The sequence below is a fragment of the Paracoccus mangrovi genome (assembly GCF_042648425.1).
Lineage (GTDB): Bacteria > Pseudomonadota > Alphaproteobacteria > Rhodobacterales > Rhodobacteraceae > Paracoccus > Paracoccus mangrovi.
Genome location: NZ_JBHRXJ010000018.1, coordinates 1 through 56316, shown reverse-complemented (window position 1 = coordinate 56316; position 56316 = coordinate 1). Strand labels below are relative to the sequence as shown.

Annotated in this window: 52 protein-coding genes, 1 tRNA gene and 2 pseudogenes (1 of these 55 only partly in view); 39 read left to right on the top strand and 16 right to left on the bottom strand. The window is 64.5% G+C overall.

Annotation, left to right across the window (positions count from 1 at the left end; genetic code table 11):
• A protein-coding gene (locus ACFOMH_RS18050) for a metallophosphoesterase (protein WP_377746221.1) crosses the window boundary here: on the top strand, positions 1-34 show its 3' end. Its footprint begins 527 nt before the window's first position; the window shows 34 of its 561 coding nt (coding positions 528-561); the start codon falls outside the window, past its left edge; it ends in the stop codon at positions 32-34.
• A 106-nt stretch (positions 35-140) separates the two neighbouring features.
• Here ACFOMH_RS18050 and ACFOMH_RS18045 read toward each other — a convergent pair whose 3' ends face one another.
• The 7 genes from ACFOMH_RS18045 to ACFOMH_RS18015 all read right to left on the bottom strand — a co-directional run bounded on the left by ACFOMH_RS18045 (position 141) and on the right by ACFOMH_RS18015 (position 8484).
• On the bottom strand, positions 141-755 hold the full coding sequence (locus tag ACFOMH_RS18045; protein WP_377746219.1) for a hypothetical protein: 615 nt from the start codon (positions 753-755) through the stop codon (positions 141-143).
• Positions 756-765: 10 nt separating this feature from the next.
• Complete coding sequence (locus tag ACFOMH_RS18040) at positions 766-1539, bottom strand: PD-(D/E)XK nuclease family protein (RefSeq protein ID WP_377746217.1); 774 nt, start codon at positions 1537-1539, stop codon at positions 766-768.
• Positions 1540-1606: 67 nt separating this feature from the next.
• Complete coding sequence (locus tag ACFOMH_RS18035; protein ID WP_377746215.1) at positions 1607-2569, bottom strand: helix-turn-helix transcriptional regulator; 963 nt, start codon at positions 2567-2569, stop codon at positions 1607-1609.
• A gap of 46 nt (positions 2570-2615) precedes the next feature.
• A complete protein-coding gene (locus ACFOMH_RS18030) occupies positions 2616-4625 on the bottom strand; it encodes an AAA family ATPase (RefSeq protein ID WP_377746214.1) in 2010 nt (669 codons plus the stop codon).
• A gap of 573 nt (positions 4626-5198) precedes the next feature.
• Positions 5199-7697: an AAA family ATPase gene (locus ACFOMH_RS18025; RefSeq protein WP_377746213.1), complete on the bottom strand. Its 2499-nt coding sequence runs from the start codon at positions 7695-7697 to the stop codon at positions 5199-5201.
• A complete protein-coding gene (locus ACFOMH_RS18020) occupies positions 7694-7909 on the bottom strand; it encodes a hypothetical protein (RefSeq protein ID WP_377746211.1) in 216 nt (71 codons plus the stop codon). The genes ACFOMH_RS18025 and ACFOMH_RS18020 overlap by 4 nt, the downstream gene beginning before the upstream one ends.
• A gap of 134 nt (positions 7910-8043) precedes the next feature.
• Positions 8044-8484, bottom strand: coding sequence for a hypothetical protein (locus tag ACFOMH_RS18015; protein ID WP_377746210.1), 441 nt, complete (start codon positions 8482-8484; stop codon positions 8044-8046).
• 264 nt (positions 8485-8748) lie between these two features.
• On the opposite strand from ACFOMH_RS18015, the gene ACFOMH_RS18010 reads away from it, so the two are divergent.
• Positions 8749-10020, top strand: a complete 1272-nt coding sequence (locus ACFOMH_RS18010) for a tyrosine-type recombinase/integrase (RefSeq protein WP_377746235.1) — start codon at positions 8749-8751, stop codon at positions 10018-10020.
• A 3-nt stretch (positions 10021-10023) separates the two neighbouring features.
• Here the strand turns inward: ACFOMH_RS18010 and ACFOMH_RS18005 are convergent, their stop codons facing one another.
• Entirely contained in the window at positions 10024-10626 is a 603-nt protein-coding gene (locus ACFOMH_RS18005) for a hypothetical protein (protein WP_377746209.1), read from the bottom strand.
• A gap of 622 nt (positions 10627-11248) precedes the next feature.
• Here ACFOMH_RS18005 and ACFOMH_RS18000 point away from each other — a divergent pair.
• The 15 genes and pseudogenes from ACFOMH_RS18000 to ACFOMH_RS17930 all read left to right on the top strand — a co-directional run bounded on the left by ACFOMH_RS18000 (position 11249) and on the right by ACFOMH_RS17930 (position 28577).
• Positions 11249-11497 (top strand): helix-turn-helix transcriptional regulator, encoded by a 249-nt coding sequence (locus ACFOMH_RS18000; protein ID WP_377746207.1) that lies wholly within the window; start codon positions 11249-11251, stop codon positions 11495-11497.
• Positions 11494-11733, top strand: coding sequence for a hypothetical protein (locus ACFOMH_RS17995; RefSeq protein WP_036708684.1), 240 nt, complete (start codon positions 11494-11496; stop codon positions 11731-11733). Before ACFOMH_RS18000 ends, ACFOMH_RS17995 begins: the two co-directional genes overlap by 4 nt.
• Positions 11730-12125 (top strand): VRR-NUC domain-containing protein, encoded by a 396-nt coding sequence (locus ACFOMH_RS17990; RefSeq protein WP_377746205.1) that lies wholly within the window; start codon positions 11730-11732, stop codon positions 12123-12125. Before ACFOMH_RS17995 ends, ACFOMH_RS17990 begins: the two co-directional genes overlap by 4 nt.
• Positions 12122-13129 carry a helix-turn-helix domain-containing protein gene (locus ACFOMH_RS17985; protein WP_377746203.1) on the top strand — a complete coding sequence of 336 codons (1008 nt, stop codon included), beginning with the start codon at positions 12122-12124 and terminating at the stop codon, positions 13127-13129. The genes ACFOMH_RS17990 and ACFOMH_RS17985 overlap by 4 nt, the downstream gene beginning before the upstream one ends.
• 5 nt (positions 13130-13134) lie before the next feature.
• Positions 13135-13593: pseudogene (locus ACFOMH_RS17980) on the top strand (DNA cytosine methyltransferase); the annotation flags it as partial.
• Between the two features lie 52 nt (positions 13594-13645).
• Positions 13646-14218 carry a DNA methyltransferase gene (locus tag ACFOMH_RS17975; protein ID WP_377746202.1) on the top strand — a complete coding sequence of 191 codons (573 nt, stop codon included), beginning with the start codon at positions 13646-13648 and terminating at the stop codon, positions 14216-14218.
• Positions 14215-14877, top strand: coding sequence for a hypothetical protein (locus tag ACFOMH_RS17970; protein ID WP_377746201.1), 663 nt, complete (start codon positions 14215-14217; stop codon positions 14875-14877). The genes ACFOMH_RS17975 and ACFOMH_RS17970 overlap by 4 nt, the downstream gene beginning before the upstream one ends.
• 120 nt (positions 14878-14997) lie before the next feature.
• Positions 14998-15207: a methylation-associated defense system helix-turn-helix domain-containing protein MAD1 gene (gene mads1, locus ACFOMH_RS17965; protein WP_021099121.1), complete on the top strand. Its 210-nt coding sequence runs from the start codon at positions 14998-15000 to the stop codon at positions 15205-15207.
• Positions 15200-18292, top strand: coding sequence for a BPTD_3080 family restriction endonuclease (locus ACFOMH_RS17960; RefSeq protein ID WP_377746199.1), 3093 nt, complete (start codon positions 15200-15202; stop codon positions 18290-18292). Before mads1 ends, ACFOMH_RS17960 begins: the two co-directional genes overlap by 8 nt.
• On the top strand, positions 18289-20202 hold the full coding sequence (locus ACFOMH_RS17955; RefSeq protein ID WP_377746198.1) for a GmrSD restriction endonuclease domain-containing protein: 1914 nt from the start codon (positions 18289-18291) through the stop codon (positions 20200-20202). The genes ACFOMH_RS17960 and ACFOMH_RS17955 overlap by 4 nt, the downstream gene beginning before the upstream one ends.
• Positions 20202-23081: a site-specific DNA-methyltransferase gene (locus tag ACFOMH_RS17950; protein WP_377746196.1), complete on the top strand. Its 2880-nt coding sequence runs from the start codon at positions 20202-20204 to the stop codon at positions 23079-23081. Before ACFOMH_RS17955 ends, ACFOMH_RS17950 begins: the two co-directional genes overlap by 1 nt.
• A 4-nt stretch (positions 23082-23085) precedes the next feature.
• The gene (locus ACFOMH_RS17945; protein WP_377746194.1) at positions 23086-23478 is read left to right on the top strand and encodes a hypothetical protein; all 393 of its coding nucleotides are present in this window, start codon (positions 23086-23088) and stop codon (positions 23476-23478) included.
• Between the two features lie 5 nt (positions 23479-23483).
• Positions 23484-25574, top strand: a complete 2091-nt coding sequence (locus ACFOMH_RS17940) for a 3'-5' exonuclease (RefSeq protein WP_377746192.1) — start codon at positions 23484-23486, stop codon at positions 25572-25574.
• 415 nt (positions 25575-25989) lie between these two features.
• Positions 25990-27252 (top strand): site-specific DNA-methyltransferase, encoded by a 1263-nt coding sequence (locus ACFOMH_RS17935; RefSeq protein WP_377746190.1) that lies wholly within the window; start codon positions 25990-25992, stop codon positions 27250-27252.
• Entirely contained in the window at positions 27249-28577 is a 1329-nt protein-coding gene (locus tag ACFOMH_RS17930) for a site-specific DNA-methyltransferase (RefSeq protein ID WP_377746189.1), read from the top strand. Before ACFOMH_RS17935 ends, ACFOMH_RS17930 begins: the two co-directional genes overlap by 4 nt.
• 66 nt (positions 28578-28643) lie before the next feature.
• Here ACFOMH_RS17930 and ACFOMH_RS17925 read toward each other — a convergent pair whose 3' ends face one another.
• The 3 genes from ACFOMH_RS17925 to ACFOMH_RS17915 form a co-directional block, all read right to left on the bottom strand.
• Positions 28644-29255, bottom strand: a complete 612-nt coding sequence (locus ACFOMH_RS17925; protein WP_377746187.1) for a hypothetical protein — start codon at positions 29253-29255, stop codon at positions 28644-28646.
• Positions 29256-29340: 85 nt separating this feature from the next.
• Positions 29341-29901 (bottom strand): DUF3489 domain-containing protein, encoded by a 561-nt coding sequence (locus ACFOMH_RS17920; RefSeq protein ID WP_377746185.1) that lies wholly within the window; start codon positions 29899-29901, stop codon positions 29341-29343.
• Between the two features lie 95 nt (positions 29902-29996).
• A complete protein-coding gene (locus tag ACFOMH_RS17915; RefSeq protein WP_377746184.1) occupies positions 29997-30224 on the bottom strand; it encodes a hypothetical protein in 228 nt (75 codons plus the stop codon).
• A 116-nt stretch (positions 30225-30340) separates the two neighbouring features.
• Between ACFOMH_RS17915 and ACFOMH_RS17910 the strand changes: the two genes are divergently transcribed.
• The 9 genes from ACFOMH_RS17910 to ACFOMH_RS17870 all read left to right on the top strand — a co-directional run bounded on the left by ACFOMH_RS17910 (position 30341) and on the right by ACFOMH_RS17870 (position 38438).
• Positions 30341-30877: a hypothetical protein gene (locus tag ACFOMH_RS17910; RefSeq protein WP_377746183.1), complete on the top strand. Its 537-nt coding sequence runs from the start codon at positions 30341-30343 to the stop codon at positions 30875-30877.
• A gap of 100 nt (positions 30878-30977) precedes the next feature.
• Positions 30978-32957, top strand: a complete 1980-nt coding sequence (locus ACFOMH_RS17905; RefSeq protein ID WP_377746233.1) for a phage terminase large subunit family protein — start codon at positions 30978-30980, stop codon at positions 32955-32957.
• Positions 32957-33169 carry a phage head-tail joining protein gene (locus ACFOMH_RS17900; protein WP_377746181.1) on the top strand — a complete coding sequence of 71 codons (213 nt, stop codon included), beginning with the start codon at positions 32957-32959 and terminating at the stop codon, positions 33167-33169. Before ACFOMH_RS17905 ends, ACFOMH_RS17900 begins: the two co-directional genes overlap by 1 nt.
• A gap of 2 nt (positions 33170-33171) precedes the next feature.
• On the top strand, positions 33172-34677 hold the full coding sequence (locus ACFOMH_RS17895; protein WP_377746180.1) for a phage portal protein: 1506 nt from the start codon (positions 33172-33174) through the stop codon (positions 34675-34677).
• A complete protein-coding gene (locus tag ACFOMH_RS17890) occupies positions 34677-35975 on the top strand; it encodes a S49 family peptidase (RefSeq protein WP_377746179.1) in 1299 nt (432 codons plus the stop codon). The genes ACFOMH_RS17895 and ACFOMH_RS17890 overlap by 1 nt, the downstream gene beginning before the upstream one ends.
• Positions 35976-36028: 53 nt before the next feature.
• Positions 36029-36409 carry a head decoration protein gene (locus ACFOMH_RS17885; RefSeq protein ID WP_377746177.1) on the top strand — a complete coding sequence of 127 codons (381 nt, stop codon included), beginning with the start codon at positions 36029-36031 and terminating at the stop codon, positions 36407-36409.
• Positions 36410-36436: 27 nt separating this feature from the next.
• Positions 36437-37459 (top strand): major capsid protein, encoded by a 1023-nt coding sequence (locus ACFOMH_RS17880; RefSeq protein WP_377746175.1) that lies wholly within the window; start codon positions 36437-36439, stop codon positions 37457-37459.
• Between the two features lie 11 nt (positions 37460-37470).
• Positions 37471-37785 (top strand): head-tail joining protein, encoded by a 315-nt coding sequence (locus ACFOMH_RS17875; RefSeq protein ID WP_113900856.1) that lies wholly within the window; start codon positions 37471-37473, stop codon positions 37783-37785.
• Positions 37782-38438: a DUF6441 family protein gene (locus ACFOMH_RS17870; protein ID WP_377746173.1), complete on the top strand. Its 657-nt coding sequence runs from the start codon at positions 37782-37784 to the stop codon at positions 38436-38438. The genes ACFOMH_RS17875 and ACFOMH_RS17870 overlap by 4 nt, the downstream gene beginning before the upstream one ends.
• Positions 38439-38586: 148 nt before the next feature.
• Here the strand turns inward: ACFOMH_RS17870 and ACFOMH_RS17865 are convergent, their stop codons facing one another.
• Positions 38587-39387, bottom strand: coding sequence for a DUF3800 domain-containing protein (locus ACFOMH_RS17865; RefSeq protein ID WP_377746171.1), 801 nt, complete (start codon positions 39385-39387; stop codon positions 38587-38589).
• Between the two features lie 132 nt (positions 39388-39519).
• Between ACFOMH_RS17865 and ACFOMH_RS17860 the strand changes: the two genes are divergently transcribed.
• The 4 genes from ACFOMH_RS17860 (at position 39520) to ACFOMH_RS17845 (ending at position 41585) form a co-directional block, all read left to right on the top strand.
• The gene (locus ACFOMH_RS17860; RefSeq protein ID WP_377746170.1) at positions 39520-39942 is read left to right on the top strand and encodes an acyl-CoA transferase; all 423 of its coding nucleotides are present in this window, start codon (positions 39520-39522) and stop codon (positions 39940-39942) included.
• 22 nt (positions 39943-39964) lie between these two features.
• The gene (locus ACFOMH_RS17855; RefSeq protein WP_377746168.1) at positions 39965-40903 is read left to right on the top strand and encodes a phage tail tube protein; all 939 of its coding nucleotides are present in this window, start codon (positions 39965-39967) and stop codon (positions 40901-40903) included.
• A 2-nt stretch (positions 40904-40905) separates the two neighbouring features.
• The gene (locus ACFOMH_RS17850; protein ID WP_377746166.1) at positions 40906-41343 is read left to right on the top strand and encodes a hypothetical protein; all 438 of its coding nucleotides are present in this window, start codon (positions 40906-40908) and stop codon (positions 41341-41343) included.
• An 83-nt stretch (positions 41344-41426) separates the two neighbouring features.
• Entirely contained in the window at positions 41427-41585 is a 159-nt protein-coding gene (locus tag ACFOMH_RS17845) for a DUF7697 family protein (protein WP_425467901.1), read from the top strand.
• A 35-nt stretch (positions 41586-41620) separates the two neighbouring features.
• Here ACFOMH_RS17845 and ACFOMH_RS17840 read toward each other — a convergent pair whose 3' ends face one another.
• A complete protein-coding gene (locus ACFOMH_RS17840; protein ID WP_377746165.1) occupies positions 41621-41821 on the bottom strand; it encodes a hypothetical protein in 201 nt (66 codons plus the stop codon).
• A gap of 83 nt (positions 41822-41904) precedes the next feature.
• On the opposite strand from ACFOMH_RS17840, the gene ACFOMH_RS17835 reads away from it, so the two are divergent.
• The 9 genes from ACFOMH_RS17835 (at position 41905) to ACFOMH_RS17795 (ending at position 53746) form a co-directional block, all read left to right on the top strand.
• Positions 41905-44367, top strand: coding sequence for a phage tail tape measure C-terminal domain-containing protein (locus tag ACFOMH_RS17835; RefSeq protein ID WP_377746164.1), 2463 nt, complete (start codon positions 41905-41907; stop codon positions 44365-44367).
• Complete coding sequence (locus ACFOMH_RS17830) at positions 44367-44993, top strand: phage distal tail protein, Rcc01695 family (protein WP_377746162.1); 627 nt, start codon at positions 44367-44369, stop codon at positions 44991-44993. Before ACFOMH_RS17835 ends, ACFOMH_RS17830 begins: the two co-directional genes overlap by 1 nt.
• A complete protein-coding gene (locus tag ACFOMH_RS17825; RefSeq protein ID WP_377746160.1) occupies positions 44990-45874 on the top strand; it encodes a DUF2163 domain-containing protein in 885 nt (294 codons plus the stop codon). Before ACFOMH_RS17830 ends, ACFOMH_RS17825 begins: the two co-directional genes overlap by 4 nt.
• Positions 45875-45986: 112 nt before the next feature.
• Positions 45987-46421, top strand: a complete 435-nt coding sequence (locus ACFOMH_RS17820; RefSeq protein ID WP_377746158.1) for an NlpC/P60 family protein — start codon at positions 45987-45989, stop codon at positions 46419-46421.
• Between the two features lie 9 nt (positions 46422-46430).
• Positions 46431-50429, top strand: a complete 3999-nt coding sequence (locus tag ACFOMH_RS17815; RefSeq protein WP_377746157.1) for a baseplate multidomain protein megatron — start codon at positions 46431-46433, stop codon at positions 50427-50429.
• A gap of 11 nt (positions 50430-50440) precedes the next feature.
• A complete protein-coding gene (locus tag ACFOMH_RS17810; protein WP_377746155.1) occupies positions 50441-52363 on the top strand; it encodes a DUF2793 domain-containing protein in 1923 nt (640 codons plus the stop codon).
• Between the two features lie 33 nt (positions 52364-52396).
• Positions 52397-52705, top strand: a complete 309-nt coding sequence (locus tag ACFOMH_RS17805; RefSeq protein WP_036707062.1) for a hypothetical protein — start codon at positions 52397-52399, stop codon at positions 52703-52705.
• 124 nt (positions 52706-52829) lie between these two features.
• Positions 52830-53504, top strand: a complete 675-nt coding sequence (locus ACFOMH_RS17800) for a YcbK family protein (protein WP_377746154.1) — start codon at positions 52830-52832, stop codon at positions 53502-53504.
• Positions 53501-53746, top strand: a complete 246-nt coding sequence (locus tag ACFOMH_RS17795; RefSeq protein WP_377746152.1) for a hypothetical protein — start codon at positions 53501-53503, stop codon at positions 53744-53746. Before ACFOMH_RS17800 ends, ACFOMH_RS17795 begins: the two co-directional genes overlap by 4 nt.
• Positions 53747-54217: 471 nt before the next feature.
• Here the strand turns inward: ACFOMH_RS17795 and ACFOMH_RS17790 are convergent, their stop codons facing one another.
• From ACFOMH_RS17790 to ACFOMH_RS17780, 3 genes and pseudogenes are all read right to left on the bottom strand, one after another.
• Positions 54218-55114, bottom strand: coding sequence for a hypothetical protein (locus ACFOMH_RS17790; RefSeq protein ID WP_377746150.1), 897 nt, complete (start codon positions 55112-55114; stop codon positions 54218-54220).
• Between the two features lie 193 nt (positions 55115-55307).
• A pseudogene (locus ACFOMH_RS17785) lies at positions 55308-56031 on the bottom strand (hypothetical protein).
• Between the two features lie 161 nt (positions 56032-56192).
• Positions 56193-56269: transfer RNA gene (locus tag ACFOMH_RS17780), tRNA-Met, on the bottom strand.
• Positions 56270-56316 lie beyond the last annotated feature (47 nt).

Sequence of the window (56316 nt, the reverse complement as noted above, 5' to 3'; positions counted from 1 at the left end):
GATAGCAGAGGGAATGGAACAATCATACGAGTGACGGTGACAACCATTTGGGCCTTGCTGGAAGTCCGATGTCCCCACCCTGCTCTTATGGTAGCGAGGCAGGATGGGGAGGCTTGCGTAAGATGCAGACGCGCAAGCACCTACGCGTTGAACCGCCGCACAGCTTGCTCAACCCTGTCAAGAATTGGGCGGGCGGCGTTGATTTTGTCGAGGGCCTCGCCGATGGGGGCAAGTGCGGTTGACAAGTCGCCGTCAGCAAAGCCTTTTGCGATTTCCTCGCGATCAAACTTCAATTGCAGCTTGAGAACGAAATCACTGGCGTCGAACGAAAAGCCCAGCTCTCCAAGCTCGCTCACTTCTGCAGTGATCGTGCCCGAGAGCCTTCCCAGTTTCCTTACCCCGGACACTGTATTTGTTGAAATAGAAAAACAAACACATCTTGCAGGTCCGCCCGCAAATTCGGCAAGCCAGGTTTCAGATTCACCACCCCGGTCAATGTAGCAAACAAGATTATAGTTTCCACCCGCTACCTCGCCCTCGGCGCGCCACTCTGTGGGAGCTAGCCAAGGATAATCGTTAAGCTCTCCCCCAAAATCATACTCCCAAAGGAGCAGCTTCTGCTTGTCTTCAAGAATTTCTCTAGTTGCTTCATATAACATCAAGTCCATTTTGTTAACGGCAAGGTCATATGCGCCCTCCAGAAGCTCGATATTTCGCGCGACCACTTCCGCAGCCTTAAGTTCGATTTCGTCCATGACGTTCTCCTTAGTGATTGAAAACATGCTCGCCAAATTGGGCGATGATGTGGTGAGTTATGGCCCAGCTCTCTGAACGGCATATCGTTGCCAACCTTGCCGAGGCCGAGACATCCTTCCATGTGGACAGATATACTCCGGGACTTTGCGCCTGATAGGGCGCGAGGAATATAAGGAAAGGTGACTTTCCAATGTGAACGGCGCGCGCCTTCAAGGCTAGTTCGTATCGTTCAAGCTGTCTCTCTCCGAGTCCTGCCCTTATCTTTATCTCTATCCCCACGAGGGATCTGTCCGTTTCGACGAGTAGATCGACCCGATCCGCCACGTCCCCCAAGGGATTGACTTCCGTGTAAACATTGTACCCTCGGCGCAACTCTTCTTCCCAGTTTCGCCCCGGAATGACTCTTTCCAGATAGTTCCCAACGAACGTGCGAGACACCTCTCCGCCGAAGTCATAATGCCATAGGCCAGCAAGCGCGCCTGCCGTTCTGACCTCGTAGCCGTTCAGACCTGCAATCGACCAAAAATTCAAAAAGCCTCCACGTTCCTTTTCGGCCTTTAATGGGGCTTGAATTGTAGCAAAAAAATGGGCCAGGTCGGATGCGATAGGGCTTGGGGGCGCTGTTATCTCGTCGGTAGGGCTGAAATATGGCAGTTCCTGAAAAAACTTCTCCAGCCTTTGCGGCAAGTCAAGCACGTTCGCATCATTTCCGTGAGCCGCGATGTAGTCGGAGAAGAAGCTCGTTAGATTTTCTCTCGTTACTGCACTATGGCTTTCATTCATCTTATTTCCCGCTCCATGTAGCAATTCTTTTCACCGCTCGTCGCGATCTCGATCTCGATCTCATGAATCATTGGTGGCGCGGATTTTTCAATTCTTCCGGCATCCTCACCTCAACCTTCTCCCCCCATCTGGCCAGATACCATCCCATCTCCTGCCGCCCCCCGGCTCGGAACCGCACCACCAGCGAACCGTTGGGCAGCCGCTCCGTTTCCTGCTTCGGATGAAAGACATAGGTCGCAGCCTCGTCGGCCACTTCAGGCAGGAAGCGCCACTCCACATCCTGCGGCTCCTCGCGCCAGATGCCGAAGCTTTCGGCCAGCCAGTCCTGCAGGTCGAAGCCTTCGGGGCGTTCGTAGACGTCATCCTCAAGCGCGATCCGCTCGAATCCGGCCAGGGCGAACAGGCGCAAATCGTCCTGGTATTCGCTCCAGGCCAGCAGGTATTGCCGCCCCTCGCCGAACAGCATGGCGATCGGGCCAAGCCGGGTGTTGCGCGACAGCTTGCCCGAAGCGCGGGCGCGGTGGTCGGCCGAGATCATCACCCCGGCAAGGATCGCCTCGCGCAGGCTGGACAGGATTTCGGGTGCGATGCGTTCGCGCGGGCCGGGGCGGAAGGCCACGCCATCGGCCAGAAGCTGCGCCTCCAGATCGGCGGCGACGCGACGGCGACGATCGGCACGAAACATCGCCTGCACCTTGGCCAGCAGGCGTTCCAGCACTTCGGCCGTGGCAAGATCGCCCTCGCGCCGCGCAATTGCCACGGCACGGTGACCGGCGCCGAGTTCGTCGAGCGTCGGCTCCTCCATCTTGCCCAGTGTGCCGGGCGGAAAGCGCCAGTATTTCTGACCCTGCGGGCCGGGGCGTTCCTCCAGTTGCGGGTAGGCGCGCAGCACGGCATCGCGCATCCGCTCGGCCGTGCGCCGGGAAACATCGAAGGCGCGCTCGATATCGGCGATGGAAATTCCCTCCGCCGAGCCCTGCATCATCAGGGCCAGCTTCAGCAGGTCTTCCTGACGTGAATAGCGCATCATTTCCCCCGTTTTCCGCGCCTCACATTCCTTGCGGATGCACGCAAGGTCAACGGCCGAAGCCGATGGCCCTTGTCTTGCCTTCCTTGGCCTCGGATTCGCGCCGCAGTTCCGCGAGGATAACGGCGGGATCTCCCTGGCCGAGGGCACGCATCCTGCGGGCGACATTGGCAAAGTCCCCTGCCGCCAGGCGGTCGAGCACCTGGATATCGGAATGCACCGGCGCATCGAAATGCGCACGCCATGCCAGCGGCAACTGATCCTCGCGCAGCCAGTCGAAGCGGATGCGGAAGGTGAAGCGCCGCTGGGTCGCCGGATCGAGGTTCTCGGCGAGGTTGGTGGTGCATACGAAGGGCAGTGGATGGCTTTCCATCCAGGTCAGCATCTCATTCACTTGGCTGACTTCCCATTGGTGCGAGGCGTTGCGCCGGTCAGCCAGCAGGCTGTCGGCCTCGTCGAAGATCAGCAGCGCGCCCTCCGCCCGCGCATCGGCAAAGGCCCGCGCGATGGCCTTCTCGCTGCCGCCAACCCACATCGACAGAAGGTCCGAGGCGCGATTCTCGATCACCGGCAGGCCCAGCTGCTTGGCCAGATGCCGCGCCCATGCGCTCTTGCCCGTCCCGGCCGGACCATCGAGGCAGAAGGATATCCGCGGTGCGGTATCGGCGCCTGCGAGCTGCGCCTCCAGCAAGGCAAGATCGGTGTCGGCATTGGCCAGAGCGGCCTCCCACGCCGCTTCGGAGTGATGACGCAGCGGCGGCGCGATGCCACCATTGGTCAGTTTGGCCGAGGCCCCCAGCACCTGCGCGAAGGTCTCAACCCCACCGCCGCAGTCGCGCGCCACGCGCATCGCATCGGACACCAGCGCCGGGGGATGGTCATGGACCCCGGCCAGCGCCATCAGCGCACCCGTCTCGGCCAGCGGCTGATGCCGGTCGGCGAGCCTTTGCCAGATGCGCTTGCGCACCCGCTCGGACGGAACGCGCATCTCGACCGAAAAGGTCATACGGCGCAGGAAGGCCGGATCGCAGGCCTCAATGGAATTGGTGGTCCAGAGTGTCGGCACGGGATTGGTTTCGAGCAGCCGATTCGCGAAGACCTTGGACATCCGCTCCTGACGGAAGAACGACGGCATCGCGCCACCGAACAGGTCCTCCATTTCGTCCAGCAGCAGCACGGTATCACGCCGCGCCGACAGCATCCGTCCGGCAATGCCGAGTTCGGCCAGCCGCGCGCCCCGCGACGGCTCTTCGCCGCTGTCATCCGCCTCGCCGATGGCGCGCAGACTGGCCCCCACTTCGCGGGCCAGTACCTTGCAGAATTCGGTCTTGCCCGTGCCCGGCGCGCCATAAAGCAGGATGTTCACGCCCGGCGTGCCGTTCACGATCGCATTGGTCAGCAGCTTGCGCATGAGATCAGCGCTTTCGCCCAGCCCCTCGAAGTCCTGCCATTCGGCGTCGGGCGTAGGCGCAGCCGGAAACAGCAGTGCAACCAGTTCCTCGATGTCGTCGACATCCGCCCGCATGGCATCCGCCAATCGCGGTGAAACAGCATAGGGAACCCTCTGGCTGGACCAGTTGCGCCCCTCGTTCTGCAACAGGCCCGAAGCTTTCAGCCGTGCATCGGGACGCAGTGCCGTTCTGACTTCCCCTTGCTCAGCGCCCGAGAATTGCGCGACGAGAAAAGGCAGGGTCACCTCCCTCGTTTCCAGCGCCTGATCGACTACATGCTCGAACATATCGAAGATGCGATAGTTGGCGAAGAACTCGAGGATCCGCGCCTCGACCTCCGTCAAACCGAAGTGCTCGCCGATCCGCGTCGCATTTGCCCGCACCAGATTGCCTTCGCTGCGGTCAGCTTCCTGGCAGAGATCATCCAGCAGACTGCGCACCCTCCCCCACCAGGCAGCGCCGGGCCGGGTTCGCGGCCGTTCGGGACATTCGGTGTCGGTCAGATATTCGATCCAGCCCGGCAGTTCCTTGGCGATCTTGCTTCCGGGCCCAAAGCGCTCTGCCAGGGAGGAGACCAGGTCGAGCGCAAGGTGTTTTTCGCAGGTCATCTTTTCCCTCCGTTGATGAGGAGAAGATAATCCGCGCGCCCGTCAGATTCGGACGCATCTGTCGTCCGCTGCCAGTGAATGTCGGCGGATGCGGGCCGTTGCCGGTTTTCTGTTCGGGTGTTGATGTGGTGTTGATGTAGAACGCGAAAAGGCCGATGGTATAAAAATACCATCGGCCTATCTATTTGATCTTGCGTTATTTTTTGGTTGCGGGGGTAGGATTTGAACCTACGACCTTCAGGTTATGAGCCGAACCTGTTGATTTTTGTGACTCTTTTGATTTCAGCAACTTAGCGGACAAGCCTTTGGAATGGCGGGTTCTTTTGCGAACTCTCAACGTTTCTCGCCGGATTTGGGCGGATCGACGTACGCTCAGGAACGCATTCGCGGGTTGACCAGACGTTGACAAGCGATGCTCATCAAACGCGATAGACCACCTCCACGGCCCCATACAACGATCACGATCCGAAGGGCGGGAAGAGGACGGTAGCCGGCCAATTCAACGCTGCAATACGAGACTTTCCTGAACGAACGTGACCAGCCGCAAGAACTTGAATATCGAACCTTGATCGGTCACTGCCGATCAAGTCGTCGATAGTATTTCCGCTGATTATCGGCAGGATCGGTCCAGCAGAAGCAATCGGCCAGCGCGTCCACACTTTGCAGCACTCCGAGCAAGGCATAGGCGTTGAAGGGATTGCCCGCGCCCGTCTCATAATGGCTGACATAATTGGCCATTATGGACGGCAGGTGGTGGTTCTGGAGATCAGTGATCTGCTGGGCAGACAGAACGCAGCGCTGCGCCGCCTGATAGAGCGCGACGGCCGCCGTGATCGCGTCCACATAGGTGGAAAGGGTGCGCTTATCGCCCCGCGTCGCGTAATCGGGCGGCACCGGGATCTCCAAACGGGTGATGATCTGGCCGAGCTTGTATTCAAGATACTGGCGGACAAACGGCTCGCCGATATCTATCTGCCCCGCGTTCAGGTATTGCTCCGCCTGTGCCTTCAGGCGATCCGCTTGCTGCGCGGCGATCATTAGCCGCCCACGGGGCGGCATACCTTGCAGCTTTTGGTGATTCCACTCTGTCGTGCCGTTGAGCCGGTCGAAATACTTCTCAAGGCTCGTATCATGGCTGAGGATGATGAACTGAAGCCCGCCGGGCAGACCGTTCGCCGCGCCGAAGCGGAGTTTCGTCCGGATTGTGTCCATCAGGCTGAACTGATGTCCAGCATCGAAACTCGAGGTCACATCATCCAGCACCATAAAACGCGGCACGCCCTGGTGTCGGGTGGCCGCCGCCATGAAAATGGAAGCGGCGACAGCGTTGCGGTAACTCTCCGACAGAAGCGCCCGCGCGCTCTGGTTGGGAAGGCCGAAGAAATCGGCGAGCTTCAAATCCACCTGTTCGGTATTTTGCGCCCGGTTCAGCGTCGGCCGCACGTCCGGACCGCCCCGCACCAGATGCCCAAAAAGCTCCTGACAACTTGCCTGAATATCCGTGATGCGCGCATTGGCGAGGGCGCTTTCCGCATTTGCGAACTGCCCGGCGACGTTCGTGATGAACGTCTTCCAGCGATTGAGCTTCGCGAGCTTGGCCCGTTTCGTCGCGAGCGCCGGAAGGGTCCGCTCGTATTCGTTCATAGCGCCGCGGAATTGCTTGGCCTGCCCAAGGGTGCGGGTGACGGCGACCAGCGACGGCGGCAAGCTGGCTTGCAGCGTCACGATATCGGTATTGACTGCCGCGAGCACGTCAACCCGCTTCGCTTCGAGCGCGCCAAGCGCATCTTTTGCGCGTTCCAGGTCCGCCGTGGAAACCGACGACTGGCGCGCGGCCAGCGTCAGGACCGGCGCGATACGATCAGCGTCCGCAACGCCAAGATGCGCCTGCTCTTCAAGCTGCCGGAGCTTGCCGATGCATCCCGCGCTCTGCACCTGCCGTTTCAGCTCGGCGTCGAGCTGGTCGGCCTCGTCGTAGAGCGCGATCTTCGCTTCCAGTTGATCCTGAAGCGGTCCGTCGCCAGCCTTTTCGCAGACAGGGCAGACCTTCGGATCATGCCAGTCCGCACTGTTTATGACCGCAAGCGCATCTTTCAGCAAAGCATGAAGGCTGGCGGCACCGACGTTACGCATGGCATCGTCGCGCGCCTTCGCCGCCGTCACCAGCGCGTCGATCTCGGCAAGTTCCGCCGCCGAGACCTGCAACCCGCCGAGCGTCGTGACGGCGGCGTTGAGGCCGTCGAGAGTTTTCCGCGCCGCGCCGCCTTCTTCCTGATCGACAATCCTTTCAGCGGCGTCAAAATCGAGGTCCATCACCGAGGCGTCGGCGAGCAACGGCGTGAAAAGCGCGATGCTCGCCAGTCCGGCCGTCACCTGCGCTTTCAGCGCTGCTGTATCCGTCATCTGGCCGCCGACCGCGCCGGTCACTTCCTGATACGCGGCGAGGATGCGCTGTTCAACGGCCCCCAAGGCGCGGTTTTCGGCGGTCACTTCGGTGTCGAGCGTGGACAGCCCAAGATCGCTATTGATGTTGCGAGTGTTCTTGGCCCCGTCGAGCGCCTGCCGGAGCTGGGAATACCGGCTCATGCCGACCAGCGAGGCGAAGGAGCGCCCGCGCTCCAAGGCCGAGCAGTCCACGAGAGAGGCAAAGCGCGGGTAATCGACCAGCACGAAATCTTCGCAAAGATCGGCGAGGAAGCTGTCCGGATCGGCGTGGCCGGAGGGAGACGTGACGACCCGTCCGCCCGCCGCCGTCCGGGTGACGGTGATCGACACATTGGGCGTGCCGTCATCGCTCTTGAAAACAAGGGCGACCGTCGCCTGTTGCGCCGGATGAAACTTGTTGACGATGTAGCTTGCACCCTGTTCGGCGTCCTGCATCCCTTCCAAGCGTGGCACCGTGCCGTGCAGGGCGAAGTGCAGCGCTTCAAAGATCGAGCTTTTGCCGACCCCATTGGGCGCATGGACGGAATTAACAGCATCGTGTTTGAACTTCAGCACGAGGGGATCGCCGTCATTATTGATGCCGCGAAATCCCTCAATGGCGGCGGAGGCGAGAAAATACCGACTCATGCCACAGGCCCTTCCGGCAGGCCGTCGAGCGCGGCGAGGACCGCCCGGTTGAACTCCTGAACGGCCTGACGGGTGCGCATCGCATCACCGTCGCGCGCCAGCAGGGCCAGATTGTCGAAAAGAACGCGGGCACAATCGGCATCGATGCGCTCCGCTTCCGTCCGAAAACGGGAAAGATTATCGGAGAATGATAGTGCTGGATCGAATTCCATCTGGCAGGCACCCCTTCTGATTCTGCGATAAGCTTGTTAACCCTAATTGTCACATCCTGCGTGATTATAGATCCACTTCCTGAACAGCTCGCGCCTCTGGCGCTGCCAGTCCGCCGTGGCCGACAGCACCGCCCCTAACCCTTCGGCGTCACATCCTTCATCCCTTTCTGCAGCAACAGCGCCACCTGTTCTGCTGTGAACTTGAACCCCTGGCCGTCCGGGACTCGTTCGGCTGACACCGGGTATTTCGGGCGGCGGGGGTCGATGCCGGTGATGCGAAACTGCTCGCGGCTGGTGCTGAAAGAGCGGCCGTAATCGGCGGGGGAAAGCCCAAAGGCCTCGGACAGCGCCTCGAACCGAAGCCGCTCGGGATCGAGAGCGCTGCCATCCGGCAGGGGGATCGAGACGCGGAAGGTGGCATCGAACCCCCAGCGCAGGTCGGCGCCGGTGATGTCGCGCGGCTCGACCACTAGGCCATGACGAGCGGCGACGGCTTCGCAGGCCTTCAGCATTTCAGCTTGCAGGCGCCGGCACAGCACGGGCGTCAGGTTTCTTGGTGGCTTGGCGCTGGGCATGGAAGTTTCGTGTTTGGGGTGTGCCGACAGGATTACTTCATGCGCGGTCCCCGATCAAACCATCGGCGCAGAAGGGGGCGGGCGTCCGTCTGTTCCCCACCCCGTGCGCTGGGCAAAGTCACCTAACACCTTGTTTTTCTTTTTTAGGAATTGTCACCCGGCCTTCAATTCCACCTTCCGCCTGTATTCCGGTCCCTGCCCCGTGGTCCGACTTGATAGTGGCGCGGGTCTACGCCTGTGTCGTCGGGCAAGGAGGCGGAGTGGATGGTCAAACGACTGAAACTGAATGAGAAAACCCTGCGAGAGGCGGAACCCAAGCCTGGCGTCAGCTACCAGATCTTCGACACGGAGGTGATCGGCTTTGCCGCCCGCGTGCAGGCGTCGGGTGCGCGGACCTTCACCATCGACTACCGGCACGCCGGGCGGCAGCGGCGGATGACCATCGGGCGCTGGCCGGAATGGAGCGTGACGGCCGCGCGCGAACGCGCCAAGGAACTGCGCCGCGCCATCGACGAGGGGCAGGATCCTCTGGCGGCGCGCGACGAGTGGCGCGGGGCCCCGCGCATCACAGACATGATCGATCGCTACATCGCCGAACATCTGCCGAAGCTGGCCAAGACCAATGCGGGCGACCAGGTGTCGATGCTGAAGAAGATGGTCGAACCGGCCTGGGGCAACCGGCTGGTGTCGGAGATCACCAAGTCCGACGTCGCGAAGTTCCTCGATTTCGTGGCCGGAGGGCGTCCCCGCCCCTGCAAGGCGAAGCCCAACAATCGGGCCCGCAAGCTGCAGGGCCACAAGCCCACCCCGATCCGCGCCAACCGCATGGGTGAGGTGCTGCGCAAGATGTTCACGCTGGCCATGGAATGGGAATGGCGGACGGACAACCCCGCGCAGGGGTTCCATCGGCGCATCGAGCACGCCCGCGAACGGTTCCTGTCGCCCGAGGAACTGACCCGACTGGCGGCCGTGCTGGATGCCGCCGAGGATCAGCGTGCCGCGGCGATCATCCGCATGTGCATGTTGACCGGCGCCCGGGTGGGCGAAGTTCGGACGGCGCGGTTCGAACAGTTCAACCTCGACTATGCCATCTGGTCGAAACCCGCCTCGACCACCAAGCAGCGCAAGATCCACCGTGTGCCGATTTCGCAGGACGTCGCGGCCATCGTGCGGCTACGCCAGCAGGCGGTACCGCGGGGAAACCCGTGGCTGTTCCCCGGCGACACGGTCGGCCAGCCGGTGCGCGAAATCCGCCGCTTCTGGGCCAAGGTGCAGAAGGACGCTGGGCTGGCGGACGTCCGCATCCACGACCTGCGCCACACCTTTGCCTCGCTTCTGGTCAGCGGCGGCGCGTCGCTGGAAATGATCGGCAAGCTCTTGGGCCACAGCCAGATGCAGACCACCCAGCGCTATGCACACCTGATGGATTCCCCCCTGCGCGCGGGCGTCGACACGGTGGCCAGCCTCCTGCGGCCTCGGCCGCGCCTTGTGCATGACGCGGCGCAGGAGGGGGCCGACCTGCCGAAATCGGCCTGACCGTCACGCGGCATCCTCGCCGCGCAGCCTGCGCCAGAGCGAGGACAGCCGCTTGCGGATGGTGCTTTCATCCGGCACCTCCCCCGACTTCGAGTTCTGGACGAACCAGTCCTGCACCAGCGCAACTAGCGCGGTCTGGGTGTCGGGCACCCCCTTTTCGAACAGGAAAACGGTCAGCCACGCGTACATGGAATCCCAATCGTACCGCGGACTGGCGCCGATGGTGGAGGCCGGGCGGCGCAATAGGTCGCGTTCTTCCTCGAATTGCAGCAACGACCCCGACGCCACCAGCAGGTCTGACGAGCGGATCGGCAGACCATCCGAAGGTTCGGTCACGTGCGCCCAGGTCGCGCTGCCGGGTTTGAGAACGCGCCTCAATCGGCCGATATCGTCGCTCGGCCCGAACCGCCTGAACATGCACATCAGTTCCGCGATGGGCACCTCGACCAAGCCCCCCACGACTTCATCCCCACATCTGACGGGCGGAATGCCTGCGACGACCTTCAGCTGGCCCTCTGCCGCCCAGCCCGCGACATCGGCCGGGGGACAGCCCCAGCGCACGGCAATTTCGTAGATGGAATAGAAGGCGACGGGCGGCAAAGGCATGAACGAACTCCTCTCAGACATACGGCATCCTCCGGCCAGGGCCGTCGGACTGCGGGTTACAAAAACCCGCCGTGCCAAGCACGCGGGTGGACTGGCTGCAGCCCACGTCGTCGAGGAAAACTGCCTGTAATTGGGCACCCCACCCCAAGAGGGGCGGCACCTGGCTTCGGTTGCCTTGTCGATACTTATGTTCTGCTCAACCACGAATCTACGCATCCTGAAGGCGAACGATCAACCAGAATCCTGCACTGGCGCACCGGAACAAAAAAAGAACTTGTGGATATCATCCAGAACCGTCGGAACCCGACCGGAATGGTCCATTCCGGCAATTCCGGTCCCTGCGAAACCGGCGAAACCGCCTCAGCGCCGCCCAATCAGCCCCAAGCTGTCGGAGCGGTGTCGACGAAGCGCGGATCGTCGCCAGGAAGCGGCGCTTGGAATGCCCTGCGAAGGCTGCGGCAACGCCTGTCGCGTCGCGCGCCATCCGCTGAAAGTCCAATAAAACAAGGGGTGGAATTGGGAGATAGCGGCCAGTTCCACCTTCCGCCTGTCTTCCGGTCCTCACGCTCTGCTTCGCTGAAACCGCCCCCGGCAGAGGGGCGCGAGGCGAACGGAGCAGCCGATGAAGGACATGCAAAACGACCCAGTGGCGGAGGTCCCTGACCTTTTGGCCGACTGGATCAGCCGCGAGCAGCTTGCCCGCGCACTGGATTTGACCACAGACACTTTGTCGCGGTGGGAAGCCCGCCGTCAGGGTCCGCCCTGCACACGCATAGGTCGAAAGATCTTCTATCGCCGCGCCGCCATTCAGGAGTGGATCCGGTCGCAGGAACAGGCCCATCCGGTGCGCAAGGTGCGGGGGCGGTCATGACCATCCAGCCCCGCAGTTCCGCCTGGCCCGCCGACCGCGTGGCCGAGGCCCGCGCCGTGATCGCCGATGTCGCGCATCACAGCGACCTCCTCATCCGTCTCGCCTGCAATGTGCTTGTCCAGCATGGCGAGACCCCGGGCGAGCGTGCCGATGCCCAGCGCTTGCTGGTGGTCGTCGATGCGCGGCGGCCGGTTCGGCGTGCCCAGCGAGAGGATCAGGGGAGGGCCGCGCGATGATGCGCCGTGGCACCCCCGAAGCTGATCTGCAGCGCGCCGTCGTGCATGCGCTGCGCATCGCCCTGCCCCGCTCGGCCATCATCCATCACTGCGCCAACGAGGTGACCGAGGCCGGGCCCCGAGGGGCCAAGCGCCAAGCGATCCTTGTCGGCATGGGCGTCCATGCCGGGTTCGCGGACCTGATGGTCCTGAGCGACGGCCGCGTCCTGTTCCTCGAGCTGAAAGCGCCGAAGGGTCGGCTGCGGCCGGAGCAGGAGGCGTTTCGCGATGCAGTGCAAGCGCAGGGTTTCGGCTGGGCGCTCGTGCGCAGCCTCGACGATGCGCTGGGCGCGCTGGCCGATCATGACTTCACTACGCGCATCGCTCCTTCCCCGCGGAGGCCCGCGCCATGAGCCACGAGGCCACCAACTGGGCCATCAAGCAGCGCGGTTTGAAGCCGACGACCAAGATCGTGCTCTGGCATCTCTGCGACCGGTTCAACCCCGACTACGGCTGCTTCCCCTCGCAGGACCGGCTGGCGCATGACTGCGAGATCAGCCGGTCTACGCTGAACGATCATCTTGGCCAGCTCGAGGCCGTGGGCCTTCTGCGGCGGGTGCCGCGGCTGGACCCGGTGACCAAGCGACAGCTGCCCACCCGCTACATCCTGGGGTTTGAACCGGGCTTCACACCTGTGGCTGTGGTTCCGTGTCCGGAAATCGGACACGGGGACGACGGCGCCGCGGAAAGCCTCGACGAAGCCGATGGTTGTGATGTCGACGGCATGGCCGACGCCCTGCCGTGTCCGGATTTCGGACACGGAGAAGACGCCGGAGCCGTGTCCGATTTTCCGGCCGAGCCGTGTCCGGAAAATGCCGAAAGCCGTGTCCGGATTTCGGACACTAACCCTGTAAGGGAACCTCTAAGTAAACCAGTAAAGGAGGAGGAGGGCGCGCAGGCGCGCGAGGCGATTTCCGACGAGGTTTTCGGGGACCTGCTCGCAGCACTCGGCCTCGACCCCGACGCCCTGCCCGGCTGGTGGCAAGGCTGGCCGCCCCGCCTGCACGTCCAGCGCTGGCGCGACGAGCTGGGTCTGACCGAGGCGGAGATCATCGCTGCCGCCGAGGCCAGCCGCCAGGACCACCCCGAACCGCCCGATGGGCCGAAGGCACTGGACCGGGCGATGCAACGCGCCGCCCAGCGCAAGGTCGAGGATGCCGGGCGCAAACGCCGGAAGCCCAAGGCGGCCCCTGGCCCGGCTGCGAAGCCGATCACCGACCTGCCAGCCTTCTACGCCGATCTGGTCAATTCCGACCGCTACCTGCCGGTCAGTGCGATCAGCAACACCATGCGCGATGCCATGCTTGGCCGGGGGCTGGTTACGGCCGAACGCCTGCGCGAGCGCGGGGTGCGGTGAATGGCATGGTGTCACGTCCCCGGCACGGACTGTCCCTCTGCGCGGGCGGCGGAGGCCTTGATCTGGGCCTCATGCTCGCCGAGCCCGGCTATCACACCCTCGCCTTCGTCGAGTGGGAGGACTGGCCCCGCGCCGTCCTCATCGCCGCCCAGCGCGCCGGATACTTCGACCCGGCCCCGATCTGGACCGACCTGCGCAGCTTCGACGCCCGGCCATTCCGCGGCGCCTTCGACACCGTCCTCGCCGGATATCCCTGCCAGCCCTTCAGCGCAGCTGGAAAGCGCGGCGGTGCCGACGATCCTCGGCACCTCTGGCCCGATGTTGCCCGGGTCATCCGCGAATGCCGTCCTGAATGGGTCTTCCTCGAAAACGTCGCCGGGCATGTCACCCTCGGCCTCGAGACCGTCCTGCGAGAGCTTTGTGGATTGGGCTACACGCCTGCGGCAGGCCTGTTCTCGGCGGCAGAGGTCGGCGCGCCGCACGAACGGCTGCGGATCTTCATCCTGGCCCACACCGATGAGCCTGCATCCCGGCACCACGCGCTACAACCCGGCCGGGAACAGCGACTTCACCCGGAAGGCCGAGGCGCTGGCGCTGGGCATCGCGAGGGCCCTGCCGAACCACTGGCCGACCCCGGCCGCCCAGAACTGGAAGGGGTCGAGCCAGGCCAGCATCACCCGGACCGACGGCAAATCCCGGATGGACCTGCTGCACTACCGAGCCGAGCAGGGCTTCACCCGCCCGGCCCCGGCGACCTTGCTGGGTGGGCCACTGTTCTCGCCACACGCCCCGATCTCGCGCCCGCTCTGGGCTTCGATGACTGCCTCGCATGGGCGCGCCGTCTCGCGGCGGATCCTGAAGGGCCGAACACGGCGGCGGCTCAACCCGCTCTTCGTCGGATGGCTGATGGGCTGGCCCATCGGGCACGCGCTCTGCGCCTGCTCGGCAACGGAGTTCACCCTCTGGCAGCAGCACATGCGTGGCGCTCTCTCGCAGCTGCCCATGGCCTCGGGCCCGTGGATCTGGCGGCCGACGGATGCAGCCCAGCGCCCAGCGCAGATGGATTTCCTTGAAGGATTGCAGCCATGAGTTTCCACGGCCGTGTCAGCGGCACCAGGATCAAGCGCGCGCTGGGCGTGCAGGCCGCGCTGGAATGGGCGTTCCGGGTGGAACAGGCGCAGCTGGAACTGCCCCTGCCCCCGGACGTCACCGAGGAAGGTTTCGGCTTCGGCCTCGAATACGTCCTGCTGCAGCGCGCCGTGCTGGGCTGCAAGATCGACGGCGGCCAGCACAAGATCGGCGGCTACACCCACGAGGACGCCGAGGTCATCGCCGCCACCGTCGCCGGGATCCCCGACAGCCTCGGCGGCAAGCGCATGGCGATCCGCGTCGCCGAACTGGCCCGCGCCGGGCTGACCCCGGACTGGATGCCCGGCGCCGTCCTGCGCTGCGTGCCCACTATCGTCAAGCAGAACCAGCATGGCACACATGCGGGCGCAATCGTCGTGGGCTCAGAACGCATCCGTGTGCGTGGCACCGGCGCACGGGGCACATGGAAAACCATCGACATCCTTGCCTGCCCGGTCACGTTCTCGCCGCACCCGCAGCAGATCGAGGCCGCCCGGCGGGGATATGACGACTGGTGGCAGGCGCTGGGCTGGGTCCGCGAGGGACTGATCGCGGGCGGGATGCTGCGCGAGATCGAGGTGACAGGGGCGATGCCGAAGGCGCGGCCGTGGGTGAGATAACAGGATCGCAGGCTCGAAGAAACTGATTGGCCTGCGCGCAACCTGTAGCAATCATGTCCTAGTAATGTCTGGCAAAGTCTGGCACCCTCCCCCTCATCACATTCGAGAGGGAGCAGGTCCATGACGGACCCCATTCTCACTTTGCCAGAGGTCGCCGTTTTGTTGAAGGTTGCAGAGAAGACTGTCTACACGATGGCGCAAACCGGCCAGATCCCGGCGTTCAAAGTTCGAGGCCAATGGCGGTTCAAGCACGACGATATTGATCGGTGGATCGACGAACAGAAGGCTGTGGTGAAGGGGAACGCTGCAAAGGACTCCCCCAATGTCTGAGCAGTTCTTCGAAAAGCCGATCCTGAACTCCCCCTACGAATATCCGGGCCGCCATTGGGAACTGGATGCAGATGGCCAACCGACGAACCGCATCATCGAGACAAGACGCCGCTCAGACCTGATCACGCCGGTCCCCAAGACAAAGAAGCAGCGGCAAAGCCAGAAGCAGGGCGCCCTTCTACTCGGTGCTGACGACGATCTTTCGACGGCGGATCAGGAATACAACCCCACCCCGATCATAAACGAGGTTCGGGGATATGTCGAAACGTGGCGCAATCTTCCGAACCCAGACCAGTGGCTCGTGACACCGGAAACAGCCCGACTGCTGCAACATTGGCGGCACCACAAGTTCGAGGGCGTCCGCCCCTTCTTCTGCCAGATCGAGGCTGTTGAAACCGCAATCTGGCTGACCGAGGTCGCACCGAAGATGGGGCCGCGGGTCGCCAAGTTCTGGGCACACATCAAGGGGGCCAACGAACAGGCCAATCCCGAACTGATGCGCCTTGCGTTGAAGCTCGCGACCGGGGCGGGCAAAACCACCGTCATGGCGATGCTGATAGCGTGGCAGACGGTGAACGCCGTGCGTCACCCGAACAGCAAGCAGTTCTCCAGCCGGTTCCTGATCGTCTCCCCTGGCATCACGATCCGCGACCGCTTGCGTGTCCTGCTGCCGAACGACCCTGAAAGCTACTATCGCTCGCGCGAAATCACGCCGCCCGACATGCTGCGCGATATTCAGGCTGCGAAAATCGTGATCACCAACTACCACGCATTCAAGCTGCGTGAGAAACTTGTCATCGCGAAAGGAACCCGACAGGCGCTCGAGGGCTGGCGCGGCGACAAGGTCCAGACGCTGGAGACCGAAGGCGAGATGATCCAGAGGGTCATGGGTGACCTGATGGGCCAGAAGAATATCGTCGTCCTGAACGACGAGGCGCATCACTGTTATCGCGAGCGGGTGAAGGACGCCGTCGGCGAGACCGAGGATGATCTGAAAGGCGACGAGAAAAGCGAGGCCAAGGAGAACAACGAGGCCGCCCGCATGTGGATTTCCGGTCTCGAAGCGGTCAAGCGGAAGCTCGGCATCAGCCTCGTCTACGACCTGTCGGCAACGCCATTCTTCCTTCGAGGTTCAGGATATATCGAGGGCACCCTGTTCCCCTGGACGATGTCCGACTTCTCTTTGATGGACGCCATCGAATGCGGCATCGTAAAGTTGCCGCGCGTGCCGATAGCCGACAACGTGCCAGGCGGCGACACGCCCAAGTTCCGCAACCTCTGGGACCACATCGGCAAGAAGCTCCCCAAGAAGGGCCGCGCCGCGGGGAAGGCGCTTGATCCGTTCAGCCTGCCAGTCGAGCTGTTGACCGCATTGGAAGCCCTGTACGGTCACTACGAAAAAACCTTCCAGCTCTGGCAGGACAAGCAGATCGGCGTTCCACCGGTGTTCATCGTCGTCTGCAACAACACGGCGACGTCGGAACTGATCTACAAGTACATCTCGGGCTTCGATCGGGTCAGCGACGACGGCACCGAGACCACCCTTGAGAATGGCCGCCTCGCGCTGTTCCGGAACTACGACGACTTCGGCAATCGCATGCCGCGGCCGAACACGATCCTGATTGACAGCGCGCAGCTTGAATCCGGCGAGGCGCTCGACAAGGATTTCCGCGAAATGGCGGCCGTCGAGATCGAACAGTTCAAGCGCGAGATGGTCGAGCGGACGGGCGACATCACGGCTGGCGACAAGATCGACGAATCCACCCTGCTGCGCGAGGTCATGAACACCGTCGGCAAGAAGGGCCGCCTCGGGGAACAGATCCGCTGCGTCGTCTCGGTCTCCATGCTGACCGAAGGGTGGGACGCGAACACCGTCACCCACGTCCTCGGCGTCCGCGCCTTCGGCACGCAGCTCTTGTGCGAACAGGTGATCGGCCGCGCGCTGCGCCGCCAATCCTATGAACTGAACGACGAGGGGCTCTTCAACGTCGAATATGCCGATGTCCTGGGCATTCCATTCGACTTCACCGCGAAACCGGTAATCTCCCCCCCGGCGGCTCCGCGCGAAACCGTCCGCGTCCACGCCGTTAAGCCTGATCGCGACGCGCTGGAAATCACCTTCCCCCGTGTCGAAGGCTATCGGGTCGAATTGCCGGATGAACGGCTTGAGGCAAGTTTCAGCCCTGACCATATCCTGGAACTGACCCCGCAGCTTCTCGGCCCCTCCACAACCACTAACCAGGGGATCATCGGCGAAGGCGTTGACCTGACACTGGAGCAGCCGGAAGACCTGCGCCCTTCCACCATCATGTTCCGCCTCGCGCGACACCTGATCACTCACAAGTATCGCGACCACGGCGAGGCCCCGAAACTCCACCTCTTCGGCCAAATGAAGCGGATCACTCGCCAATGGCTAGATGGCGGCTACCTGCGCTGCACAGGTGGAACCCACATGGGCCAGGTTCTCTACCCAGAAATAGCCGACATGGCTGCCGAGCGGATCAAGGCAGCCATCACGGAATCCCTCAAGGGCGAAAACCAAATCAAGGCGATCCTCGACGCCTACAATCCCACCGGCACGACTGCCTACGTCAACTTCACCACTTCCAAGGCGCTGCGCTGGCAGACGCGCCACGACAAGTCCCATGTCAACTGGGTGGTCTGCGACAGCGATTGGGAGGCAGAGTTTGCCCGCGTGGCCGAAGGTCACCCCCGCGTGCTGTCTTACGTCAAGAACCAAGGGTTGGGCCTCGAGGTGCCCTACCTCTCCGGCTCCACCCCGCGCAAATACCTGCCCGACTTCATCGTACAGATCGACGACGGCCGCCGCGCCGACGACGGCAAACCGGATCCGCTGAACCTGATCGTCGAGATCAAGGGCTATCGCGGCGAGGATGCGAAGGACAAGGCGAACACCATGCGCGCCTACTGGGTGCCGGGCGTCAACAACCTCGGCAAATTCGGGCGCTGGGCATTCGCGGAATTTACGGCAGTCTACGAGATGGATCGAGAATTCAGGAAACTGGTCGATGCGCATTGCGCAGTTTCCAATAGCTCGATCAGTGAAAAGGCACAGCACGCATGAAGCAGGCAGCATTCAGGACGAACCCGGTCAATCTCGAAGAACTGCTCCGCCATTGCGCCAGTGGCAAGATCCAGCTCCCTGATTTTCAGCGCAGCTGGGTCTGGGACGAGGAAAGGATCAAGGGGCTGGTAGCCTCCATTTCGCAGGCCTTCCCCGTCGGCGCACTCATGACGCTTGAAATGAAATCTGGCACCGCTGAAACCTTCGCCCGGCGTCCAGTGCAAGGTGCGCTTCCCTCTGCCACCGATCAGGTTCCGGACCAGCTGCTGCTGGATGGCCAGCAACGCATGACCTCGCTCTATCAGACCTGCATGCGTCGCGAGGTGGTCCAGACCGTAACCCCGCGGCTGAAGCTTGTGGACCGATGGTTCTACATCGACATCCGCGCAGCCTTGAACGGCGACACGGATCGCCAGGATGCAATCATCAGTATCCCAAAGGATCGCAAGGTGAAGTCCGCCTTCGGCAAGGAAGTTGATCTGGACCTGTCGTCGGCCGAACTTGAATACCAGAACCTGATGTTCCCCTTGAACCAAGTCTTTGACTGGGACGAATGGCAAGACGGCTTCAACGAGCATTGGAACACCAAGGAACATCGGGACCTGTTCCGGACCTTCAAGAATGAAATCCTCCAGAATTTCACAGGCTACCAGGTGCCGGTGATCGCCCTCAGCCCGGACACATCTCACGAAGCGGTCTGCCTCGTATTCGAAAAGGTGAACACCGGTGGCAAGCCGCTGGATGCGTTCGAACTGGTAACCGCCATGTATGCGGCCAAGGGCCATCGCCTTCGCGATGACTGGCTCGGGGCGGACGGACAGCCGGGGTTGCAGCACCGCCTTCAGGTCTATGGACGCGCGGCAGAGCAGAAGTTCGGCGTGCTGGAAAAGGTCGCGAGCACGGATGTTCTGCAGGCCATCGCCCTCGTCCACGGCGCCAAGACCCGCGAGAAGGAGATCGCAGAGGGCCGCAGGGACAGCGAACTGTCCGCCGTCCGCGCCTCGCGCCAATCCCTGCTGGACCTGCCGCTCGAGGCCTATCTCGAACACCGCCACGCCGTCGAAGAAGGCTTCAAGACCGCTGCCCGCTTCCTGCGCCAGCACCACATCTATCGCGTGATCGACCTGCCCTATCAGGGCCAGCTGGTCCCCTTCGCTGCGATACTCGCCCGTATTGGCGCAAAGTTCGACCATGCCACGGTCAAGGCCAAACTCGCCCGTTGGTATTGGTGCGGCATCTTTGGCGAGCTTTACGGCGTCGCTGTCGAATCCCGCTTCGCCAAGGACGTGCTCGAGGTTCCCGCCTGGCTGGATGGCGGACCGGAACCCACCACCATCACAGATGGCCGGTTCCGCCCCGAACGACTGCGCACCATGCGCACCCGCTTGTCAGCCGCCTACAAAGGCATCCATGCCCTGCTGATGAACGAAGGTGCCATCGACTTCCGCTCCGGCCAGGCTTTCACCCACACGGTGTTCTTCGACGAATACGTCGATATCCACCATATCTTCCCTCAGAAATGGTGCACCGACGCCAAGATCCCGCCTGCGGTCTACGACACCATCATCAACAAGACGCCGCTGGGCTACAAGACGAACCGCATCATCGGGGGTGTCGCGCCCTCCGTCTATCTGGCCAAACTGGAAAAGGGCAATGCTGACACGCCGCCAATCGATCCGGCCACCCTCGACACTTACCTCGCCAGCCATGCCATCGATGCAGCACTCCTCCGCGCCGACCGGTTCGCCGACTTCATGGCTGATCGCGAAGACCGCCTGCTGGCCCTGATCGCGGCCGCCACCGGACACCCAATCGGCAGAACCGCTCCTGATCCTGAGGAAGGTCAGGACATCCCGCAAGACGACGACGGTTTCGATCTGGCCGACACCACCACAGGAGAAGCCGCGTAATGGCCAAGAAACCCATCGAGGTCGAAACCCTCACCCACGACGCCACGCGCAAGAATATCCCGACGGCCGAGTTCGAAAGCCTGATGCGCGATCAGGACAAGACGCCGATCCAGCTGGCCTACGAACGCCGCAACCGCGATCTGGACCCGCAGCTGGTCTGGCGCGGAAAGGATGAGCAGGACTGGTCCGACCTGATCGTTCAGGCCCCGCCGCTCTATATCCAGGAAAAGGTCCACCCCAAGGTCATCATCGACGACCTGAAACGCGAAAGCGCGAACCGGGCGAAGGCCGCCAAACCCGCCCCGCAGTTCGACATGTTCGCCGATTTCAACGGCCTGCCCGATGCCGAGGCCGCGACCGAGTTCTACCAGCACGACCAGCACTGGTCGAACCGGATGATCTCAGGCGACAGCCTGTCGGTGATGGCCAGCCTTGCCGAGAGGGAGGGGCTGCGCGGGCAGGTGCAGTGCATCTATTTCGACCCGCCCTATGGCATCAAGTTCAACTCCAACTTCCAGTGGTCCACCACCTCGCGCGATGTGAAGGATGGCGACAAGACCCATGTGACGCGCGAACCCGAACAGGTCCGCGCCTTTCGCGACACCTGGAAGGACGGCATCCATTCCTACCTGACCTATCTGCGCGACCGGCTGACGGTGGCGCGCGATCTCCTAAGCGACAGCGGCAGCATCTTCGTGCAGATCGGCGACGAAAACGTCCACCGCGTGCGGGCGCTGATGGATGAGGTGTTTGGGGAGGGGAATTTCGTAGCACAGATACGCTTCAAGACCTCAAGTGGCTTCGAAACGCAGTTTCTCTCAGAACTGCATGACACGGCACTATGGTATGGGAAAAACCGCTCTGGCTTGAAGTATCGTCAGCTTTTCGAGGTGAAGCCCATCGGTGACGGCTCATACTATCAGAGCGCACTGCTTGAGGATGGCTCTATTGTTTCCTGCAATGACCCTCGCGTGGATGAAAAGGCGAGGTTCCTCATCAATCAGCCATTGGTTTCATCCGGGGAGTCGCCAAATCTCAGTGCGAACATCAACATAAGGGGAGCTAAGTATTCTTGCGGAGCTAACCGACACTGGAAAACGTCACTTGCTGGCTTGCGAAAACTCGACCTCGCTGATCGGCTTCATTGCTCCGCAAATACAATCAAATACCGGCGTTTTCATGCTGACTACCCTGTAAGCGCCATGAATACTCTCTGGAGTGATACTGTCAGTTTGCTTTCAAAAAATTACGTTGTTGAGACAAACACAAAGGTAATCGAACGCTGCATCCTGATGACCACCGACCCCGGCGATCTGGTGCTCGATCCCACCTGCGGCTCTGGCACCACCGCCTATGTCGCCGAACAATGGGGGCGGCGCTGGATCACCATCGACACCAGCCGCGTCGCCGTGGCCCTCGCCCGGTCCCGCCTGATGGGCGCGCGCTATCCCTATTACCTGCTGGCCGACAGCCCCGAGGGCCAGCGCAAAGAGGGCGAGATCACCCGCACCCCGCCCAAATCCGCCCCCACCCACGGCAGCATCCGCCAGGGCTTTGTCTATGACCGCGTGCCGCACATCACGCTGAAATCCATCGCCAACAACGCCGAAATCGACGTGATCTGGGACAGGCTGCAGCCCGCGGTCGAGGATGCCATCGCCGCCCTGAACGCCGCCCTTGCTGGCCACCCCACCCCCTTCAAGGTGGAAACCGGCGGCCGTGCGGGCACAAAGATCGACTTCCGCGCCACGGGCGAAGTGAAACTTCCCTCAGGTGAAATAGCCCCGGCGAACGGCCTGATGGAATGGGAAATCCCGCGAGAGGCCCCCTCAGGCTGGCCCGCCCCCGCGCAGGCCGCTCTGAAACGGTTCTGGGAGGCGCGCATCGCCCGCCAGCGCGAAATCGACGCCAGCATCGCCGCCAAGGCCGAGTTCGAATACCTCTACGACAAGCCCTTCACCGACAACAGCAAGGTCCGCGTCGCAGGCCCCTTCACCGTGGAAAGCCTGTCGCCCCACCGGACCCTTGCCGTCGATTGGGACGACGAGTTGATCGACACCTACGAGGCCGCCGAAGGCAAGCGCAAGGCGGCCGAGGCCCCGCGCGACTTCACCGACTTCGCCCACATGATCCTGGAAAACCTGAAAGCCGCAGGCGTGCAGCAGGCGCACAAGGAGGACCGGATCACGTTCACCAGCCTGAAGGGCTGGCCCGGCAACTGGATCGCCGCCGAGGGCACCTTCATGGAAGGCGACACCCAGCGCCGCGCGGGCGTGTTCATCGGCCCCGAGTTCGGCACGGTGTCCCGCCCCGACCTGGTCGCCGCCGCGCGCGAGGCTGGCGACGCCGGTTTCGATGTGCTGATCTGCTGCGCTTTCAACTATGACGCCCATAGCTCCGAATTCGACAAACTGGGCAAAATCCGCGTGCTGAAAGCCCGGATGAACCCCGACCTGCACATGGGCGGCGACCTGAAATCCACCGGCGCGGGCAACCTGTTCGTGATCTTCGGCGAACCGGATATCCGGATCACCGATGCGGGGGACGGCATGGTGCAGGTCCAGGTCTTCGGCGTGGACGTGTTCAAGCCCCAAACCGGCGAGGTGCAGAGCGAGGGGACGGACGGCATCGCCCTGTGGATGCTGGACACCGACTACAACGAGGAGTCGTTCTTTGTGAGGCACGCCTACTTCCTGGGCGCCAACGACCCCTACAAGGCGCTGAAGACCACGCTGAAGGCCGAGATCGACGAGGAGGCTTGGGAGAGTCTGTATTCCGACACGTCGCGCCCGTTCGCGAAGCCGAAGTCGGGGCGGATTGCGGTGAAGGTGATCAACCACCTTGGCGACGAGGTGATGAAGGTGTTTGCGGTGGAGTGAGGCGATGGAGCGGATCAAGCAACTTGGCGAAGAAGACTGTGGTATTGCCTGTGTCGCGATGCTGATCCAACGCTACGCCGCCTGCCCCGCAGCATCGTCCTACGACGCCGCCCGCGCGGTGCTTTTTGGCGCTCGTGAGGTTGGTTTGACCAAAACCAAAGACATCAGGCGGGCTCTTGCTGCCTTCGGCATCCAGGCGGGAAGAAGACGGCAGCCATTCACGGCCGGATCAAAGAACGACTTGGGATTGGAGTTTGACGCCATTGTGGGAACCAAGCCACGCAAAGACGAGTCCTGGCACTGGATGGTTTGGGATGCTCAACGACAAGTCCTGATCGATCCCATGAACGACGGGCCAAATCGCCGGCATGTAACCCACTACATTAGAATAGGTTGACGGCGATGGAGTTCCGCATCGCCGACACCTTCACCGACAGCCTTGGCCGCCTGACGGCGCAGGAGCAGAAGGCTGCGAAGACCACCGCTTTCGACCTGCAACTGGACCCGACCTCGAACGGCCTGTCCTTCCACAAGCTGGACCGAGCAAAGGACTCGAATTTCTGGTCGGTGCGGGTGAATGCTGACATCCGGATCATCGTCCATCGCACGGCCGCCAGCATCCTGCTGGTCTATGTCGATCACCACGACGACGCCTACAAATGGGCCGAACGCCGCAAGATTGAACGCCACCCGACCACGGGCGCCATGCAGCTTGTCGAGGTGCGCGAGCGGGTTGAAGAGGTGGAAATCTTCAAGCCCAAAGAGGTGGCCGCTACACCGGCGCCTGTCACAAAGCCCGCGGTCCGCCTTTTCGACAATCTGCGCAAGTTCGAACTGATGGCCTTTGGCGTGCCCGAGGAATGGGTGAATGACGTCCGGGCGGCCACCGAGGACACATTGTTCGACATCATCGAGCACTTGCCGCAAGAGGCGCAGGAAGCTCTGCTGAAACTGGCTGTGGGCGAGAAACCGCAACCGCCCGAACCTGCTCCGGTCGAAGCCGATCCGTTTGCTCACCCGGACGCCCAGCGCCGCTTCCGCGTTCTGGCCAACGCAGAAGAACTGAAGCAGGCGCTCGACTATCCGTGGGACAAGTGGGCGGTCTTTCTGCATCCGGCCCAGGCTGACCTTGTCGAGCGATCCTTCTCCGGTCCGACCCGGGTTTCGGGTTCGGCCGGGACAGGAAAAACCATCGTGGCGCTGCATCGTGCGGTCCATCTTGCCCGCGCCAATCCTTCTGCCAAGGTCTTGCTGACGACGTTCTCCAAGCCGCTGGCGAATGCCCTGCGCAGCAAATTGGCCAGCCTCGTGGGCAATGAGCCCTTGGTTTCGGCGCGGATTGTCGTGAAGGCGGTCTCGGCAGTTGGGTATGACCTTTATTCCGAGCGGTTTGGGCAGCCGCAGATCGCACCTGCTGCATTGGTCAAGTCGCTGATCGCGAAAGCAGCGGCTGAAGTCGAAGGACACAGGTTCTCGACCCAGTTCTTGATCGGAGAGTGGAACGACGTCGTGGACGCCTGGCAGCTTCGGTCGTGGGAAGATTACCGTGACGTCTCGCGGCTCGGTAGGAAGACTCGGATCGGCGGCAAACAGCGCGAAGCCCTTTGGACCATCTTTGAACGCGTCCGTGCTGGGCTAAGGGAACGCGGCGTTGTGACATGGTCGGACGTTTTCGGCCGTCTGGCAGACAGTTTCGGCCAAGGCAGCGCACGCCCCTCCGACTTCGCCGTGATCGACGAGGCGCAGGACCTGGGTGTGACGGAGGCGCGGTTCTTCGCCGCCATGGCAGCAGGGCGAAGCGACGGTCTCTTCTTCGCCGGAGATCTTGGCCAGCGCATCTTTCAACAGCCCTTTTCCTGGAAGGCGCTTGGCCTTGATGTCCGCGGCCGCTCTTTCACCCTGCGCATCAATTACCGCACGTCACATCAGATCCGCACACATGCCGATCGACTCCTGCCGTCAACCGTTTCGGATGTGGATGGCAACACGGAAGGGCGGCGCGGCACTGTGTCGATGTTCGACGGACCTCCGCCGATGGTCTTGGCCTGCAACGATGAGGGTCACGAATGCCGCGCGGTTGCAGGATGGATCACGGATCGACTGAAGGAGGGCTGCGCACCGCGCGAGGTTGGTATTTTCGTCAGGTCTGACGCGGAACTGAAACGTGCGCGTGCTGCCGCGAAAGCTGCGGGCGTTCGCGCGGTCGAATTGAGTGAAAAGGTCGAAGTGGAGGACGGGGCAGTCGCCATCAGTACAATGCACTTCGCGAAGGGGCTGGAGTTCCGGTCGGTGGTGGTCATGGCCTGCGACGACGAGGTGATCCCGCAATCAGAGCGGATCGAGTCAGTGGCTGACGACGCGGACCTCGAGGAAGTCTACAACACGGAACGGCACCTGCTCTATGTTGCCTGCACAAGGGCGAGGGATCACCTGCTGGTGACCGGCGTAACTCCCGTGTCGGAGTTCGTTGACGACTTCCTCAAGGGCAACTGACCGACGAGGTGGGACTCCCCCCCCCTCCTCTGGTTCCTCCCCGGCCGCAAACGTATGCGGGGGGGCGCAGCGCGGCGGTTCGCTAGCGTGAGGCGTTTTCACCGGGGAAGCCAGGCGGAAGCCACCTTGCGACCCGGAGCCGAAAATCTTGAGTCAGATCAGCGGCTTGCGGAATCACGATCTGGCCGGGGTGGATTCCCGGCGGGAAGCCAGGGAAGCCACCTCCGGGGAAGCCAGGTGGCCGGAAGCCACCCCAGAAAGCCAATTCGCTAGAAGCTGTTGAATCCGCTTCACTTTTCGTGTTGACAGACCTGCCCCTATTGACCTACCCCTTGATCATCGAAGAATTGCGCCTGGAGGAACCCCCTCGCGGGCGCTTTTCATTTCCCCTCCCCCACATCCCGAGCCCCATCTAATGGACCTCGTCTTCGCGCCGAGCCAGGTTGAATCCTGGCCGATTGCCCGGCTGCGCCCCTATGCCCGCAATGCCAAGATGCATGGCGACGATCAGGTGGCCAAGATCGCCGCTAGCATGGCCAAGTTCGGCTGGACCGTCCCCTGCATGGTCGCCGACGACGGCGAACTGATCGCGGGCCATGGCCGGGTGCTGGCGGCCACCATGCTCGGGCTGACCGAGGTGCCGGTGATCCGGCTCAGCCATCTCGACGAGGCGGAACGCCGGGCCTACCGGATCGCCGACAACAAGCTGACGGAACTGGGCGAATGGGACGAAGCCCTGCTGCGCGACGAGATCGCGGGGCTCTTGGCCGAGGATTTCGACCTGACGCTGCTCGGCATCAGCGACGATGATCTCGATGCGCTTTTACGGGATCCCGAGGCGCTGGGTGGGGATGGTCCGGTCGAAGGCGAGGACGAGGTTCCGGAGCTTCCGGTCACGCCGGTTTCGGTGCCCGGCGACCTCTGGCAGCTCGGGTCGCACCGTCTGATCTGCGGCGACAGCACCGCGGCCGATGTGGTGGGGCGGCTGCTGGGCGATGAGCGCCCCCTGCTGATGGTGACCGACCCGCCCTATGGCGTGGAATACGATCCCTCGTGGCGCAATCAGGCTGGCGCGGCCAAGACGAAACGCACCGGCAAGGTGCTGAACGACGACCGTGCCGACTGGCGCGAGGCCTGGACGCTGTTCCCCGGCGACGTCGCCTATGTCTGGCACGGCGCGCTGCATGCCGCGACCGTGGCGGACAGCCTGGTGGCCGCGGGCTTCGCAATCCGGTCGCAGATCATATGGGCGAAGGACCGGCTGGTCCTCAGCCGGGGCGATTATCACTGGCAGCACGAACCCTGCTGGTATGCGGTGCGCGCCAAGGGCAAAGGCCATTGGGCCGGGGACCGCAAGCAGACGACGCTATGGCAGATCGCTAACCGGGACCAGGATGCCGACACCGTGCACGGCACCCAGAAGCCGGTCGAATGCATGCGGCGGCCGATCCTCAACAACTCGAGCCCCGGCCAAGCCGTCTATGAACCCTTCATGGGATCTGGCACCACGCTGATCGCGGCCGAAACCACGGGCCGGGTCTGCCTCGGCGTGGAACTGAACCCGGCCTATGTCGATGTCGCCATCGAGCGCTGGCAATCCTTCACGGGTCAAGAGGCAGTGCTGACGGAAACCGGCGAGACCTTCGCCTCGCTCAAGGCAAAGCGGCTCGCAGCATGAACGCACCCCTCCTGCCCGGCCGGATCGAACACTGGCCGCTGGCCCGTCTGCGGCCCTACGCCCGCAATGCCAAGACCCACGACGCCGACCAGGTGGCGAAGATCGCCGCCAGCATGGCCGAATTCGGCTGGACCGTTCCTTGCCTCGTCGCGGCCGACGGCGAGCTGATCGCGGGCCATGGCCGCGTCCTGGCCGCCGCGCAGCTCGGGCTGGCAGAGGCGCCGGTGATCGTGCTAGGCCACCTGACCGAGGCGCAGCGGCGGGCCTACCGCATCGCCGACAACCGGCTGACCGAACTGGGCGGGTGGGACGAGGCCCTGCTGCTTGAGGAACTGCGGGGCCTGATGGCCGAGGATTTCGACCTCGGGCTGATCGGGATCCCCGAGGATGAACTGGACGCGCTTCTGCATGATGCCGACGACCGCGCGCCCATCAACGATGACGCGGCTGACACGATCCCCGAGGCCCCGGCCGAGCCGATCACCCGCCCCGGCGACATCTGGACGCTGGGCGATCACCGGCTGATCTGCGGCGATGCCACCGACCCGGCCGTGGTGGCGCGGCTGATGGACGGGGCACAGGCGTCGCTCATGTTCACCTCGCCACCCTATGCCCAGCAGCGCGACTATGGCGCGGCAAAGGAGAAGGTCGGTGATTGGGATGCGCTGATGCAGGGCGTCTTTTCCGCGGCGCCTTTCACCGCCGATGCCCAACTGCTGGTGAACCTCGGCCTCGTCCACCGCGATGGCGAATGGATCCCGTATTGGGAGGGCTGGCTCGCCTGGATGCGCGCGCAGGGCTGGCGGCGGTTTGGCTGGTATGTGTGGGATCAGGGGCCGGGCCTGCCAGGCGACTGGAACGGCCGCCTCGCGCCGTCGCACGAGTTCATTTTCCACTTCAACCGCGCGCCCCGCAAACCGCACAAGACCGTCCCGTCCAAACACGCGGGCGAAACCCTGGGCGGCGGCGGCCTGCGCGGGGCCGACGGCACCGTCCACGCCAAGACCGGAACCGGCAACGCGATCCAGAGCCACCGCATCCCGGACTCCGTCTTCCGCATCATGCGCCACAAAGGGGGCTTGGGCGCGGCCGGATCGCACCCGGCCGTCTTCCCGGTGGCGCTGGTCGAGGCCGTGCTGGAGGCCTTCACCGCCCCCGGCGACCTGGTGTTCGAACCCTTCTGCGGCTCCGGCACCCAGCTGATCGCCGCCGAACGCACCGGGCGGCGCTGCTGCGCCGTGGAACTGGACCCGGTCTACTGCGACGTTGCCGTGCGACGGTGGGAGATGGCAACGGGGCGGAAGGGGAAAATCTTCATAGATTGATTCCTTGCAAAACCAATTGGTTCACGGGACAAGTGGGCGCTCCCGCAGCGAACTGCACAAAACCAGTTAGGCAACTGCGTTTTGGAGGTCACTCAGGTAACCATCGCATCCCATGAAATAGCCAGCGACCCCTTGCATGACGTTGGCCAGTGTCGGGAGGTGCAGGTCGGCATAGGCTACAGGCACAGGGTTGCCCTCTCGGTCCACTGGATAGCGATAGGAATAAGAACCGGGGTCAATCTTCGCGAACTCAAGGATTATCTCGCCAACCACCGGGTCGGCCTCGTCAGGGTCTGGAGTACCGTATCGCTCAAGAATTTCTACGAATTCAGACCACAACTTGGCTAAATCATGCGACTTCCAGTTGGGTTCGACCCCCACAGTTGGCCCGAAAGTAGCAATTTGGTACTTTAGCGATAATTCAAGAAACTGCCGATAGTTGAATATGATCGGAAAGACAAGGACATGCCGCATGGGCGCGTTGTCGGCTGTGGCCGCGACCATCAAATCAGCCGCCGACTTGTATCCGTCTGTCATAAGGACAAGGCGCGTGAACCCATCGTCAGCTATGTTTGCGTTGTCAAAAGGATCCTCAGCCATGATGAACGGTTTGTCACCCTGTGCTGGCCATCTAAACTTGCTGTTCAGAATGTCTTCGAATGATTTTCTTTTTGCCATTCCCGTCAACCCGCCCTTGGTGTTCTTGGAGTAATGCTAAAGGTATCGACCCCTTCGGCAAAGACTTTCTGGGCCGCTTTCATCGTCACTTTTTCCGATACACCGTCCCCCTGCCCTCGACCTTCTCCGCGGCGATTGGCAGACCCAGCTTCTTCTTCAAGGCGCCCGCGATCGAGCCGCGGACAGTATGGGCCAGCCATCCGGTGGCCTCGACCATTTCAGCGACCGTCGCGCCCTCGGAACGCTGGAGCATGGCGATGATCTGCGCCTGCTTGGTGCCAGCGCGGATGGCGACGGGCTTCGCGGTGCCGGTGTCTTCGGGCGTTTCCGCGGGTTCCGGCTTCGGCCTCACCTTCCGCACGCTGGCAACGGCGCTGGCCGCCAGCGGCTCGATCCCGATGGCCTCCAGCCCGATCTCTGTGGCGATCAGCGTGGTGCCGTGGCCGTCGCCGGTCTCGCGCCACATCGGTTCGCCGCGGCGCAGGTTGGCCTCGACCTCCTCGAGCCAGCCGCGGGCGATCATCTTGCCGACGACCATCTTGGCGGCGGCGCCGACCAGCCCCTCGGGTAGCGGCAGGGCGAGGTTGCCGGGCCGGGTGGCAGCGCGGGACAGGATCAGGGACTGGGTATCGGACGGGGTGGTCATTGGGGCCTCCGTGGCTGTGGGCGCGCGGTGTGCGCGCCTTCTACGGAGGCAAGCCCCGTCATCGGACGGGGCGGCCGTCGCGCCGCGTCGGCGCGTCAGGCGGCGTGTTCGCCTTCCTTGAAGGCGCTGTCGGTGATCTGGCGCAGCAGGCCCGCGTAGTGCTTCAGCGTGCCGACATGCCCCCAATGCACCTCGTCGGGGTGGGTCTCGAAATGGTCGTCGCTCAGGGCCTTCAGACGCTCCAGCATGCTGTCGATCTCAGCCTTCGCGGCGATGAAGGCGTCGAGGGCTTTGTCGTTGGAAGCGGCGGCGCGGCGGCTCATGGCGGGGCATCCTTCGGTGAGTTGCATCGTTTCCTTGCGATCAGATTCGCTCTGTCGCGCCCGGTAATCAACTGAATACCAAGCGATATCATTGGGTTGATCGGATTATTTGCGCCATGAAGGGCATGAGCGAACGCGAGTATGCGGCGCATTCCGGCCTCTCCCGCGGCGGGGTGCAGAAGGCACGCAAGAACGGTCGGCTGGTGGTCCATGACGACGGGTCGATCAATGCTGCGGCCTCGGACATTCGGCGGGCGGAAACGACGGACCCCGACCAGCAGCGCCGCAGCTTGGGCGGTGACGGGTTGGCCAGCGGCCCCGGCGACACGACGTCCTACATCAAGGCCCGAACGGCGCTGACGGTCTATGCGGCGCAAGAACGCCAGCTGGCGGTCCAGAAGAAGAAGGGCGCGCTGGTCGACCGCGCGCGGGCGGAAACGCTGGTGTTTCGTCTCGCGCGGCAGGAACGGGATGTCTGGGTGACCTGGCCCGGACGGGTGGCCGCGCTGATGGCGGCGCAGATCATGGCGGAGGTGGAGCGGCAGTCCGGGGCATCGGTGACGATCGAGACCGCGATCATGCAGAGGGTGCTGGAAGCCCATGTCCGCGAACAGCTCGACACCCTCGCCGACCTCCGGGTCTCGCTTGCATGATGAGGAACGGTTTCGTGATAACGAAACGCAAAGGTCCAGTGGACCTTTGCGAGGGACGAATGCCCGGAGCGCAAGCGAAGGGCCGGAGGCCGACAACGATCTGACCGAGGGTCTCGACCTTGGCTTCGACGGGGCCGAGGATCTGCTGCGGGTCTGGCGGCAGGGGATGCGGCCCGATCCGAACCTGACGGTGTCGGAATGGGCGGATCAGCATCGCTGGCTGTCGTCGCGCGGCGCGGCGGAGCCGGGGCGGTATCGCACCGCCCGAGCGCCCTATCTGCGCGAGATCATGGATGCGCTGTCGCCCGGCCATCCGGCGCAGCGCATCACCTTCATGAAGGCCGCGCAGGTCGGCGCGACCGAGGCCGGCAACAACTGGATCGGCTTCGTCATCCATCACGCGCCAGGCCCGATGCTGGCGGTGCTGCCGAGCCTGGAACTGGCCAAGCGCACGTCACGGGGCCGCCTTGATCCCCTGATCGCGGACAGCCCGGCGCTCCGCGAGCGGGTGAACCCGGCCCGGTCGCGCGATGCGGGCAATTCGATGCTGTCGAAGGAATTCCCTGGCGGCATCCTGGTGCTGACCGGAGCCAACAGCGCCACCGGCCTGCGCTCGATGCCCGCGCGCTATGTCTTCCTCGACGAGGTCGACGCCTATCCGGCCTCGGCCGACGAGGAAGGCGATCCGGTCACGCTGGCCGAGGCGCGGACCACCACCTTCTCGCACCGGCGCAAGGTGTTCATGGTGTCGACCCCCACGATCCGGGGGCTGTCGCGCATAGAGCGCGAGTTCGAGGCGTCCGACCAGCGGCGCTACTTTGTGCCCTGTCCCCATTGCGGGGCGATGCAGTGGCTGCAGTTCGACCGGCTGCGCTGGGCGAAGGGAAAGCCGGAAACGGCCGCCTATCACTGCGAGGGCTGCGAACGGCCCATCGCCGAGCACCACAAGACAGAAATGCTGGCCCGCGGGGAGTGGCGGGCGACGGCGGTTTCCAGGGATCCAAAGGCCATCGGCTTCCATCTCTCGGCGCTCTATTCGCCGCTCGGGTGGAAAAGCTGGTCCGACGTCGCGCGGGAATGGCTGGCGGCGCAAGGGTTGGACGAGACACTGCGCGCGGCGCGCAACACGCTGCTTGGCGAAACATGGGTCGAGTCGGGCGACGCGCCGGAATGGCAACGGCTGGCGGATCGGCGGGAATCCTGGAAGCCAGGCACGGTGCCGATGGCCGGGCTGTTCCTGACCGCCGGGGCCGACGTGCAGAGGGACCGGATCGAGGTCGACATCTGGGCATGGGGCCGGGGAATGGAAAGCTGGCTCGTCGATCACATCGTCATTCCAGGCGGGCCTGACGATCCGGCCGCCTGGGACAAGCTGACGACGCTGTTGGGGAAGAGCTGGCAACATGCCAACGGCGCCTTCATGACCGTGGCGCGGCTGGGCATTGATACCGGCTACGAGGCGGCGGCAGTTTATGCCTGGTCGCGCAAGGTCGGGTTCGAACAGGTCGCGCCCTTGAAGGGTCTCGAAGGGTTCAACCGGTCGGCGCCGGTCTCGGGCCCGACCTATGTGGATGCCACCATCGGCGGCAAACGCCTGCGCCGGGGCGCGCGGCTCTGGTCGGTGGCCACGGCGACGTTCAAGGCGGAGACCTACCGGTTCCTGCGGATCGAACGGCCCTCGGACGAAGACCGGGCGCTGGGCATCCTCGATGCGTCGGGGACCGTGCACATCCCTGGCTGGGCCGACACCGAATGGCTGAAACAGTTGGTGGCCGAACAGCTCGTCACCATCCGCAACAAGCGCGGCTATGCCCGTCAGGAATGGCAGAAGATGCGCGAGCGGAACGAGGCGCTGGACTGCCGGGTCTATGCCCGCGCCGCAGCGTGGATCCTCGGTGCCGACCGATGGGACGAGGCGACGTGGCGGCGGCTGGAAGCGCAGGCTGGCGTGGAAACCCGCCTGCCCGCAGCCGTGCCCGCGGCTCCCACACCACCCGACCCGGCCCAGCCCAAAGCCGGGACTCTGACCACGCCGCGCCGGAAACGGCGGGCTTACACTCCGAACTTCATGAGGGACTGATGGACCTGGAACGCATGCAGGCCCTGCTCACGGCGCTGCAGGAAGCCCGCTTCGCCGGGCTGCGCAGCGTCACTTACGACGGCAAGACCGTGACCTATGGCTCGGACGCCGAACTGGCTGCGGCGATCCGGGATCTGGAAGGACGAATTGCCACCGCCTCTGCCATGCCGCGTCGCCGCCGCTGGGGCACCGTCGCCACGAAGGGTCTGTGACCATGGTCTTCGACGCTTTCCGCGCACGCCTCGGGTCCATCATCGGCGGGTTTGACGCAGCGCAGTCCCACCGCCGCATGCGCGGGTTCCGCGCCACCCGGGCACACGTCAACACGCTGATCGCTGCCTCGGGCGAGACGATCACCGCCCGCGCGCGCTGGCTGGTCCGGAACAACGGATATGCGGCGAACGCCGTCGATGCCTTCGCGAACCACGTCGTCGGCGACGGGATCAAGCCCTCGTCGAAGATCGCCGATGCAACGAAGAAGGAAGAGCTGCAGAAGCTCTGGCTTGCCTGGACGGACGAGGCGGATGCCGAGGGGCTGACCGACTTCTTCGGCCTGCAGCGCCGGGCGGCGCGAGAGGTGTTTCTGGCGGGCGAGGTCTTCCTGCGCATTCGCACGCGGCGGGCGGAAGACGGGCTGACCGTGCCGCTGCAGCTGCAGATGCTGCCCTCGGAAATGCTGCCCCAGGATCTGACGCGCGCGTTGCCGGGTGCGGGGTCGATCCGGCAGGGCATCGAGTTTGACGGCATCGGCCGCCGCGTCGCCTACCACTTCCTACGACGCCATCCGGGGGACGTGACCGATCCCGGGCTGGCCGGAGAAACGGTGCGCGTGCCCGCGTCCGAGGTGATCCACATCCTCGACCCGGTCGAGGCAGGTCAGTTGCGCGGCGTCTCGCGCTTCGCCGCCGCCGTGGTGAAGCTATTCACCCTCGATCTCTACGATGACGCGGAACTCGAGCGGAAAAAGACCGCGGCGATGTTTGCGATGTTCATCACCTCGCCAGCGCCAGAAACCGCCCTCGATCCGGCAGAGGACGATCTCGAGGTTGAACCGGGCCAAGTCGTGCGGTTGGATCCCGGCGAGGATGTCACCACGCCATCCACCCCGGACTCCGGATCCACCTACGAGCCGTTCCAGTACCGGACGCTCCTGCAGATCGGGGCAGCGCTGGGCGTGCCCTATGGCTATCTGACTGGCGATACGGCGAAGGGGAACTTCTCGAACACCCGGATTGCCCTCGTCGACTTCCGGCGCCGCATCTCGGCCTTCCAGCATTCCGTGATGGTCTATCAGCTCTGTCGGGCGGTCTGGACGCGCTGGATGGACATGGCGGTGCTGGCGGGCTCCATCGACCTGCCGGGCTATGCCACCGACCGGCGCGCATACCTTGCCTGCGATTGGCTCCCGACGAAATGGGACTGGATCGATCCGGCCAAGGATGCCTCGGCCGAGATCCTGCAGATCGAGGCGGGCCTGAAATCCCGCACGCAGGCCATCGCCGAACGCGGCTACGACGCCGAACAGGTCGACCGGGAAATCGCCGCCGAACGCAAACGCGAGGCCGCGCTGGGCCTCGACTTCCGGCGGCCAGGTTCTCCCGCACAGGCGGCGGGTGGCGGCAGCGAGGATCAGGACGACGAAACGGACCCTGACCAAGAGAACCAGCGCGAGAATGACGAGAGCGAGGACCGCGAACCCCGGCCCGCGGAGGACGCATAATGCACCACACCCAGATCGCCCAGCGCGTCTTCAACACGCCCCTAATGGTCGATCCCGCCAAGGCACTGGCCTTTCTGACCGGGCTGGGGCCCCGGATCGCGGGGCGGGAGATCAGTGTCGATGGTCTGGAGGTCACGGCCGAGGACCAAGCCAGCGCCACCGTTCCCGCCCGCGCCTCGCTCTTTGGCGACGACCTGACCGCGCGACAGACGCGAAACGGCGGCCAGCCCTTCGCCGTCGTCGAGGGGATCGCGGTGATCGAGATCGCGGGCACGCTGGTGCATCGCGGGGCGTGGATCGGGCAGTCATCGGGGCTGACCTCCTATGAGGGGATCGCGGCCCAGCTGCAGGCGGCTGTCACCGATCCCGTCATCCGTGGCATCGCCCTCGATATCGACAGCTTTGGCGGCGAGGTCGCCGGGGCCTTCGATCTGGCGGATCGCCTCCGCGCCGCGCGTCAGGTCAAGCCCGTGCAGGCCTTCGTCGCCGACCACGCCCTCTCGGCCGCCTATGCGCTGGCGTCCCAAGCCGACCGCATCATCCTGCCCCGTACCGGCGCTGTAGGCAGCATCGGTGTCGTGGCCATGCACAGCGACATGAGCGGCGCGCTCGACCAGAAGGGCATCGCCGTGACGCTGATCCACGCAGGCACGCGCAAGGTCGACGCCAATCCCTACCAGCCCCTGCCGGAGTCCGTTCGCGCCCAGATCGCGGGCGAACTCGAGGATTTGCGCCAGCTCTTCGCCGAAACCGTCGCAGAGGGCCGCGGGCGACGCCTTGACACGAGCCAGGCGCTCGCCACCGAGGCCGCTGTCTTCCGCGGTGAGGCGGCCGTCTTCGCCGGTCTTGCCGACGAGGTGGCCGATCCCGTCACCGCCTTCCGCGCTTTCGCCGCCGCACCCCGCGGCACAATAACCCCAAAAGGAAAGGGCCCGATGATGACCACCGCTCCCGAAGATCATGCGCAGCCTGCTGCCACCACCCCGCCGGAACCGACCCCGCCCGCGGCAATCGCGCTGCCACAAACCACGGCGACCGCGATGTCGCCCGAAGCGATCCGCGCGGAGGCGGCGGAGGTTGCACAGGTCTGCGCACAGGCCGCGCGCCTCGGCATCCAGATTGATGTTGCCGATGCTGTGGCCAAGGGCGTGAAGCCGGAAGCGCTGCGCGCCAAGGTGCTGGCCGATCTCGCGGCCCGCAGCGATGCCGCGGGCATCATCGCCACCGCCCCGGCCGCGGGTGCGAAGGAAAGCCCCATCGTCGCGGCCGCGAAGAAGTCGGCCGCCACCGCGCGCTGACAGGCTCGCCCATTCTGGGCGCACCCATCCCCCAACATCCTGGAGACTGAACCATGCCCGTCCTGACGGAACCGCCCAGCATGGGCGACGTCCTCAAATTCGAGGTCAACCCGAACTACACCCGCGAGGTTGTGACGCTCCTCGCGGGCATGCCCTATCCCGTCGGCTCGGTGCTCGGGAAAATCACGGCAAGCGGCAAGTACACCCTCTCGCCCGCGACCGGGGCCGACGGATCGCAAGTCGCCGCGGCCGTCCTGCTCTATGCCGTCGACGCCACGCTGGCCGATGCCACGGGCATTGTGGTGGTCCGCGGCCCCTCGATCGTATCGCGCGCGGCCCTCGCCTACGGCGCCACCGTCGATGACGGCACCAAGATCGCCGCCAAGATCACCCAGCTCGCGGCCGTCGGCATCATCGTCCGCGACGGCGTCTGATCCCCCTCATTCCCCCGGAGCCCCACCATGACCCTTGTCCGCAATCCCTTCGACGCTGGCGGCTATTCGCTGGCCGAGATGACGCAGGCCATCAACATCCTGCCGAACCTCTACACCCGCCTCGCCCAGATCGGCCTCTTCCGCTTCGAAGGCGTCAGCCAGCGGTCCGTCATCATCGAGCAATACGAGGGCGTCCTGAGCCTGCTGCCCTCCGTCCCCCTCGGCGGCCCCGCCACCGTCGGCACGCGGGAAGGCCGCTCCATGCGGTCCTTCGCCCTGCCGTGGATCCCGCATGACGATGTGGTTTTGCCCGCCGACATTCAGGGCCAACCAGGCCTCGGCGCATTCGATGCCGCTGATCCTTTGGTCGAAGTGATGAACCGCAAGCTCCTTCTCATGCGGCGCAAGCATGCCCAGACCCGGGAGTACATGGAGATGAACGCGTTGCGCGGCATCGTGAAGGACGGCGCGGGCACGACGCTCTACAACTACTTCACAGAATTCGGCCTCGCGCAGATCTCGGTCGATTTCGTCCTCGGCACCGCAGGCACGAACGTGCAGGGCAAGGTCCGCGAGGTGCTGCGCGCCATCGAGGACAATCTGATGGGCGAGGCGATGACCAGCGTCCATGCGCTGGTCAGCCGCGAGTTCTTCGACAAGCTGATCGCGCATCCGAAGACGGAAGAGGCCTACAAGTTCTACGCCTCGACCGGCGCGCAGCCCCTTCGCGAGGATGTGCGGCGCAACTTCCCCTTCGGCGGGATTCTGTTCGAGGAATATTCCGGCACCGTCACCCTCTCGACCAAGGCCACCGAACGGCTTGTCCCGGCGAACGAAGGCATCGCCTTCCCCTTGGGCACCGTGGACACCTTCACCACCTATGGCGGCCCGGCGAACCTGCTGGAAACCGCCAACACCATCGGCCTGCCCCTCTACGCCCGTCAGCATCTCGACGAGAAGGGCCGCTGGATCGACGTGATGACCGAGGCCTCGATCCTGCCGGTGAACAAGCGGCCGCGGCTGGCGATCCGCCTGCACACGTCGAACTGACGGACTCACCCATGTCCGTCTTCGCCGCCGCCATGGACCGCATCTTCACCCATGCCTCCATGGCGGCCCCGGCCCTCTGGATCTCGGCCACGACGTCCGAGGAACGCCCGATCCGCATCATCCGCCGCGCCCCGGATCGCGTGACCGACTTCGGCGCGGGCCGGTTCGTCAGCGACACGACGGTGGTGGATGTTCGCGTGGCCGACCTGCCCGCCCCGCGCCCGGGCGACGTGATCGTCATCGGTGCCGACAGCCATGTCATCCAGGGGGAACCCCTGCGCGACCGCGAACGGCTGATCTGGACGCTGGACCTGAGGCCAGCATGAAGCTGAAGCTGGAAATCAGCCCCGACCTCGCCGCCCTGATGCAGGCGGAAATCGCTGCCGGTGAAAAGGCCCTCGCCACCGCCATGCGCGAGGCGGGCGCGAGCCTCAAATCCGCATGGCGCGGCCAGATCACCGGCGCTGGGCTGGGTACCCGGCTTGGGAACTCCATCCGCCTCGCAACCTATCCCAAGGGTGGCGAGAGCCTGAACGCCGCGGCGCTGGTCTGGTCGAACGCCCCGGTGATCGTCGGCGCGCATGACACGGGGCCGCTGATCAGGTCGCACAATGGCTTCTGGCTGGCTATCCCAACTCCGGCCGCAGGCAAATCCACCCGCGGCGGCCGCATCACCCCCGGCGAATGGGAGCGCCGCACCGGCCTGCGCCTGCGGTTCATCTATCGGCGCCGGGGCCCGAGCCTGCTGGTGGCCGAGGGACGGCTGAACAGCAAGGGCCGGGCGGTGGCGTCACGATCGAAGACCGGACGCGGGCTGACGACGGTGCCGATCTTCCTCTTGGTGCCGCAGGTCAAGCTGCGGAAGCGGCTGGACCTCGCGCGGGATGCGGAGCGGGCCATCGACCGCGTGCCGGGGCGAATCGTGGCAGGGTGGAGCAAGTCAGCCCCGGCAACAGGAGACTCGTTCAAAGGAATCTGAACGGCTGATGAAGGTACCGATGCGTAAAGTGTTGCAGAAGTGCATCTTGAAATCTTCGCCTGAGGTCGTATGTTCCGCGTCAGGCCAAGCCTGTGAGGTTCACCGTACGGGGACCGCAAGAAGACCGGGGTAACACCCGGTTTTTTTGTTATTTGCGATCAAAGCAGTAGTGCTTGATACCCATGTAGGGGATTTCCTCATTGGTCAGCACGAAATTTGCAAGCTTCCGAGAATCCCGTAAGCGCCTGTAAATATTGAATTTCTGATCGTATGGATGCCTTGCCATCGCATACAGATACGTATCCGCTATCTGTAGGAGGGCGTTTGCCTTTGGTTTATGCTCAACGGTACCAAGGGTCGCCGCAAATGCTTCTTTGCTGAGCGGAGCGTATCGTCCGGAGGTCTTTCCATCAAACTCCAGTCCGTTCGCCTTCAGGTTCCTGAAGTATCCAGTTATTATTCTGTTGATGCCTGCATCTTCTTCAAAGACGACGTTTAGCTTTCGGCCATCTCTTATTGCAAATTTAGCGGCACGCTCGACCGAAATGTCGAACGCACTCCTGCAAAGCAGCCAAGGATCTTTATGCACCTGCAGATAACCTCGCGCCACATAACCCGGCCTATCAATCACGCATGCTAGACCTATCACGGGGATCGATGCCAGCATGGCCTTATAATCAGACCAGAACCGATCCCGCTTTTCGTCAGATAGCTTACCAAGCCACGAGAATTTCTTATGCTCGCCAAGCATGTCAGTCATATGTAGTGGAGCAGTAATTCTCCACTCATCTGCGAAACGTTGGCGAGCGAGTTTACATTGATCGATTTCTTCACTCTTCACTAATATTCCACCGATCGCAAACCAGTCACGGTTTTGCCTACCGATATCAGGTCGATGATTTGGGTTTCGATTTCCGGTTTCATCGATGAAGAAAGTGTAGCTGGGCAAGGCGACCTCATTTTCGGCTGAACATAAGTGTCTTTTGATCCAACGTCGACTCCGGTTTCTATGTGAAGCACATCTCTTCGACACTGAAGGCTTCAACCGATCACGCTACCGGCCACGCAACGAGGCTTAGGAATGCCCACCACCCGCGAAACCGTCCTCGCCGCGCTGCGTGCGCGGTTGCAACCACTTGCCGCCCTCACCTTGCGTGACGAGGTGCTGCCAGAGCGGATCCCAGCGGCTGGGCTGATCATCCTGCGTGATGGCCAGCCGGGCGAGCCGGATGTGACGCTGTCACCTCTGCGCTATCACTACCAGCACCGGGCAGAGCTGGAGGTCGTCGTCCAGGCGGGCAGCGGCCGTGCCAGTGCCTTTGATGACCTGAACGCCGCCATCGGCGCGGCGCTGGAGGCCGACCGGACGCTGGGCGGCCTTTGCGACTGGGTCGAACCTGATGCCCCAGCCTCCGTCGACCTGCCCGTCGAAGGAGCGGCGGCGCTGAAGGCGGCGGTGATCACCGTCGTCCTGCACTACACCACCACCGGCCCCTTGGCCTGAACTTCCCACATAGGAGATCCCCATGGCACGCGCACACGGCGCGCGGGCGCAGATGGCGCTTGCGTTCGAAACCGTCTACGGCACCCCGCCCGCCAGCGGCTATCGGCTGATCCCCTTTGCCCGCACCACGCTGGGAGCGGAACAGCCGCTCTTGAACAGCGAACTGCTGGGCTACGGCCGCGATCCCCTGGCCCCGATCAAGGACGCGGTCACCGCCGATGGCGAGGTGGTCGTGCCGATCGATGTGGAGGCATTTGGCTTCTGGCTGAAGGCTGCTTTCGGATCCCCGACCACGACCGGCACCACGCCCAAAACCCACACCTTCCAGTCGGGAAACTGGACCCTGCCCTCCATGGCCATCGAGGTGGCCATGCCCGAGGTACCGCGCTTCGCGATGTATGCGGGCTGCGTGATGGACCAGCTCAGCTGGCAGATGAGCCGCTCAGGCTTGCTGACGGCCACGGCACGGCTGATTGCGCAGGGCGAGGCCATCGCTGCCACCACGGCCGCGGGCACGCCGACCGCGCTGGGCCTGCAGCGCTTCGGCCATTTCAACGGCGTGGTGAAGCGCAACGGCACGGCGCTGGGCAATGTGGTCTCGGCCGAGATCACCTATGCCAACGGCCTCGACCGGATCGAGACCATCCGCAACGACGGCAAGATCGAGGGAGCCGATCCCGGCATGGCGGCACTGACCGGCCGGATCGAGGTGCGTTTCGCCGATAGCGCCCTCGTCACCCAAGCCATTGACGGCACGCCCTGCGAGCTCGAGTTCGCCTACAGCCTCGGGGCCAATGCCAGTTTCATCTTCACCGCCCATGCCGTCTACCTGCCCGTCCCGCGGATCGAGATCCCCGGACCCCAGGGCATTCAGGCCACCTTCGACTGGCAGGCGGCCCGCGCCACCAGCCCCGCCCGCATGTGCACCGCCGTCCTCGTCAACACCCTTGCAGGATACTGACCATGATCCGCCTGAACCTGTCCAACCGGCCCGAGTGGCTGGACCTGCTACCCGGCCTGCGCGTCCTGGTGGCCCCACTGACCACCGCGCTGATGGTCTCCGCCCGCGCCGATCCCGCCATCGATGGCCTGTCGGAAACCTCCAGCCAGGAGGACATGGCCCTCGCGATGGCCAAGGCCGTCGCCCGTCGCGCCGTTCTGGATTGGGAAGGGGTCGGCGACGATGACGGCAACCTCATGCCCGTCAGCCCGGCCGGGATCGACGCACTTCTGGAAATCTGGCCGGTCTTCGAGGCCTTCCAGGCGCAATACGTCGCCCGCGGCCTGATGCTGGATCAGGAAAAAAACGCCTCCGCGCCCTCGCCGACTGGTCCTTCGGCGGGGGCGACGGCTACTGCGCGGCCTGTGCAGGCCCCTGCCCGGACTGCCCCGCAAGACTGAACCGGCCGCTGACAGTCGAGGGCTGGCAGGTCTGGGACCTGACCCAGCGCCTCGGCGGTCAGCTGCGCATCGCGCCGGGCGCCGTGATCGGGTGGGACATGGGCGCGGCCCTCACGCTGGCGCGGGCGCTGGGCGTCAACGCCCTGATCGCCGCGGAGCTGCTGCCCGAAATCGAGGCGGTGATGGTGCGCAAACTCAACGAGCAGATGGCCGAGCGTTCAACGGCGATGACCCCGATCTGACGCCATGAGACCAACCGGCGCGCCGCGCGCATGATTCAGGTTCGATCGGATCGATCCCGATAGCCGTTTGGTACAGCCCCACGCGCCAGTCCCTTCAGGTCCTGCTTTGCCGGAAGCGAACGGGACTGTGCCTCCTCGCGCTCATCAAATCCACGCAGTGGCAACCCGAGCCCCGCTTGATCGGTGGGCTTGGGTTCTTCATCGCCGTGCTGCGTGCTTTGGCTTTGGCCGATCATCGTCAGTCCTTTGGCAATTGAAACAGAGACTCCAAGTCCTGCCCTCCGCCCTAAGCACTTACCACAGAGTCAAGGTTTTCCTCATGGCCGAAAAGAAGGTCTCCGTCCGCCTCGTGGCGGAGGGCGGACGCCGCGTGCGCGCCGAACTGGAAGGCGTCGGCGAAGCCGGTGCCCGTGGCTTTGGCCGCCTGTCGCGCGAGATGGAACTGGCCAACACCCGGCTGGCCGCCTTTGCGCGCCGGGCGGGGCTTGCCCTCGGGGCCGCTGCGGCCGCTGCCACGGCCTCGCTCGGGCTGATCGTTCGCACGACGGTCGAGAGTGCCGCACAGATCAGGCAGTTTGCGCAGGTTGCCAATGCGACGCCCGAGGCGCTGCAACGCTGGTCGGCCGGGGCGCGGACGGTCGGCATCGAGCAGGAGAAGCTGGCCGACATCCTGAAGGACGTGAACGACCGGGTGGGCGACTTCCTGCAGACCGGCGGCGGGCCGATGGCGGATTTCTTCGAGAACGTGGCCCCGCGAGTGGGCGTCACGGCCGACCAGTTCGCTCGGCTGTCGGGGCCGGAAGCACTGCAGCTGTACGTCGACACGTTGGAGCGGGCAGGCCTGAGCCAGCAGGAAATGACCTTCTATCTCGAGGCCATGGCCTCGGACGCCACCCGCCTCCTGCCGCTTCTGCGGAACGGCGGGGCCGAGATGGCCCGACTTGGCGACCAGGCATCCGACCTTGGCGCGGTTCTGGACGGCGATGCGCTCGAGGCGCTGCGCCGCACGCAACTGGCGCTGGGCACCGTTTCCCTCGTCTTCGAGGGTCTGCGCAACCGGATCGCCGTGGCGGTCGCCCCGACCATTGAGGCGCTGGCCAATGCCTTCGTGGCCCTCGCGTCCGACGGTGGCATCCTGCGCTCGGCCATCGACGCGTTGATCGGCAACCTCGGCCGACTTGCCTCCTACGCCGCCACTTTCGCCGCCGTCATGGCAGGACGCTGGGTGGCCGGGATGACCGCCGCGGCCCTGTCGGTGCGCGGCCTCGCCACGGCGCTGGTCTTCCTGCGCGGCGCCCTGATCCGGACCGGCATCGGTGCGCTGATCGTCGGCGCGGGAGAGCTGGTCTATCAGTTCTCGCAACTCGTCGCCCGGGTCGGCGGTGTGGGCGAGGCGTTTCGCCTCCTCGGCGATCTGGCCCGCGAGGTCTGGTCGCGCATCGGTCTGTCGCTGGATGCGGCATTGGCGCGGATGGCGGCCGGATGGGAGGCGCTGAAGGCGGCGGGGCTATCGGCCTTGGAAGGCACCATCGCGGGCGTCGTCCGCTTCGGCGACCGGACAGCCGCGATCTTCCAGGGGGCTTATGACGCGGCGGTGGCGATCTGGGGCAGTCTGCCGGGCGCCATCGGCGACTTCGCCTTCCAGGCGGCAAACGGGTTGATCTCCGGCGTCGAGGCGATGCTGAACGGCGTCGTCACGCGCATCAACAGCTTCATCGAGACCTTGAACGCTGCGCTGGCCCTGCTGCCCGAATGGGCCACCGGCGAAGGTGGCGTGCGGATCGGCATTCTCGATCCGGTGGAACTGGGCCGCATTGGCAACCCGTTTGAGGGAGCCGCGACCGCTGCTGGTGCCGCTGCCGCGGATGCCTTCTCGGCCGCGCTGTCGCGGACTTACCTCGAGCCGCCTGACCTCGGCCTCGGTGCCATGGCCGAGGATGCCCGCGCCCGGGCCGACGGCTATCGCGAGGCCGCAGGCATGCTGGCTGACGCTGCCGGTCGGCCACTCGCCAGCTGGCAGGCCCTGAAGGATGCGGTGACCGGCACCGGGACGGAGGCCGAGACCGCGCTGGCAGATGCCGCCGCCTCGGCCGATGCCTTGACCACGGGGCTGAACGACACCGCCACCGCCGCCGATGGTGCTGGCGGGGCCGCGCGCGAGGCGGGGGCTGCTGCGGCGGAGGGTGCAGACACTGCGCTCTCCGGCTGGCAAGCCGTCACTGCCGCACTCGCCGACTATGCCGCCAAGGCGCGCGATATTGGCGGAGACGTCGGCAGCGCGCTGGTGGGCGCGTTTCAGAGTGCCGAGAACGCCATCGGAGACTTCGTAAAGACCGGAAAGCTCGACTTCCGCGACCTAGTCACGTCCATGATCGCTGACCTCGCGAAGCTGGCAGCGCGGCGTTTCATCCTCGGCCCGATTGCGAACGCCCTTTCCGGCGCGCTGGGCGGCGCGGGCGGCATCTTCGCCAATATCCTGCATGCGGGCGGCATGGTCGGCGCCCCAGGTCCCGGCCGGATGGTCCCGGCCTTGGCCTTCGCGGGCGCGCCGCGCATGCACAACGGTGGCTGGGCCGGGCTGCGGCCCGACGAGGTGCCCGCGATACTGCAACGCGGGGAGCGGGTCCTCTCGCGCAGGGAAGCGGCGGGATACGGCCAGTCGGGTGCGTCCACCGTCAACGTCACGATCAACGCCCGCGACGCCGAGAGCTTCCGCCAGTCCCGCACGCAGGTCGCCAGCGACATCGCCCGGGCAGTCTCGCTCGGTCGAAGGGGGATGTAATGGCATTTCACGAGGTCCGGTTTCCGGACAACATCAGTCGGGGCGCGCGGGGTGGCCCAGAGCGCCGCACCCAGATCGTCGAGCTGGCAAGCGGGGCGGAGGAACGCAACGCCAGCTGGGCCAATTCGCGCCGCCGCTATGACGTCGCCTATGGCATCCGCCGCGCCGACGATCTGGCGGCGGTCGTCGCCTTCTTCGAGGCAAGGAACGGCCGCCTGCACGACTTCCGCTTCAAGGACTGGGCCGACTTCAAGTCCTGCCTGCCGTCGCAGTCGCCCGGCGAGACCAATCAGCCCATCGGCACTGGCAACGGGTCGACCACGCAGTTCCAGCTCACCAAGCGATACACCTCCGGCGCGCAGGCCTGGACGCGGGTTATCACCAAGCCCGTCGCGGGAACCGTCACCATCGCCCTGAACGGCACGCCACAGGCTTCCGGCTGGTCAGTTTCGACCACGACCGGCCTCGTCACTTTCACCACCGCCCCGGTGGCAGGCGTCGCCATCACCGCAGGCTTCGAATTCGACGTCCCCGTCCGCTTCGACACCGACGCTCTCGACGTCACCCTCGACCTCGAACGCCTGGGCTCCATCACCTCGATCCCCCTCGTGGAAATCCGCACATGAAGACCCTGAACACGGCGGTGCAGGCGCATCTCGACGACGGTACCACCACTCTGTCCTGGTGCTGGCGCATCACCCGCGCCGATGGCGTGACGTTCGGCTTCACGGACCACGACCGGCCCCTGTCGTTCGACAGCACCGAGTTCGAGCCGGAAAGCGGGCTGACCGCCTCCGAAGTGCGCTCGGGATCGGACCTCTCGGTCGACGCGCAGGACGCGCAAGGCGTGCTGTCGTCGGACCGGATCACCGAGACCGACATCCTCGATGGCCGTTGGGATAATGCAGCGGTCGAGGTCTGGCGGGTGAACTGGTCGGCACCTTCGCAGCGCGTGCTGCTGCGTCGCGGGGCCATCGGACAGATCAGGCGCGGGCGGCTGGCCTTCGTGGCCGAAGTACGGTCACTGGCACATGTCCTCGGCCAGACAGTCGGGCGGACGTTTCAGGCGAGCTGCGATGCAGCGCTGGGCGATGCGCGCTGTGGCGTCAACCTTGAGGCCGCGGCCTTCAAGGGGACCGGCGCGATCATCGATGTGCTGCGCGATCGGGCCTTCACCGCTTCCGGCCTCGGCAGCTTCGCGGCGGGCTGGTTCGCCTTCGGGCTGGTCGAATGGTCAACCGGGGCGAATGCAGGGCGGCGCGTCGAGGTGCTGTCGCATGACCTCGTCGACGGCGTGGCGATCCTGACCCCGCTGGAAGCCCCGGTGCGACCGATCTCGGCGACGGACGCTTTCGTGGTCCGGGCGGGCTGTGACAAGCGGATCGCGACCTGCGGCGCGAAGTTCGCCAATGTCTCCAACTTCCGCGGCTTTCCACATATCCCAGGGCAGGACGCAGTCCTTCGCTACGCCACCAAAGATGGTGGCCATGAAGGAGCTGTGTTGTGACGCACATTCCGGGTCAGGGTGAGGCGGACAAGCAGACAGTCCGGGGGACTGTCTGCCCGCCGAACGGGCTGCGCTACGCCACCAAGGATGGCGGCCACAAGGGAGCGGTGCTGTGAATACCGCCGACCCCGGCCGCGTCATCGCCGTCGCGCGGTCCTGGCTCGGCACACCCTATCACGACCAGGCCAGCCTGCGCGGGGTCGGCTGCGATTGCCTCGGCCTGGCACGGGGCGTCTGGCGCGAGGTGGTCGGGCCGGAACCGTTCCCGATCCCGCCCTACAGCCGGGACTGGGGCGAGACTGGGCCGAGTGAGGTGCTGGCAGATGGGGCGCGGGCGATGATGCAGGAAGTCGCACCCGCCGATGCCCCACCCGGCGCGCTGGTCCTCTTCCGCATGATGCCCCGCGCCATCGCCAAGCATGTCGGGATCCTGACCGGGGCCGACACCTTCCTTCACGCCTACGAACGCCTCGGCGTGATCGAGGAACCGCTGACGCCCGCATGGCGACGCCGCATCGCCTTCGCCTTCCTGTTTCCCGCACGCTGAGTTTCCGCCATGGCCACGCTTGTCCTCGGCGCTGTCGGTTCCGCCATCGGCGGGGCCTTTGGCGGCGCGATCCTCGGCTTCTCTGGCGCAGCCATCGGCGGCTTCATCGGATCGACCATCGGGTCGGTGGTTGACAGCTGGATCGTCTCCTCGCTGGCCCCGGCTCAGAAGATCGAGGGTCAGCGCCTCGACAGCCTGCGCATCACTTCGGCCACCGAAGGGGCGATCATCCCGCGCCTCTACGGCCGCATGCGCATCGGCGGCAACATCATCTGGGCGACCGATTTCCGCGAGGAGACGAAGACCACGACACAGGGCGGCGGCAAGGGCGGGGGCGGCGGCAAGGTCCAGACGACCGAATACCTCTACTATGCGTCCTTCGCGGTCGCCCTTTGCGAAGGCCCGATCACTGGCATCGGCCGCATCTGGGCCGATGGCAAGCCGCTCGACATGACCGGCATCACCTGGCGCTGGTATCCGGGGAACGAGACCCAGACCGCGGACCCGTACATTTCGGCGAAGATGGGCGCGGCCAATACGCCCGCCTACCGCGGCACGGCCTACGTCGTCTTCGAGGAACTGCCGCTCTCGACCTACGGCAACCGCCTGCCGCAACTGTCCTTCGAGGTCTTCCGGCCGCTCGCGGATCCCGACACCGCCGAAGGGCTGGTCAAGGCCGTGACCATGATCCCGGCCTCGGGCGAGTTCACCTATGCGACCGAGGCTGTTCGCAAGACCGTGGGCGCCACGACCACGGTCTTCGGCCAGACCACCGGCGGCACGACCTCCGCCGAGAACCTGAACGCGCTGCCCGATGAGGCCGACATCGTCGTGGCGCTGGACCGTCTGCAGGCCATGGCCCCGGCCGTGGAGAGCGTCAGCCTGGTCGTCGCCTGGTTCGGCAACGATCTGCGCGCGGGCAACTGCACGATCAAGCCCGGCGTGGAGGTTTCGACCAAGGTCACCAGCCCGAAGGTGTGGGCGGTCAACGGCGTGGCGCGGGCGAATGCGCATCTGGTGAGCCGTGACGCCGAGGACCGTCCGGTCTACGGTGGCACGCCTGCGGATTTCGCGGTGGTGCAGGCCATCCGCGAGATGAGGGCGCGCGGGCTGCGGGTGACGTTCTATCCGTTCCTGCTGATGGACGTCCCGCCCGGGAACACGCTGCCGAACCCCTACAGCGCGAATGCCGCGACGCCGGGCCAGCCGAGTTTCCCGTGGCGGGGCCGGATCACCTGTTCCCCGGCGGCAGGCTTTGCCGCGACGGCCGACAAGACCGCCGCTGCGGCCACGCAGGTCTCGGCCTTCTTCGGCGCGGCCACCCCGGCGCAGTTCGCGGTGTCGGGCGACACCGTCAGCTGGACCGGCCCCGCAGGCGATTGGGGCCTGCGCCGGATGATCCTGCACTACGCACATCTCTGCACGGTGGCGGGAGGTGTCGATGCCTTCCTGATCGGGACCGAGATGCGCGGTCTGACGACGATCCGCTCCAGCGCCAGTGCCTATCCGGCCGTTACCGCCTTCAAGGCGCTGGCGGCGGACGTGAAGGCGATCCTCGGGCCGGGCACCAAGGTGGGCTATGCTTCCGACTGGTCGGAATACTTCGGCCACCGGCCCGGCGACGGCACGGGAGACGTCTATTTCCACCTCGACCCGCTCTGGTCGGACGCCAACATCGATTTCATCGGCATCGACAACTACATGCCTCTCTCCGACTGGCGCGACGGCTTCGACCATGCCGATGCCCTGCAAGGCTGGCCCGCGATCCATGACCGGGGCTACCTGAAGGCGAACATCGCGGGTGGCGAGGGCTTCGACTGGTTCTACGCCTCGGCCGCCGACCGGTCGGCACAGATCCGGACCCCCATCACGGATGGAGCCGCGGGCAAGCCGTGGGTCTTCCGCTACAAGGATCTGCGCGCCTGGTGGTCGAACCCGCATTTCAACCGACCGGGTGGGGTGGAAAGCGGTACGCCGACCGCATGGGTGCCGCAGTCGAAGCCCGTGTGGTTCACGGAACTGGGGTGCCCCGCCATCGACCGGGGCACGAACCAGCCGAACGTCTTCTTCGACCCGAAGTCGTCCGAGAGCTTCACGCCCTACTTCTCGCGCGGCTGGCGCGATGACGCGATCCAGCGCGCCTATCTCGAGGCCAGCTATCTCTGGTGGGGAACCCCGGCCAACAATCCAGTTTCGGCCATCTACGGCGGCCGGATGGTCCACGTCCCGGAATGCGCCGCCTGGACCTGGGATGCCCGGCCCTATCCGTTCTTTCCCGAACTGACCGGGGTCTGGACCGATGGCCCCAACTGGAGGCTCGGGCACTGGCTGACCGGGCGGTTGGGCGCGGTGTCGCTCGCCGCCCTTGTGCGTCACCTCTGCCTGCGCGCCGGGCTCGATGAGGCGTTGATCGACGTCACCGGCCTCTGGGGCGCGGTGGAGGGCTATGTGATCGGCGCGCTGGAAAGCCCCCGCGCGTCGATTTCCACGCTGGCACGGCATTTCGGCTTCGACGCCATCGAGACCGAGGGCGTGATCCGTTTCGTCATGCGCGGGCGGGCATCGAGCGTGACCTTGACGGTGGATGATCTGGTGGCCAGTCGTGAGGGCGAGGCCTTCGAACTGATCCGCGGTCAGGAGACCGAACTGCCGCAGGCGCTGAAGTGGCAGGTCGCGCGGGCGGATGAGGACTATGATGCCGCGCTAGTAGAAGCGCGAAGGATCACAGTCGACACCACCCGCATCGCCTCCGAGTCCTTCCCCATGGCAATCCCGCCCGAGGAGGCCGAACGCCGCTGCCGCCGTGCGCTGATGGAGGCGTGGATCGGTCGCGAGAGCGCCACCTTCCGCCTGCCGCCCTCGCGCCTTTCCCTCGATCCGGCCGACGTGATCCGGCTGGCGCATGACGGTCGTGAGGTGGAATTCCGCCTCGTCTCGGTCGCGGATGCGGAAGCGCGCGGGATCGAGGCTGTCCGCCAGGACCGCGCCGCCTATGACCTGCCACCCGGTGATCCCCGCCCGGCGTCGCTCGCGAGCCCCGTCGTCTTCGGCACGCCCGAGGTGGTGATGCTGGACCTGCCGCAGATTTCCGAGGACCAGCCCGCGCATCGCCCCTTGATCGCCGCCCATGCCAGCCCCTGGCCGGGCGAGATCGCGGTGTTCCGCAGCGCCTCGACAGATGGGTTCGCGTTGCTCACGACCTTCGGCAGTCGGGCGCGGGTCGGCACGCTGGCCTTCGACTTCTTTCCGGGTCCGACCTCGCGCTTCGATCTGGGCAACGCGCTGGTCGTCGATCTGCTGGCTGGAAAGCTGGAAAGCGTGACCGACGTCGCGCTGTTCGGCGGGGCAAATGCGCTGGCGGTCGAGAGCGCCGTTGACCAGTGGGAGATTGTCCAGGCTGGCCAAGCCGAACTGATCGCCTCCGGCCGCTACCGACTGACCCGTCTGCTGCGTGGCCAGCGCGGAACGGAACATGCCATGGGCAATCCGGCACCGGCCGGGGCTCGGGTCGTCGTGCTGGATGTTACGCTGGCCTCACTGTCCATCGCCGAGGCTGACCTCGGCCTGCCGTGGAACTGGCGGGTCGGCCCGACCGCACGTTCTGTCACGGATGACAGCTACGCCGCGCTGGGCTTCACCCCCACTGGCCGTGGGCTTGTCCCCTTCGCACCGGTGCATGTCGAGCAGCCGTGGCGGGTCGCCCGCAGCCCGGGCGATCTGACCATCCGTTGGACGCGGCGGTCTCGCGCGCTGTTGGCCGATGCCTGGGAGCAGGTCGAGGTGCCGCTGGGCGAGGAGCTGGAAAGCTACGACGTGCAGATCCTAGACGGCACGAGCGTCAAGCGCACCCTGACCAGCGGCATAGCTTCTGTCCTCTACACCGCCGCACAGCAGAGCGCCGATTGGGGCGCGCCGCTAGGGCCCGGCCAAACGCTTGTGATCCGCATCTTCCAACTCTCGAACCGCCTCGGCCGCGGCACACCCGCGACCGTGACCCTCCAGTTCTGACGGGATTTCCCATGTCCGACACCACGACCCATCTGGGCCTGCCCTACCTTCTAGCGGCCCAAGCCCAGAAGCATGTCACCCACAACGAGGCCCTGCGCCTGCTCGACGCCATGGTTCAGCTTTCCGTTCTCGACCGCACGCGGACGGCCCCGCCCGCCAGCCCCGCCGATGGGAACCGGCATCTTGTGGCATCGGGCGCCACCGGCCTCTGGGCTGGGTGGGACTTGAACATCGCCTTCTGGATCGACGGCGGGTGGATCCGCCTCGTCCCGCGCACCGGCTGGATGGTCTGGGTCGCGGACGAGGGCCTGTTCCTCGTCTGGACCGGCAGCGCCTGGGAGGTCTTGGGCGAGCCAAGCGAGGTGTCGGACGCCGTGTTCAGCCTCGTCAACGATGCGGACCCGACGAAGAAGGCCACCTTCTCGCTGGCGGGCATCAGCGCCGGAACGACGCGCAGTTTCACGCTGCCCAACACTTCCTCGGAACTGGCGATCCTGGCAGGCACCCAGACATTCACCGGGAACAAGACCTTCTCGGGGACGCTGACCGCTTCGGGCACGGTCACCGTTTCGGCCGCCAGCGCCTCGATCGGCACGGCTACGACGACCGCGACCTACGGAATGGGCACCGGCGCCACGACCACCGGCGTCACCAAGACCGTGAACATCGGCACGGGCGGCGTCTCTGGATCGACCACCGTCGTGAACATCGGCTCCGCCACGGCTGGCGCGGGCGGGACGACCGTCATCAACACGCCGACCGTCACCTTCGCCAATGCCGTCACGCAAGTCGGCATGCCGCAGGCGAACCTAGCCGCGCAGCTTCTGGGTCTCGGCGGGGCCACGGCCGACAGCTACAACCGGCTCTCCATCAACACACCCGCCGCGCTGCTGAACAATGCGGGCGCAGGGATCGAAGCGACGGTCAACAAGGCCGCTGCCGGGAATGACGCTGCCTTCGCGTTCAAGACCGGCTTCTCGGCCCGCGCCCTCATCGGGTTGCTCGGGAATGACGATTTCAGCTTCAAGGTCAGCCCGGATGGCTCGGCCTTTTTCGACGCGATCAGGATCGACCGCACCAGCGGCCAGGTGGAACTGCCGCAGCCCACTGTCCTGCCAGGTCTGGCCGCAGCGCCGACCCCGCCGCCCGCAGGGAAGGCAACCGTCTATGCCCGGAACCGCGCAGGCGCGCCGTGGATCGACGTCATGCGACCCTCGGGCCGGGACTTCCCCCTGCAGCCGCATTTCGGGGTGAACCGCATCGCCAACTGGTCGCCCTCGGTCAGCACCACGATCACGACCGAAGGCCTGCCGATCACCTCGGTCGGCACCGTCTCGCACCCGACGCTGGCCGCCACGAACCTGGCCGCCAGCATGCGCCGCTGGCGTCTGACCTCGGCGGCCGTCGTGGACTCGGTCGCCGATCAGCGCTCCGCAGGCTGGGCCTGCTGGCGCGGCAACGCCGCGGGCCTCGGCGGCTGGACCTTCGTGACGCGGATTTCGCTGACGACGTTGCAAGCGACTGGCATGGGGTTCTTCGGCCTCTATGGATCGACCGCAGCGCTGGCCACCACCCTGACGCTCGCTGCCGCCATCAACTGCATCGGTATCGGCTTCCAGCGCGGGACGCACACCCGCTGGCAGCTTGTCGCGAACGACGGCACCGGCGCACCGACCCTGACCGACATGGGGGCGAGTTTCGCCATCGCCACGGGCGGCGTGCTGACCCTGTTCATCGCCGCGCCGCCGAACGGGTCATCCGTCTGGGTGCGCGTTGTCGACGAGGTCTCCGGCGCGGTTTTCGAGCAGGAGATCACCGCCGACCTGCCAGCCAACACGCAATTCCTGTCACCGCGCCTCTTCATGAACACCGGCGCGACGGCCGCCGCCGTCGCCTACGACTGTGCCGGGGTCTACCTGGAAACCGATTTCTGACCGACCGCAGCCTGCGGCAATGAAAGGACCATCATGAACGACCAGACCACTCTTGCCGGGGAGGTCGCGCGGGCCTTTCGGGACCACGGGATCACCGCCGCGCTGACTGCCCTGATCGGCGGCACCATGGCCCTGATCGCGGCGATCACGCGCAAGGCCTTCACCAACGAGGCCCTGCTGGATCGTCTTGATCGCGAACTCATCACCGAACGCGACCGCTCCGACAAGCAGCGCAGCGAAGATCGCAAGGTGGATGGCGACCGCCTCGACCGGATCGAGACGGACATCCGATCCATGCGGGACATGCTGTTCGACGCCTTCCAGCGCGGCCGATCCGACTGACCGCCTGGCGACCACACCACAACGACCATGTCCCCCGCCCCCGGCGGGCAATGCCCGCCAGAACCTAAAGTCTGCGCGGCCTTGCCGCGCGGGGGCGGGTTTTTCATTTGGAGGATCCACCACAATGCCGACCCTGACCTATCCCCATTGGCGCGATGTGCCCGCGAGCGCCTGGCGCTGGCCGAACTTCTCGGCCGCCGAAATCGCTTGCCGCGGCACCGGCGCGATCAAGATCAACACCGAGGCCATGGACAAGCTGCAGGCCCTGCGCAACCGGCTGGGCAAGCCGCTGATCGTCCGCTCGGCCTATCGCAGCCCGGAACACAATCGTGCCGTGGGAGGGGCCCCGGCCTCGAAACACATGCAGGCCACCGCTTTCGACATCGCCATGTCGAACCACGATCCCGCAGCCTTCGAGGCGGCGGCGCGCGCGGTCGGGTTCCTGGGGTTCGGATACTATCCCCGCTCGGGCTTCATGCACATCGACCTTGGTCCTGCCCGGTCCTGGGGCGATCCCTTCCCGGCGCGGCCCGTGCCCTTCGCCCCGGAACTGCCGCCTGCGCGCGAAGTCCTGTCGGAAAGCCGCACCCTGCGCGGCGGCGGTGCGGCTGGGGCGGCGACCGTCGGTGCGGCCGGGGTGGATGCTGTGAGGGGCGTCCTCGCCGAAACCCAATCCACCATCCAGCCACTGGTGCCCTATCTCGACACTCTGCGGTGGGTGCTGATCGCCATCGCGCTGATCGGCATCGCCGTCACCATCCACGCCCGGCTGGACGACTGGAGACAGGGCCAGAGATGATCGGCTTGCTTCTGACCCATGGCCCGGCGCGCAAGGCGCTGGGCCTCATCCTCGCCGCCGCAGCGATCCTGCTGTTCCTTCTGAACCTGCGCCGTGCCGGTGAACGCGCCGGGCGCGCTGCCGAACGGCTTGATGCCCGAGAAAGAAACGATGCCATCCACCGCCAAATGCTCGACGCTGCCGCCCGTCGCCCTGCTGATCGTGACGCTCTGGCTGACCGGTTGCGCGACGGCAGGTTCTGAGACCCGCGCACCCTGCCCACCCGTGGTCGAATACACCAGCGCTGAACAGGCGCGCGCGGCTGACGAAGTCGAGGCACTGCCGGAGGGGGCCGTCGTCGTCCGGATGCTCAGCGACTACGCCGTGTTACGCGAACAGGCGCGGGCGTGCCGGTAAGGGCGGTAAGCGGACGGTGAGGTTGCAGCAGCGCTCCAGCAGCAATCGGCGCTAGCGGCTGTTCGCCTCGCGCCACAAGGACGGCAAGATGCGCAGGAAGCGGACGACGGACGGCGACGCCTCCGCGCATAGACAACGGGTAAGGTCGCAAACTTCGTACCTTCCCGCGCTTTTCAGAGAGTGTCCGGTTCGAGCCCCTTCTGAGACATTCAGCCAAGCGACAGCTTGCTGAAGCACTTCGCCGGTGCGGCAGAAGCCGCGGCAAACCTGAATAAAGCCGCACAGGGGGCAGCGTCGGCTTGAATTCGTTCCTATATTCAAAATCCGTTAAATTCGACCTCTCCCAAACCATTTGCTTTGAGCTCAATATTGAGGAGGTCAACGGCCTTTTTCCGATGCGCATTCAGTTGATCAACAACTTGTGGCGATTTAATCTCCATCACAGCTTGGTGTTCCACAATCAAGTTCTCTGAAATGGCTGCCGTCGCAATCTCACGAGCCTTCTGCAGATGGTTACCCGCTTTTGTTATCCCCTTGATCTTTGGCTTAGGGATTTTGCATTCGTCTATAACTCTACCATCTCGGTCTTTCAGGCGACCTGTGGAAATTGCGTTCTGAGTGTCGGAAATCGCTTGAATGAAATCCGTGGCTCGATTCTCAAGATGAAATGGAGTTCGTAGAGCCGGCCTATCGAACGCCATGCTAAGCATAAGTAAGTAATGCTCTATCGGGTTGTACTTCGCACGGTACTCCAGCACGTCCTTGTAGTATCTATACATCAAATCGGTGTGATTGTTGAGAAACTCTTGGTAGTCCTCCCAAAACATCAGAGAAACCCGGAAGTGAAGTCCTGATGGATCTAGATTCCTCACATGATCCTGAAGGTTCGCGTCTCTCGGGCCAGTGGTTGCAATTATGAAGCGGTCGAGTTTTGGGGAAAAGTTCTTCGCAGCTTCGACCTCAGAATCGATCTCCGCAACGGACAGCTGTTTAGAGGGAACCCCTGAACTATTCTTCTTCTTGCACTGAATTCCGACGCGCTCTTGCTGATTGAAGTTGTATCCATACACGTCGACACCAGCCTGGGCTTGTCCCTGGCGCCCATTCCTTTCTGCATAGTCGTCCTTCCACTGCACCTTTGCAATGTCGAGGGTGAGCCTTTCAAAGTCCTGCCAATTTGCAGGTGGAGCTATTTCTACTTCAATGGCCGGCACGGATCCCTCCTAGAAAAAACTTGATTGAGGCGGCGAGCGATATGCTCATCGGCCTTGCAGATGTGCCTATCCGTAACGACGAGAGCAAGCAATCGCGAGCAACTGCGGTCCATCGCTGCGGCACGCTTGAGCGGCCGCTTTGGCGGCATGCGCCGGGAGGGGCGACCGGCTGCTTTGGGCCGAACAAGTCGACCTACTCCATTGAGACGCGGCGTAGAATGTCATCGGTGTCGAGCTTTAGCGCGCTGCGCCAGAGCGGCGTTCTGAATACGTGGTACACAGGCTTGCCATCGCCTACTTCACAGGTCTCGGTAATCAATCCCGCCCATTCAAGCGGTCTAAGGACGCAGGAAGAGAACGCGGCCATCTCGCGCCACCCCGCATTGTCCCAATCATGGTTCTCGCCATAGAATGCCGCGAACAAGACCCGCTCGGTGGTGCCATGGTCAGCCTCGACGTTGATGACGTTCATCCACACATCCCACTTCCCGAAGGGGCGATCCTCAAAACGGGCGTAGGAGGAATGGTCGATCTGGAGAACGAAGAACGAGGTGAGTTCGGCAAACAGCCGAGCAGGCGCGCCCGCGTATTCGGCGCCGCGCTTGGTCAGGCGGAATTCGCCCTTGAAGTGTCGGCCGAGGCGCAGGGTGATCAGAAGCTGGTGCAGCACCCCGAGCGGCGGGAATTCATATTCATTGATGACCTTGTTATATCGGAATATTTCTTCCGTGCTCTTTCCTGGCCAGTCAAAATGCTCGACCGCCCAGTGCACGGAAGACGCGCTTGAAGGCCATGGTCTTGGTCAGGCCGATGGCACCGTGCTCCTGCGCGTAGCGAAGCGTCAGCAGCGCCGCGCGCAAGAGCGGCGAGTGCCTCAGGTCAGGATGGTCATCTGGAAGAGCGCGGAACTTGATCATGGCGCGATGCTGCCACAGCAAGTTTCGCAAGGCCAGAGCGCGATCATGTGGCCCGTCGGTGGCGGCCTGGTAAAACGTTGACCATGTGTTGACAAGAATTTCAAAAGCGCAAACCCGACTGTTTAGGTCGGGTTCTAAGCGTCTGATATCGTTTGTAATTTTGGTTGCGGGGATAGGATTTGAACCTATGACCTTCAGGTTATGAGCCTGACGAGCTACCGGGCTGCTCTACCCCGCGCCAAGAGCATCGCGGTGATCTGCGGTGCTTTTTTTGATCGTTTAGAG

Excerpts from the sequence above, each read along its gene's own strand:
- ACFOMH_RS18045 (WP_377746219.1), bottom strand. The coding sequence starts at position 755 with ATGGACGAAATCGAACTTAAGGCTGCGGAAGTGGTCGCGCGAAATATC.
- ACFOMH_RS18040 (WP_377746217.1), bottom strand. The coding sequence starts at position 1,539 with ATGAATGAAAGCCATAGTGCAGTAACGAGAGAAAATCTAACGAGCTTC.
- ACFOMH_RS18035 (WP_377746215.1), bottom strand. The coding sequence starts at position 2,569 with ATGATGCGCTATTCACGTCAGGAAGACCTGCTGAAGCTGGCCCTGATG.
- ACFOMH_RS18030 (WP_377746214.1), bottom strand. The coding sequence starts at position 4,625 with ATGACCTGCGAAAAACACCTTGCGCTCGACCTGGTCTCCTCCCTGGCA.
- ACFOMH_RS18025 (WP_377746213.1), bottom strand. The coding sequence starts at position 7,697 with ATGAGTCGGTATTTTCTCGCCTCCGCCGCCATTGAGGGATTTCGCGGC.
- ACFOMH_RS18020 (WP_377746211.1), bottom strand. The coding sequence starts at position 7,909 with ATGGAATTCGATCCAGCACTATCATTCTCCGATAATCTTTCCCGTTTT.
- ACFOMH_RS18015 (WP_377746210.1), bottom strand. The coding sequence starts at position 8,484 with ATGCCCAGCGCCAAGCCACCAAGAAACCTGACGCCCGTGCTGTGCCGG.
- ACFOMH_RS18010 (WP_377746235.1), top strand. The coding sequence starts at position 8,749 with ATGGTCAAACGACTGAAACTGAATGAGAAAACCCTGCGAGAGGCGGAA.
- ACFOMH_RS18005 (WP_377746209.1), bottom strand. The coding sequence starts at position 10,626 with ATGCCTTTGCCGCCCGTCGCCTTCTATTCCATCTACGAAATTGCCGTG.
- ACFOMH_RS18000 (WP_377746207.1), top strand. The coding sequence starts at position 11,249 with ATGAAGGACATGCAAAACGACCCAGTGGCGGAGGTCCCTGACCTTTTG.
- ACFOMH_RS17995 (WP_036708684.1), top strand. The coding sequence starts at position 11,494 with ATGACCATCCAGCCCCGCAGTTCCGCCTGGCCCGCCGACCGCGTGGCC.
- ACFOMH_RS17990 (WP_377746205.1), top strand. The coding sequence starts at position 11,730 with ATGATGCGCCGTGGCACCCCCGAAGCTGATCTGCAGCGCGCCGTCGTG.
- ACFOMH_RS17985 (WP_377746203.1), top strand. The coding sequence starts at position 12,122 with ATGAGCCACGAGGCCACCAACTGGGCCATCAAGCAGCGCGGTTTGAAG.
- ACFOMH_RS17975 (WP_377746202.1), top strand. The coding sequence starts at position 13,646 with ATGAGCCTGCATCCCGGCACCACGCGCTACAACCCGGCCGGGAACAGC.
- ACFOMH_RS17970 (WP_377746201.1), top strand. The coding sequence starts at position 14,215 with ATGAGTTTCCACGGCCGTGTCAGCGGCACCAGGATCAAGCGCGCGCTG.
- mads1 (WP_021099121.1), top strand. The coding sequence starts at position 14,998 with ATGACGGACCCCATTCTCACTTTGCCAGAGGTCGCCGTTTTGTTGAAG.
- ACFOMH_RS17960 (WP_377746199.1), top strand. The coding sequence starts at position 15,200 with ATGTCTGAGCAGTTCTTCGAAAAGCCGATCCTGAACTCCCCCTACGAA.
- ACFOMH_RS17955 (WP_377746198.1), top strand. The coding sequence starts at position 18,289 with ATGAAGCAGGCAGCATTCAGGACGAACCCGGTCAATCTCGAAGAACTG.
- ACFOMH_RS17950 (WP_377746196.1), top strand. The coding sequence starts at position 20,202 with ATGGCCAAGAAACCCATCGAGGTCGAAACCCTCACCCACGACGCCACG.
- ACFOMH_RS17945 (WP_377746194.1), top strand. The coding sequence starts at position 23,086 with ATGGAGCGGATCAAGCAACTTGGCGAAGAAGACTGTGGTATTGCCTGT.
- ACFOMH_RS17940 (WP_377746192.1), top strand. The coding sequence starts at position 23,484 with ATGGAGTTCCGCATCGCCGACACCTTCACCGACAGCCTTGGCCGCCTG.
- ACFOMH_RS17935 (WP_377746190.1), top strand. The coding sequence starts at position 25,990 with ATGGACCTCGTCTTCGCGCCGAGCCAGGTTGAATCCTGGCCGATTGCC.
- ACFOMH_RS17930 (WP_377746189.1), top strand. The coding sequence starts at position 27,249 with ATGAACGCACCCCTCCTGCCCGGCCGGATCGAACACTGGCCGCTGGCC.
- ACFOMH_RS17925 (WP_377746187.1), bottom strand. The coding sequence starts at position 29,255 with ATGGCAAAAAGAAAATCATTCGAAGACATTCTGAACAGCAAGTTTAGA.
- ACFOMH_RS17920 (WP_377746185.1), bottom strand. The coding sequence starts at position 29,901 with ATGACCACCCCGTCCGATACCCAGTCCCTGATCCTGTCCCGCGCTGCC.
- ACFOMH_RS17915 (WP_377746184.1), bottom strand. The coding sequence starts at position 30,224 with ATGAGCCGCCGCGCCGCCGCTTCCAACGACAAAGCCCTCGACGCCTTC.
- ACFOMH_RS17910 (WP_377746183.1), top strand. The coding sequence starts at position 30,341 with ATGAAGGGCATGAGCGAACGCGAGTATGCGGCGCATTCCGGCCTCTCC.
- ACFOMH_RS17900 (WP_377746181.1), top strand. The coding sequence starts at position 32,957 with ATGGACCTGGAACGCATGCAGGCCCTGCTCACGGCGCTGCAGGAAGCC.
- ACFOMH_RS17895 (WP_377746180.1), top strand. The coding sequence starts at position 33,172 with ATGGTCTTCGACGCTTTCCGCGCACGCCTCGGGTCCATCATCGGCGGG.
- ACFOMH_RS17890 (WP_377746179.1), top strand. The coding sequence starts at position 34,677 with ATGCACCACACCCAGATCGCCCAGCGCGTCTTCAACACGCCCCTAATG.
- ACFOMH_RS17885 (WP_377746177.1), top strand. The coding sequence starts at position 36,029 with ATGCCCGTCCTGACGGAACCGCCCAGCATGGGCGACGTCCTCAAATTC.
- ACFOMH_RS17880 (WP_377746175.1), top strand. The coding sequence starts at position 36,437 with ATGACCCTTGTCCGCAATCCCTTCGACGCTGGCGGCTATTCGCTGGCC.
- ACFOMH_RS17875 (WP_113900856.1), top strand. The coding sequence starts at position 37,471 with ATGTCCGTCTTCGCCGCCGCCATGGACCGCATCTTCACCCATGCCTCC.
- ACFOMH_RS17870 (WP_377746173.1), top strand. The coding sequence starts at position 37,782 with ATGAAGCTGAAGCTGGAAATCAGCCCCGACCTCGCCGCCCTGATGCAG.
- ACFOMH_RS17860 (WP_377746170.1), top strand. The coding sequence starts at position 39,520 with ATGCCCACCACCCGCGAAACCGTCCTCGCCGCGCTGCGTGCGCGGTTG.
- ACFOMH_RS17855 (WP_377746168.1), top strand. The coding sequence starts at position 39,965 with ATGGCACGCGCACACGGCGCGCGGGCGCAGATGGCGCTTGCGTTCGAA.
- ACFOMH_RS17850 (WP_377746166.1), top strand. The coding sequence starts at position 40,906 with ATGATCCGCCTGAACCTGTCCAACCGGCCCGAGTGGCTGGACCTGCTA.
- ACFOMH_RS17840 (WP_377746165.1), bottom strand. The coding sequence starts at position 41,821 with ATGATCGGCCAAAGCCAAAGCACGCAGCACGGCGATGAAGAACCCAAG.
- ACFOMH_RS17835 (WP_377746164.1), top strand. The coding sequence starts at position 41,905 with ATGGCCGAAAAGAAGGTCTCCGTCCGCCTCGTGGCGGAGGGCGGACGC.
- ACFOMH_RS17830 (WP_377746162.1), top strand. The coding sequence starts at position 44,367 with ATGGCATTTCACGAGGTCCGGTTTCCGGACAACATCAGTCGGGGCGCG.
- ACFOMH_RS17825 (WP_377746160.1), top strand. The coding sequence starts at position 44,990 with ATGAAGACCCTGAACACGGCGGTGCAGGCGCATCTCGACGACGGTACC.
- ACFOMH_RS17815 (WP_377746157.1), top strand. The coding sequence starts at position 46,431 with ATGGCCACGCTTGTCCTCGGCGCTGTCGGTTCCGCCATCGGCGGGGCC.
- ACFOMH_RS17810 (WP_377746155.1), top strand. The coding sequence starts at position 50,441 with ATGTCCGACACCACGACCCATCTGGGCCTGCCCTACCTTCTAGCGGCC.
- ACFOMH_RS17805 (WP_036707062.1), top strand. The coding sequence starts at position 52,397 with ATGAACGACCAGACCACTCTTGCCGGGGAGGTCGCGCGGGCCTTTCGG.
- ACFOMH_RS17800 (WP_377746154.1), top strand. The coding sequence starts at position 52,830 with ATGCCGACCCTGACCTATCCCCATTGGCGCGATGTGCCCGCGAGCGCC.
- ACFOMH_RS17795 (WP_377746152.1), top strand. The coding sequence starts at position 53,501 with ATGATCGGCTTGCTTCTGACCCATGGCCCGGCGCGCAAGGCGCTGGGC.